Below are 57671 nucleotides of genomic sequence, written 5' to 3' on the forward strand. Positions count from 1 at the left end.
ATTTCAAGTTTAGCGACTAAATTAATAGCTTGATTGAGTTCATCGGTTGTTTTAGCAAAATGTGAGGTTGTTGACAGTATCGATACCACCCCCACAATAGCAACGACACCCAGTGAATATAATTTTTGTTTGATATTCATGAGATTACTTACCTACGTGAAATAAACTTAAGTTGAATTATTATTATTTATTGTTATTAGAATGTTAGGTTTAAACTTGAAGCATAGCAATGAAGTGGCAAAGATAAATTACCTTCAACATGCTTTTTATGCATAACATTCTGATTTTTAGTTATTATTTTTATGGTGGAAGATTTGCAATACATTGACTTAGAACGTTATCAAGGCTTGATTTTTGATATGGATGGCACGCTACTTGATACCATGCCAGCCCATTTGCAAGCGTGGTCGCAAACGGCGCAACACTTTAAATTTCCTTTTTCGCATCAATGGTTACATAGCTTAGGTGGTATGCCGAGTTTTAAAATTGTTGCGGAAATTAATAAACAGCACCACCTTGGACTTGATCCACAGCTTGTGGCCAACTTTAAAATGACCGTATTTTCAGAAATAGAAAGCTATGGCGAGGTCATTCCTTGTACTCATGATGTAGTTAAGCATTTTTATGGCCATAAAAAAATGGCGGTAGGGACGGGCAGCCAAAGACAAAGTGCAATCAAGCTTCTTACAAAATCAGGATTGTTAGACAAATTTGATGCTGTAGTAACGGCGTCAGACGTAGAGAGCCATAAACCTAATCCAGACACTTTTCTACAAGCTGCAAGTTTGTTGGGGTTGCAAGCGAATCAGTGTGTGGTGTTTGAAGATACCGATTTAGGTAAACAGGCCGCTCATTCTGGTGGTATGGATTGCGTAATGGTAGAAAATGGCAGGTTGGTTTTTTATCCCTATTTATAATCGAAAATGAGCCGCTTTCGCGGCTCATTTATTATTGAATTTCAATTAGTTCAACGTCAAAAATCAGTACTGCTGCTGGTGGGATAGGACCACTGCCACCTTTGCCATAGCCTAAGTTACTAGGAATGAACAGGCGCATTTTTTGTCCTTCGACCATAAGTTGTAAACCTTCCTGCCAGCCTTTAATCACTTGGTTTAAACCAAAAGTAATGGGGTCGTTGCGCTCAACCGAGCTATCGAATACGGTACCATCCGTCAACGTACCATGGTAATGAACTTTAACTCGGCTGTTGGATTTAGGATGAACGGTGCCAGTGCCTTCTTGCAGTACTTTATACTGAAGGCCACTTTCCGTGATCATCACTCCTTCTTGTTTCGCGTTTTCTGTGAGGAACGCTTGTCCTAGGGTGAAGTTTTCATCCGCTGCTTTATGGTTGGTCCATGTGCGGTAGATAAAGAAACCAGCCAGTATGAAAATAATAAGTGGGAATACAAATTTAGACATAATCTTTAAGCCTATATTAAGGTTGAGTCAGTAGATAAGAGATGGTATTGGCGATACCATCTGCGTCGTTATGGCCAGAGGTCATAACAAGGTATTTGCCTTTTACGATAAAAGTAGGAACGGAGTTAATTTGTCCTTTCACCGAAACTTCTTCTGCCATCATCATTGTTTGAAGCAGTTGTTTTTGTTGTTCTGCATCCAAAGCATAAGGGCTAACTAAGTTGCGCTCTGAGAATACAAGCTCAATAGCTTTTTTACGCTCAGTTGAGGTGGCCTCTTCTCCCATCTGCACTACAGAAAAAAGCGCTTTCATCATCTGGTGATCTGGTACTGAATTTAATTGCATTACGGCTGTGTAATAAATCATTGCACCAATTTGAGCACCTTCATTAAATGTAACATGCAATTTACCGAAAGTTTCTCCAGTCGCTTTTTCTAGTTGAGGGATAACACTTTCCATTTTACGGCAATGGCCGCAAGTTAAAGCGAAAACTTCCGTTACAGCAGGTAAACGATAAGTTGATAGGTTAACTGGCAGTTGCTGATATTGCTTACCTTCTTGTGGGGTATTGCTATCACTGCAACCGACGATAGCGAGTAAAGCTGCAACTAAGCCCAAGTATTGGAAGATGATTTTTTTCATATAAGATTTCTTGTCGAAGAATAAGAGCCACATTCTAACGGCTTCAGATAACAAGAAAAACAGAAACCATCAGTAAATTACCATCAAATAGTTATAAAGTTTTACGCTGTTGGCCGATATAGTCTTTGTAGTGAGTTTATGGAGTGGTATTCGGATGAAGTATTTAGCTTTGCCATTATTAATGTTGTTGACGGGTTGTGGAAGTTTGGTCACTGATCGTATGTTTAGTGACAATCTATTAAATGAAGCACCTAAAGGTGATTTTGATGTACTTTATCCCGAGTGGGGAAGCGCTCCTAAGCTAGCCTCGACTGGTGTTCAAGGGCCAATGGGTCAACAACGTACAGGTAGCTATGACTCATTACAAAATTTCTTATTGAGAAATGGTGTGGATTACGAAGTATTGCCGGGTAATCACATTATGGTGAAATTAAAAGATACCGTTAAGTTTGAAACGGGTTCTTCGCAGGTTTCGTCTAATTCGCAGCAATGGTTGAGCATGATGGGTAGTTATCTTGCCTCAGAGCCAAGTATTGATATTGTTATTGATGGTCATGCCGATAGTACAGGTGTCGCAAATTTTAATGACCGTTTATCAATGAATCGAGCAAAAGCGGTCAAAAACACACTGGTGAAGAATAATGTTGCAATGGATTCCATTTTTACCCGTGGTTATGGTGAATATGTTCCTGCTTGTACCAATCAAACCAAAGTAGGCAAAGCATGCAATCGTCGTGTTGAAGTACTGTTTATTGTATCAAACAATTAATTTACTTGGTTCTCACACATCCTAAGCATTACATGAAAAAGCCCCACTTATTGTAAGCGGGGCTTTTTTGTTTTTGTATGCCTAAAGTCAATTAAGCAAGCAGCTCATTTGCTGTTTTCACTACGTTTTCAGTGGTGAAGCCAAACATCTCGAACAACTGATCAGCAGGCGCTGACTCACCAAAGGTGGTCATACCGATGATCTTGCCGCCAAAGCCAACGTACTTGTACCAGAAATCCGCAATGCCCGCTTCAATCGCGATACGTTTAGTCACGTCTGCTGGTAATACTGCTTCGCGGTAAGCGGCATCTTGCTTGTCAAATGCATCAGTAGCAGGCATCGATACCACGCGTACTTTCTTACCTTCTGCGGTTAGTTGCTCTGCGGCTTTCACTGCTAGCTCAACTTCTGAACCTGTCGCAATTAGGATTAGCTCAGGCTTACCATCGCTGTCTTTCAGGATGTAACCACCCTTAGCAATGTTAGCCACTTGCTCAGCGGTACGCTCTTGCTGTGCTAGGTTTTGACGAGAGAAGATAAGCGCAGATGGGCCATCTTTACGCTCAATCGCCAGTTTCCAAGCTACCGCTGATTCCACCTGGTCACATGGACGCCATGTGCTCATGTTTGGTGTTAAACGCAGTGAAGCAATTTGCTCAACTGGTTGGTGGGTAGGGCCATCTTCACCCAAGCCGATAGAGTCGTGCGTGTACACTTGAATGTTCTGAATTTTCATCAGAGCGGCCATGCGCATTGCATTACGTGCGTATTCCATAAACATTAGGAACGTTGCGCCGTAAGGAACGAAACCGCCATGAAGCGCAATACCGTTCATGATGGCAGTCATACCGAATTCACGCACACCGTAATGAATGTAGTTACCTGAGAAATCTTCCGCAGTCAGTGATTTAGAACCAGACCACATAGTAAGGTTAGAAGGTGCTAAGTCAGCAGAGCCGCCCATAAATTCTGGTAGCATTGCACCAAAGGCTTCAAGCGCATTTTGTGACGCTTTACGTGATGCAATATTGGCAGGGTTAGCTTGCAAGTCGGCAATAATTGCGCTGGCTTTTTCTTCCCACTGCGCTGGTAATTCACCATTTACGCGGCGTTTAAATTCAGCGGCAAGCTCTGGGTATGCTGCTTCATAAGCTGCAAATTTCTCATCCCACGCTGCTTCCTTAGTTGTGCCTGCTTCTTTCGCTGACCATTCTGAGTAGATTTCTTGCGGAATTTCGAACGCACCGTGTTCCCAACCTAAAAATTCTTTTGCTGCTTTGATTTCATCATGGCCTAGTGGTGCACCGTGACAGTCGTGTGAACCTGATTTGTTTGGCGAACCAAAACCGATAATCGTTTTAGTACAAATCAAAGTTGGGCGACCAGTTTCAGCCTTCGCCGCTTCAATCGCCGCATTGATAGCCTCTGCATCGTGGCCATCAACCGCAGGAATAACGTGCCAACCATACGCTTCAAAACGTTTAGGTGTATCGTCAGAGAACCAACCTTCAACATGGCCATCAATAGAAATGCCATTGTCATCCCAGAAAGCAACCAGCTTGCCAAGACCTAACGTACCCGCTAAAGAACAAGCTTCATGGGAAATACCTTCCATCAAGCAGCCATCACCCATGAATACATAAGTGAAGTGGTCAACGATGTCGTGGCCTTCTTTATTAAATTGTGCAGCTAGCGCTTTCTCAGCCATTGCCATACCAACGGCGTTAGTAATACCCTGGCCTAGTGGACCCGTAGTCGTTTCAATGCCTGGTGCGTAACCATATTCAGGGTGGCCTGGGGTTTTTGAATGCAACTGACGGAAGTTTTTCAGATCATCGATCGATAACTCGTAACCGCTTAGATGCAGCAAAGAGTAAATCAACATTGAGCCATGGCCGTTAGAAAGAACGAAACGGTCACGGTCTGCCCACTGTGGGTTTTGTGGGTTGTGGTTTAGGTGAGAACGCCAAAGTACTTCAGCAATGTCTGCCATCCCCATCGGTGCGCCAGGGTGGCCTGAATTAGCTTGTTGTACACCATCCATGCTAAGGGCACGAATTGCATTTGCCAGTTGTTTACGATCCATAATAATTACCAAAAATAGTCGATTTAGAAATGAGAGGGGAACGTTAATCGTTCCCCTAATTTTAATTCTTATAACTGATTACAGTTTAGCCGCAATCATAGTTTCAAGCTTGCCTTGGTCAATAGCGAAGTTGCGAATACCTTCCGCTAGTTTTTCTACGGCCATTGCATCTTGGTTGTGTTCCCATAGGAACTCAGCGTGAGTCATTGCTGCTGGGCGCTCTTTAGAACCTTTAGAGTCAACTAGTTTCTCAACCACTTCGCCTTCAGCCGCTTCAAGCTCTGCAAGTAGAGCAGGAGCGATAGTTAGACGGTCACAGCCAGCAAGCTCTAGGATTTCGCCAATGTTACGGAAGCTAGCACCCATTACCACTGTGTTGTAGCCGTGCTCTTTGTAGTAGTTGTAGATATCCGTTACAGAGATTACGCCTGGATCTTCTTGAGCTTCAAAATCACGGCCTTCTTTTGCTTTGTACCAGTCCATGATGCGACCAACGAATGGAGAAATAAGGAACACGCCAGCTTCAGCACATGCACGCGCTTGAGCGAAAGAGAAAAGAAGCGTTAAGTTACAGTTGATGCCTTCTTTCTCAAGAATTTCTGCTGCGCGGATGCCTTCCCAAGTAGAAGCCAGTTTGATCAAGATACGGTCGTTGGTGATACCTGCATCATTGTACATTTTGATCAATTGACGTGCTTTAGCAACACTGCCTTCCATATCGTAAGATAGGCGAGCATCTACCTCAGTAGAAATACGGCCAGGAATGGTTTTTAGGATTTCTTTACCGATGTTAACGGCAAGCATGTCACAAGTGTCTTGAACTTGTTGTGCTTTGTCTGAACTTTGGCTTTTTGCGTATTCGATAGAGGCATCGATTAATGGTGCATACTCGGCAATTTGAGCGGCTTTAAGAATTAGAGATGGGTTCGTTGTTGCGTCTTCTGGTTGGTATTTTTTTATTGCGTCAATTTCGCCAGTGTCAGCGACAACAGTAGTCAGTTTACGAAGTTGCTCTAATTTATTGCTCATATCGATCATCCTATGTCTTTGGGCTTCGCCAGCATTTTGATTAGCTGGGCATTTGCAAGCGGGTCGGTGGATAGTTTAGTCACGCTTTTACGTAAAACCTTTCCACAAACTCAATTAATTTCAGCGACCGAACATTTGCTTTGAACATTTGATCGTTCGTTGAGTAAATGATGTGCCCATATTTATCTGATCTACGAGGAAAGTCAATCGATCTTCTAGGGTTATGGTGATGTCAATCAACTATTTTTTTGCGGCTGAAGTGAGGTGTAGTGAAATAAACGTTTGCTTAGGTTAGAGCAAGCTTTGCTTAGTCATAAATAACATTTATTTGGGTGTGAGAAAATGTAATGGCGATGAGCAAAAGTTGCAATGTGGGTGCGCTGTAACATATGCTAGGTCAATGAGCGGATGCTCAAATTTTTGTATTCTGCTGGCAATGTTGATCACGAGAACGATTATGACAACTTCAAACCAAGATATTTCGATAGAAAACACCGATCTACTCACTGAAATATCCGTTGCTTATTACCAAGATGGCGCGACTCAAGAAGAGATCTCGAAAAAATTTGCGATTTCACGTGCCAAAGTAGGGCGGATGCTGAAACAAGCCCGAGATGAAGGCATTGTTGAAATTACCGTAAAATATCACCCAGTGTTTAGCGCAAAGATAGAGCAACGTTTGATTGAACGATTCGGCGTTAAACGCGCCTTGGTTGCATTAGATCAACCTAGTGAAGAGCAGCAACGTCAGCAAGTATCGGGGTTAGTATCGAATTATCTCACTAACACATTAAAAAATGGCATGGTAGTTACCGTTGGCCAAGGACGAAATGTTTCCGCTGTCGCGCATCATATTGGTGTTATCACACCTAGAGACTGCAAATTTGTTTGCAGTATTGGCGGTATCCACCCGCGAGGCGGTATGTTCAACGCGGACCATATTTGTCGTCAATTGGCGAAAAAATATGGCGGTAGTTCTGAAACATTGTATGCGCCAGCTTATGCTGAAAACCGAGAGCAAAAATTAGCCTTCATGCAAAATGCAACCGTTAAGCAAACGCTTGATTTAGCACGTAAAGCGGATATTGCGTTGGTCGGAATTGGTGACATGAGTGAAAACAGCTACATGGTTGATTTAGGTTGGTTTACGGCAGATGAAGTCGTTCAATCGCGCCTACAGCAAGGAGTCGTTGGAGATTTTGCAGGATACGATTTCTTTGATATTCATGGTAAGGCCGCTAATACCGTAATGAGCGACCGCGTGATTGGTTTGGGTATTGACGAGTTTCGTCCTATTGCAGAAGTGATCGCTATTGCCGCTGAAAACAGTAAACCACTGGCGTTACTTGGCGCACTACGTACTGGTGCCATTGATGTGATTGCTACCAGTGTTAGCAATGCGCTCACCGTTTTAAACCTAGATGAACAAATGCAACTTGGTGTAGGGAAAAGTTAGTTTTTCTGGAAGTGACACGCTTGGTTTATAAAAAGTTATATTCCCCCCGAATTTTTCCGGGGGAAACGACTTCTTTATTGGCTAATGGGTAGTGCTTCGTTTTGTCCCCATTCAGTCCAAGAACCATCATAGACAGCTAAATGCTCATAACCACACATATGCGCAGCAAGCAACACGATGCAAGCAGTGACACCAGAGCCGCAGCTGAAAAGATATTCAGAACGTTCGCTTTTTAGCACCTGCTTCAAAATAGGCTCTAATTCATTGATGCATTTCATTTTGTGTTCAATCATCAACTCAGCAAAAGGTAGGCAGGCTGAATTTGGGATGTGCCCACTTCGAATGCCAGCGCGAGGTTCAGCCACTTGGGCATTAAAACGGGCTTTAGAGCGTGCATCAATTGTTTGACTGGTTTCATTATCTATCTGTTGCAACACATAATCGGCGTCGACAAAATAGTGTTGATTCAGTTTCCCCGAAAAGTTACCGGTAATTTTAGGTTGTGAGTATTCCATTGCCAGCGGAAGACCACACATTTTCCATTCCGTCAGCCCGCCATCGAGTACGTAAACCTCTTGATGACCCATCGCTTTTAGCATCCACCACGCTCGTGGAGAGGCAAATGTCCCGCTATTATCATAAACAACAATGATCGAATCGTTATTGATCCCTAATGCTTGCGCTTGTGAATTGAAATGTTCTTCGTTAGGCATCATGTGTGGCAGTGTTGCGCTGAGGTCACAAAATACTTTGTCATAATCAAAACGTCGCGCATTGGGAATAGTGTGTACGGTGTCTTTTTCAGTTTCACTGGGAATTTGAAAATCAATACTTGCATCTAGAATTACGATGCGTTCATCGGCTAAACGTTGATTTAACCAGCTTGGGGAAACCAATGGAGACATATTGCGCTCATCCTGACCTGTTGTTTGAAGGAGCTTTAACTTACTCATTAATTTGCAGAAAAGAAATGCTATTTGGAAGGGATGATAAAATAAAATGCTCAACACCTTGTAGTTAACAGGCGTCGAGCATGTTTAATCGTTATTGTTCAGAGTTCTGACACACGCTGCATGTCGCTAATTTCATCAGCTTCATCTCGCGCCAGCTCATAGAGAGCGCATCGAACATCAATATTTTACCTTGTTTAGGTTGTCCATAGTGCGCGATAACTTTAATCGCTTCCATCGCTTGTACTGCGCCAATGATTCCCACTACAGGTGCCATGACGCCAGCTTCTACACAAGTAAGTGCCGTATTGCCAAACAAAGCACTCAAACATTGATAACAAGGTTCGTCAGCGTGTTCGTATGTAAATACACTGACTTGTCCTTCCATTCGAATTGCGGCACCAGAAACCAACGGTGTTCGAGTTCGGTAACAAAGGCGATTGAGTTGGTTGCGAGTCTCTACATTATCAGAGGCATCCAACACCAGAGTGTGCTGCCCAATAAGTGTGTCAAGCTGCTCGTCATTTAAGCGTTGATCAACGGTATTTACCGCCAAAAATGGATTGAGAGTTCGTAATGAATCTGCAGCGGAATCGACCTTTTTTCGGCCAATGTCGTTGTCTGTATGCAACACTTGTCGCTGTAGATTAGAGAGTTCCACTACATCATCATCGACGAGGGTTATACTGCCAACGCCAGCCGTTGCTAAATATTGGCTTGATGCACAGCCCAAACCGCCAGCACCAACAATGAGCACAGAACTTTGTTTCAATGCTTCTTGGCCTTCAAAATCAAATTGCTTGAGAATGATCTGTCGGTTGTAACGCAACATTTCTGCATCAGATAAAATATCCACAAACGCTCCTAATACAAGCTGGAGTTAAAAAGTTGGATATTCACGCTTTCACCCACTTCAACTCGTCCACGCTCGCGTTCTAATACTACAAAGCAATTGGCTAAACTCATGGAGCGAAATGCACCAGAGCTCTGATTACCGGTTGTTTCAACAACGAATTTGCCATTTTCAATCGAGTAGATACCACGCTGGTAATCTGTGCGGCCTGGCGCTTTTTTGAATGCCGTTTTCGTGATGGCTGGGATAGATTCTGGTGCTTGCCATTTGCTATGTCCCGCCAATTTAGCGAGCATCGGTTGTACTAATACGTACATAGTTAGTACTGCTGACACCGGGTTACCTGGAAGACCACAAAACCAAGCATTACTAAGCTCACCAAACGCAAATGGTTTGCCCGGCTTAATCGCCAGTTTCCAGAAGCCTATCTCGCCAAGTTCCTGCAAAATATCTTTGGTGTAATCGGCTTCGCCGACACTCACACCACCAGATGTGACGACCACATCCGCTAAGTTTTGGGCTTTTTCGAACGTTGCTTTTAATGTTGCAGGGCAATCGGGGATGATGCCAAGGTCAATCGCTTCACAACCAAAGTTCTCAATTAGAGGTTTAATCCCGTAGCGATTACTGTCGTATATTTGTCCGTCAGTTAAAGACTCCCCTAGCGGTTTGAGCTCATCACCAGTTGAGAAAAAGGCAACTCTGGGTTTGCGAAAAACGGTAATGTGGCTAATGCCGAGTGTGGCGATCATGGGAATATCACGTGGTGTTAAACGAGCACCTTTCGCTAAAACAAGATCACCTTGTTTAATGTCATCACCGGTCGGGCGAATATTGTTTTGTGGTTTGATGTCCGACTGTTTAAAGACAATACCAGCATCAGTGACATCGGTATTTTCTTGCATAACCACAGCATCGCATCCAAGTGGGATCTTCGCTCCTGTCATGATTCTGATGCACGTATTAGCAGGCCACTCACCTTCAAAGGGAGCGCCAGCAAAAGATTTTCCTGCCAATGGTAGTATTTGATTTTTTTCTAAATCACTCAAGCGTATCGCATACCCATCCATGGCTGAATTATCAAAAGGCGGGACAAAAATAGGCGAAAGCACATCTTCTGCCAATACGTAGCCAAGAGCTTCAGCTAATGGAAGTTGCAGTGTCACTTGAATTGGTTTGATTCGCGCTAACATTGTGTCCATAGCGTCTTCGATAGGCATTAAGCCCGGAGCATCACAGCAGCCCATTTTAGAATCCTATTGTCGTTTTTCTTTTCAATAACCTTATCATAGATTGTTTTTTGGTAAGAATGACCATCCATAAAATATGGGTGTAATTATTCAAAATTCCGAGTATCCTTGTCTGCCATCCGAAAGGGGTAAAAGTAAGAGGAATCGGAATGTTAGGTCTTAGCGAATCAGCAAAGTTGGTTAAAGATGCGCTAGAGAGCCGCGGTTTAGAGACGCCAATGTGTCCTAATGCGGTAACTCGTGAAGAGAAGAAAGAAAAAATTGAACACCATATGCGTGAGATCCTGACACTGCTTGGTCTTGACCTGACTGATGATAGCCTCGAAGAAACCCCGCATCGCATTGCAAAAATGTATGTTGATGAAGTTTTTTCGGGTTTGGATTACCAAAACTTTCCCAAAATTACTGTCATTGAAAACAAGATGAATGTAAGTGAAATGGTTCGCGTGAAAGATATCACCGTAACCAGCACTTGTGAGCATCACCTGGTAACGATCGATGGTAAAGCTGCTGTTGCTTACATTCCGCGCGGCAAGATTATTGGACTTTCAAAAATCAATCGTATTGTGCGTTTTTTTGCTCAACGTCCACAAGTTCAAGAGCGAATGACACAACAAATTCTGGTGGCACTGCAAACCTTACTTGAATCTGATGATGTAGCGGTAACTATTGATGCAACGCATTACTGCGTTAAATCACGCGGTGTTATGGACGCAACCAGTGAAACGACGACGACGGCATTGGGTGGTATTTTTAAGTCTAATCCTGCTACTCGTGCGGAATTTCTTCACGGCTTACGATAAGTGTCCCATTGATTTCAATAAAAAGCCCCGAAATAGTTTTCGGGGCTTTTTATTTATCTGACCAATATTGAATTTCAACGTTTATTCAAACAAAGCAAGATACTCACTATAACCTTGAGCTTGCATGTCATTTTTTGCAACAAAGCGCATTGCCGCAGAATTCATACAATAGCGTAACCCGGTTGGGGCAGGACCATCGTCAAATACGTGCCCTAAATGAGAATCACCAAAACGGCTTCTGACTTCTGTTCTTGAATAAACTAAGCGGAAATCAGTCTTCGTTGCAATATATGCTTCATTTATTGGTTTAGTAAAACTCGGCCAACCAGTGCCAGATTTGTATTTGTCGGTTGAAGAAAACAGCGGTTCACCAGTGACAATATCAACATAAATACCCTCGGCTTTGTTATCCCAATACTCATTATTAAAAGCGCGCTCGGTGCCTTCTTCTTGGGTGACGTAGTATTGAAGGTCTGTCAGTTTGGCGCGAATCTCCTTGTCAGAAGGTTTGGTATAGACTTTAAGGCTTGCCTCCGATTTATTTGCATCAATTAATTGACGTAATGTCTTTGGATTTTCATTACGATCTTCACCAAAGATTTCATCTAAATATTGGTCACGCCCAGATGCGTAGCGATAGTAGTTGTACCGCACTTTGCTCTTTTTATAAAAATCTTGGTGGTAATCTTCTGCCGGCCAGAATGTAGTATATTGGATGAGTTCTGTTTTCAGCGGTTTTTTATAGATACCGAGCTTATCGATGTCAGCCATGAAGGTTTCTGCTGTCAGCTTCTGCATTGCATTGTGATAGAAAATCGCAGGGCGATATTGTGGGCCTCTATCGACAAATGACCCTTTGTCATCGGTCGGATCAATATGACGGAAAAAATGATCCAATACCTGCTCATAGCTGACGACTTGAGGATCAAATGTTACTTGCACCACTTCAATATGGCCGGATTTACCCGATGAAACTTGTTTATAGGTCGGGTTTTCCACTGATCCGCCGGCATAACCTGATACGACATTGATCACGCCGTTGAGTTTCTCAAGATCAGATTCTGTACACCAAAAACACCCGCCAGCGAGTGTGGCGACATCGACGTTACCAATGCTGGGCATTTTCTGTGGTTTAGTCTCTGCCTGACTAAACAGTGAAAAAACGATAGGAACGAATAACGCTATCGAGATAAAGATGGGAGTAAAACGTTTCATAACCGACCTTACTTTTTTTTATTGATATACGTAAAGAACGGTAAAAAGTGCAAAAACTTACAGCACAGAGATAAAAATAGTTAATTTTATTGAAAGCTTCTGCAAATGGGTGACTTTCCAGAAGCTAACTTAGTGATTAATTAAGACCGATGATATTGCCGTGCTGATCTATATCCAATGCCATAAAGGCGGGTTTGTCAGGGAGTCCTGGCATGGTCATAACATTGCCGCATAGCGCATAAATAAAACCAGCACCTGCGCATAATCTAAGTTCTCGAATAGGAACATCAAACTCTTTTGGAGCACCTTTAATGGCTGCATTGGTAGAAATAGATAAAGGAGTTTTGGCCAAACAAACCGCTAAATGACCATAACCGTGAGCTTGGAATGCACGCATTTGTGCTTTGGCTACCTCACTTAATGTAATTCCCGCTGCACCATACCCTTTTTGAGCCACTGCGTTGAGTTTGGTTTCAATCGAATCTTGCGAGCGATAGAGAGGAGTAAATTGATTTGGCTTGCGACATTGTTCGATCACTTTGTTTGCAAGATCTGTTGTACCTTCTCCACCGAGCGCGAAACCTTCGCTCAATGTTACTTCAACGTTGTTCGGTAAGGCTTGAATCAGAGCGGTTAGTTGTTCGATTTCTTCCAGAGTATCTTGTGGAAAGCGATTGATAGCCACCACCGCAGGAACACCATATTTATTGACGTTGTTGATATGCCATTTGAGATTATCAAAGCCAGCCATGAGTGCAGCTTGATCTGGTTCAAATAGCGAGTCAGGAACAGCTTGTCCGGGGCGAAGTTCATACAAACCAGAGTTAGCTTTTAGCCCACGTAATGTCGCTACAATGACTGCGCAATCAGGTGCTTTCCCTGATGTTGCCGCTTTAATATTACACGCTTTTTCAAAGCCCATATCTGAACCAAAGCCACCTTCAGTGACGGTGAATTCAGCAAGTCGCGTAGCAATGTCATCCGCAATAATTGACGAATTGCCATGGGCGATATTGGCGAAAGGACCAGCATGAATAAGGGTAGGGACACCTTCTAAAGTCTGCATGAGCGTTGGTTCAATCGCTTCTTTCATACTAACGGTCATTGCGCCAGCTACTTGCAAGTCTTCTGTGGTTACAGGGTCACCATTTAAATTATAAGCAACCACGATGCGTCCAATACGTTGGCGTAAATCACGCAAGTCTTCCGCTAAGGCGAGAATGGCCATCAGCTCTGATGCGGCAGAGATATCAAACCCATCTTGCCGCTCATAACCATTGATGGTTTTACCGCTTTCATTTTGACCGACTGTGACCATCCTAAGTGCACGATCATTATGATCCATGACGCGTTTCCAGACGACCTTGCTTGCGTCAATCTTCAGTGCGTTCATGCCTGTACGTTGTTCAAAATCTTCATAGCCTAACCGCTGCTCGTGATAAATCCGTGCATCTATTGCGGCAGCGGCAAGGTTATGCGCAGCCGTGACTGCGTGAATGTCACCGGTTAGATGTAAATTTAACTCTTCCATTGGTGCAACTTGAGAATAACCACCGCCAGCGGCTCCGCCTTTCACACCAAAGATTGGCCCCATAGAAGGTTGGCGAATACATGCCATGACAGAGTGATCTAATTTCGCGATCCCTTGTGATAGACCAATAGTGGTGACTGTTTTACCTTCGCCCAAGGGAGTTGGAGTGATAGCGGTAACAACAACCAATTTACCTTCAGGATGAGTGTGAAGTCTATCTAAGCAAGAAAGAGAAACTTTAGCCTTAAAACGTCCTTGGCTATGGAATTCAGTCGGATCTAGGCCTGCCTTAGCAGCAATAGCATCAATCTGTGTCAATTTAGTTGCACGGCAAATTTCAATGTCTGGCAGCATAAAACCCTCATCGGAAGTCATTAATAGGTGAGGAAAACGTTTGCGTCGCGATACTAACGTCAAAATGTTTGTTGTAAAGTATTATGGGTGGTCGAATATTCGATTGATGCTAAATTCTAACGCAATGCTGATTTTGATCAACTTAAGCTTCTGGTTTTACGTATCTATTGATATCCGAAGTAACGGAGTATTGTTCAGTTTGTCGTAGATTCAAAAACAATTTACACTGCGCGCAAGTTACTAAGGGATATACCATGAAATACGATTGGATTTTATTTGACGCTGACGAGACTTTGTTTCATTTCGACGCCTTCAAAGGTATGCAGCTAATGTTTGAACGCAAGGGAGTGATTTTTGATGAAATTGACTTTGCCAAGTACCAAGAGGTAAATAAACCTCTTTGGGTTGATTATCAAAATGGAGTGATTAATGCAGCCGATCTCAAGCATATTCGCTTTCAAGCTTGGGCCGAAAAACTGCAAACCACGACAGTTGATCTTAATAGTGCATTTCTTGAAGCTATGGCAGATATTTGCACGCCATTACCTGGTGCTAAAGAGTTACTAGAAGCACTAACAGGTAAGGCAAAACTTGGTATCATCACCAATGGTTTTACAGAGTTACAAGCGATTCGTTTGCAGAGAACAGGTATGACGGATTACTTTGAACATGTAATTATTTCCGAAGAAGTGGGTATAGCCAAACCCGATAACGGAATTTTTGCTCATGCGTTAGAAAAAATGGGTAACCCTTGCAAGAGTAAAGTACTGATGGTGGGGGATAACCCGCATTCCGATATTCTTGGTGGTCTTCAATTTGGTATTGAAACCTGTTGGCTCAATACCGTTGGTCATTCTGATATTGATGGTATAGAACCACATTATAATGTGCGCTCATTGCATGAGCTTAAAGAAATTCTTATCGCGTAATAGCACTAAATGATAAGATCGTCTGTTGATGGTATGGCTTAGTTTTCAGGTGGTTGAGCTAATCAAGCACCTTTATTTTGGCAAGTTATGTAATACGACAGGTATAACCGCCGTACATAAAGCAAGGGATTGTTGGTGCAGTACGTAAAAATCAAAGATGTGATTGTTGAGCAAATTGAGACAGGTATGCTGACACCACGTCAGAAGCTTCCTGCGGAACGGAAACTGGCAGAGTCATTTGATACTACCCGCGTAACCTTACGTGAGGCACTGTCATTACTTGAAGCCGAAGGTAAGATTTATCGCGAGGATCGCCGTGGCTGGTTTATCTCACCACAGCCATTGCGTTACGATCCCGCGCAATCTTTAAGCTTTACCAAGCTAGCATTAGCACAAAATCGTCAACCCAAAACTCAACTTCTTCATTCGAAATCGGTACTGGCCAATAAGCAAGCAACAGCGCTATTAGCATTAAAACCTTTTTCAGATATCTATCAGATTGAACGAGTACGCTATCTAGAAGATCGTCCGGTCGCTTACGTAACAAATTACGTTTGTCCTGATAAATTCCCTAATTTGCTAGGCTTAGATTTATCCCCATCACTGACAAGTTTGTATAAAGAAACCTTCGGCGTTGAATATCATAGTGTTAGCTACAAGATGACGACAAGTTCATTGCTTGGCAATATCGCCCACGCTTTGCGAGCAACCTCAGGAACACCGGCAATGCTTATTAAGCGAGTCAATTACAACCAACAAGGAGAGGTAATTGATGGCTGTATCGAATATTGGCGACATGATGCTATCTGTATTGAATCATCAGTAAAACTGATTGGCTAACCTTGTATCAATAATTTTAGCTTTTACCATGAAGTTATGACTGAGTTTTGGCATCATCTTGTTTTAGTTGTTTATGCCCATCTTCACTGACGCCTTGTTTCCAATAACTACTAATGTAAATGTTTTCTTTTTCTACTTCTTTCTCATTACGGAAATACTGACGAAGTGAGCGCATGGTATCAAATTCACAAGCACACCAAACTGAAGCGTTGTCGCCGATCCAAGGCTTAGAAATAACGGATTGCGTTAAATTGGATGTTTGATCTTTAACTACCCAATCAATTTCAATCGCTTCGGGGACAGCCAATTCACGCTTGTCATCAATGTGGTCAACCTCAATCACAACATATCCTTTGGCATTATTAGGCAATAATTTAATTTGCGAGGCTAGGGCTGGAATCGCTGTCATATCAGCGACGAGGAAAAACCAATCACCAGCCGTATTAATGCCTTGGCTTTTACCTGGTCCTGCAATGGATATGGTGTCTCCAACCTTTGTCGTTATCGCCCATCTTGCTGCAAAACCGCATTGTAAGTCTTTAGTAATATGACGAACAAAATCAACCTCAATACTATTATTTTCGGCGTTGAAGTGCTGAATTGTATAAGTACGCATGACTGGGCGTTGCTGCGGTGAAATTGATGCAATATTCGTATCACCATGATCGGTGAACAGTAATTTTATATAGCCGCCTTCGCTTTCGCTACCAAAGTGTGCAATATCATCACTCTGTAAAGTAATGCGTTGCATAGACGGTGAAATTTGTTGAGATTGAATGACTGTGAGTGAGTAGAAGTTTCGAGTTGGCTTTTTTTCTTTCTCTAGCATTGGGCTGATACCATCATTTAGATTAATTATCTTGTCACCATATCCTGAGTTGCACCACTTATCAATGATAATAGATATCATTTACGTTAATTTACTTTTATTAAATGAATCGTCATATATGAATAGAAAAAAGCCTCTAAGAATCAAAGGCTTTTTTCAGGTTAGTTTCTAAATCAACCATCTGGAATACTCCTCAAAAATAACCAAGTTAGAAACTAGTTCCTCATGCAATCTTTTCTTTAGAGGAAAACCATCGGGACCATATATGCCCCTGCATGTGGCTTTTGATTGATAGTTTGGCCTTATTTTTGAGCATCATCGCGCAGCGTTGTCTCTGAGCATGTGAATTCACGCCTCAACCATGCTCTCAGTTTTAGTACACTTTCTTGTTTTAATTTGTTTTTGGGACAAACAAAATAGAAATCTTGGTGTGGGTTAGCTACGGGTTCGCCAAGCTCAACTAGCATGCCGTGGCTGATGTCATCTTTCACAAATAAGCGATGCGTAACCAGCATGCCTAATGAACGGACTGCAGCTTGTACCGCTTGAATGGATACGTCGAATGTCAGGTTGCTATGGAATGTGGGCATTGGGATTTGGTGGTGGTCGCACCACACTTGCCAGTCATGTTGTCGCCTTAGGTTAAAAACGCCAATGGTTGAGTTTTGTTTGACGAGTTGCTTAACGCTTAATTCATACTGGTTTTTCAATAGGGCAGGGCTGCACACCAATACCAGATCATCGTCGCCCAGTTTCTCGCTGTAATATTGTTCCCACTCATTTGGCTTGCCATGCACGAGGGCGATATCGACGCCTTCCTGCTCTATATCGAAAGGGCCAGTTAACGTAGAAATACGGATATCCAGAGAAGGAGCGAACGCTTGGAAGTCGGGAACTCGTGGGATCCACCAATGCATGGCGAGTGAATTTACCATGTTAAGGGTAATGCGGTGGTCGTTAGGCGTTCTAGCGAGTTCTTCGGTCGCCTCTATCACTTGCTCAAGTGCTGGTGCGACCTTTCGATAATATCGCTTACCTGCGGCATTAAGAACGACCCGACGACCAACTCGTTGAAACAGCGGTTTGTTGACCAGTTGCTCCAACGATTTTATGGCTTGACTTACTGCAGAATGACTAACATACAAGACGCGTGCAGCATCGGTCATACTGCCAGTTTCAGCAACAGCAACGAAAGCATAAACGGATTTGAGTGGGATGAGCTTTTTCATTGGTAAGTTTTCCTTACAGTTGTGGTTAATATTACTCGCTATTTTTGATCACGTCACGCTTCTAAAATAGATGTCATAGGAGGTGATAATTATGTCTGATATTACCAAGGCGACGATTTTCATGTTGTTGTCGACATTCAGTTTGTCTTTAAGTGGTTTGATGGCCAAGTATCTATCTGAAGCGATGTCCACTTCGTTACTCAGTTTTGTTCGTTTTTTGTTACCCAGTCTGCTTCTATTTCTTTTTCTGGCCTTTTACAAAATTAACAAACCGACGCGAGAAATGTGGAGACCTTTGGTGATGCGAGCGATCTTTATAGTGGCATGTCAGTGGTGTTTCCTTACGTCACTGCAAACCTTAACGCTTGTTGAAGGAGTGGTGTTGTTTAGTACTGGCCCTTTGTTTATTCCGTTGTTAGAAAAATTAATATTTGAAACCAAGATTCATACAACGACGATAGTCTGTTTAGTGATCACTTTTATCGGCGTAGTGATGATGGCTGGGGATTGGTCGCAGTTTGAACTTGGTTTGGGCTTCTTTAGACCTGCGCTTTTGCTTGGACTTCTTTCAGGGATGTTTAACTCTGGTTCGCAAGTGAGCTTTTACCGAGCGTCCAAAACAAGTCTGACACCAGCAGAGCTTAACGCGTGGACCTTCTTAGTTGCGGCAATTATTGTAATACCAATGCTCTTGTTCACAGCAGTATCAACAATACCGAATGTGCTTGAGAGTGCAGACAAAAGCACCTTATTAGAGCTGTTGTCTTTTGATGACTTGCAGTGGATTGCTCTCGGAGCTCTCGGACTGGCGCTGTTTACCATTAATACACAAATCTTCCGTTCCAAAGCATATAAGTTGGCAGACAGCGGTTCCCAGTTGGCACCACTTATCTTTACTAACATGCTGTTTAGCGCACTTTGGCAGGGCTTGTTCTTTGATGATGTGTTTTCTACTCAGCAGCTTATTGGAATTAATTTGATTATCGTGGCGAGCGTAACCAACACGTTATTAGCTAAAAGACATAGTAAAGCGAAAGTCCAGCAGAAATTGCTAAGCACTGCGAGTGTTGCGGGCATTGCCGCTAAAAGTTGATCATTGAGCCTGAAGTCTAGAACAATGAGCGTGTTTATTGTTTAAAAACAATCAGGGCCAGGTCTTGCTTTTTATTGTCATCCCTAAATCACAACCCTTTGGTTGACGAGAGTCTATCATTTTCACAAACCGATTAACCTTTTCCGAGAACGCTTGAGCGTCTGACATTGAGTAAGATTGTCGTTTCTTTCTCGGCTCAACTTGATTTGCTTCTTTCATTGTATCCGGAGTTAAAGGGATATGTATATTTCGAGTCTAGCGTATAGAAATAAAGCGCTCTATACCAATTGAATTGTCCAAGATTAGAAAAGGCGAACCAAATGGTTCGCCTTTTGTTATTCAAGTTAGTTTCCAACTTGGTTATCTGTGATCAAACAATTGATCACAGATAACTAAGATGGAAACTGTGGTTCGTTTACTATCAATGAGTTCTAATCGTTAATTGAGATAACTAAGTTGGAAACCTTTTGCAACTTGGGAGTCTGATTTGATAATTGTAGCGCTAACCAAGATGGAAACTACAAGAGTGGGTTCCTTCCGTCACGTGCGGAAATACCATCATGACGATTTCACAATCGAATAACACTACCTAACGCAATAATGTTGATCCAGTGAGTGGTCATTCAATTTTCTCAGCAATCGCACTTATCAAAAACAACAAGATTAACTAATGACACGATTCTAAGTATGAAGATATTTTGTTTAATTTATCAATTGTTTACAATTGTTAACATAAAAGTTCATCAAAATTCATCTTCAATTAATGAAAAGAAAATCTAATGAATTATGAGTCGAATCTTCTTCTGTATACCTCTGGCTAGTTGAATTGGCCTTTCTCTTGTAATTGATACCATGTTGGCTGTGGCTCTATCTTTCAAACCGCTTATTCTGATGTTTTTCCTAAACTAGCGCCTAAATCTGATACTTTTCCCTTTGACTGCATTTATTCTGATGTTTTTCCTAAACTAGCGCCTAAATCTGATACTTTTCTCTTTGACTGCATTTAATCTGATGTTTTTCGCAAACTTTTTTGGGTGAATCATTTAGGGGTACTTTCGTGCTAGAAAGTGTCGATACCGATCAGCAATCTATGCATCGACAATGATAGTCGAGGGAAATAGTTTGTATCATAAGTATATGCCTTTATTAAGATTTAAGTCGCAAATAGCATATTTCATACATAGTAAACTCAGTATTCTCACACTAAAAAATGGAGCTAATAATGCCAGGTGCTTTTGCTCACATCACAGCAGTAAACGTGGCCTCTGCAAACAATGCTTTGCGCCATTTAAATATGCCCCGAGATGCTAAAAAGGCCTTAGCCCAAAATAAAAAGTACTTAGAGCTCGGTTGTGTAAGCCCTGACTACCCTTATCTAGCTATCATGGACTCTGCACAAAATAAGTGGGCAGATGAAATGCACTACAACGACGTTGGCAAGTTGATAGATGCTCTAGTTGCTCAGGTAAAGGCTGTAGATAGCGAACACCTAGAAAAAGCCTTTGCTTGGCTATGTGGTTTTGTTGCACATGTAGCTGCTGATATTACTATTCATCCTGTCGTCGAAATGAAAGTTGGGCCTTATGCCGAAAATGCAAAGGATCATAGGGTCTGTGAAATGAATCAGGATGCCTATATCTGGCCCTCCAGAATGCAGCTTGGCGATATTGGTTTCGCTGATCGAATAAAGGAAAACATTGGCAGCTGTGTAGATAGTAATGATGATGATTTGATAGACCCGATTATCAAAAATATTTGGAATAACGCTCTCTCATTCGTTTATCCTGTTTATGCAGAAGAGTGCCAGCCAGACATTAATGCTTGGCATAGCGGTTTCCAATTGGTTGTAGATAATGCTGAAGAGTCACATCGCTTATTTCCTTGGGCAAGGCATGTCGCATCAAAGCAAGGGCTAACATATCCACTTCAAAATGAGGTGAATGCTGACTTTATTCAAAATCTAGAAACACCGCATGGCCGTAAACATTATGACGAGGTTTTTGATAAAGCAATTGAAACTATCCAATTGTTCTGGGAACAAACTGCAAGTTCTGTCTATGAAAATCAGTCAACAGGCTTTTTCAAGAATTGGAATTTAGATACTGGCCGTTGTGAACACGGACTGCTTACTGCTTGGGGAATCCAATGAGATTATTCACTACTATAGCGTTTCTACTAACGTTGACCTCGTGCGCGACTCATGCAAGGTACTCAGAAGAAGGAATGTATGACATAGCTTCTATTTTAAAGGATGTTACTCAAGCTATTGATGGCGAACTCAAGTTTGGTGATACCATAGGTCTAACAAGTGACGAGATCATAGAAAATGCGACTTCTTCAAACTCCGAAAAACTAGCTAAACTCCCAGAACTGGCGAAACAGGCGAACATTTCTGATTATCGAATTCTTTCAGAATTCCAAGATGATAATGCAGTAATGCTGATATGTGATGGCAACATCGCACTAATGGAAGATGTCGGTTGTAACGCTGCATTTGACAGAATTTACTGGAACTCCCCACAGCCAAACACCTGTAAAATCAAACTTAATGCGGCTGAAATTTGCGCCAACTAATTACTGCTTAGAGGCATGATTTCGTTATGTAGTGGATAAGTGAAATCGGTCATCAGGTGATGATATCACCTCTAACTAGGTGACCAAATTCAGCGTACCACTACACAAGTGCTTATCGAACTAAAAGGCTGGCTAGCACTTCCAGTCGTTCACCTTGATGCAAAGCGCGTTACTCTGCTCTATGGGTAGTTCTTCCTCTGGTACTAGCTTCAACTCGCTGAGAAGCGTGACAATCGCCTATTTGCAAAAGTCTCCCCGATTATCATGGTTTCGGCTGTAAGCGTTCTGGTTAGCGACTTACATATATGTAAGAATCTAAGTCGATGGCTTCCATTAGTGACCCTATGCGCTTGCATCCACCTTCTAGGCGATAGATAGCTCCGACATTGGCATAGGGTCTAAGAGCTTCTTCGATTATCCCAGAGCGAATCACAAGTGACTTGGAATCAGCATCAACGGCATGTGCAGCAACGCGCCGCTCAATGTCATAAAACTCTTTATGCAACCCTGTAAGTTCGACTAACTCATTGAACAGATGGTCATAGAAAATTTTGGTGTCTTTTGGCTTCTTATCGACGATTTCAGCCAGCAGGCTCAAGGTTAGAATATGCCAAGTGTCAAACGCCCAGAGGCAGGGATAGCTTCGTATATAATTAAGAGCATGAGGTAACTTTGGGTGTTTCCTAGCGGGGCTAGGCTGAAATAACTGATTCAGTGTCATCCACTTCGACCATCTGGAGTAGTCTCTTTTGAACAAGTTATCTTTTGAAAGTAGATAAAGTTCAGAGTTGGTTTTAGCCTGTCTTACGGCGTCTTTTGTTGTTCTAGCCTTCTTAGCCTTATTGTTCGATTCCTTTAAAAAATTTTGTTGAAACCTTTCAATTTTCGGCATTAATTTCGGGTACTTCAACCATTTCCAGGTAGCCCGATTATTCTCAGATGTTGCTGGAGTGCGGATAACTACGCTTCCATTAAGATCAACGATATCGTCAGGCAAACAATCCTTTAATAGAAACGCTACCCAGATGTGGCTGTCACCTCGAATCGCCTTGAGCAGAAGGTATTCCTCCGTCAGCTTTACTTGGCTAACGCTGTCTACACGCTGTTCAGAGCGAGAATAAATAGTGACTTCTTCGCGATACGTGTACTTGTCAATCTGGCATTCAAACTCTTGAGTTAAGCTAGGTAACAAAATGTAGTTACCTTTAATAAACTTTCTAGCTGAGTCTTTTGCACTACGAAGACGTTTTTTCTTGATACGCTCTGCTTCATGCTCCAGAAACTGCTCGTGTTTATCAATGAGTTGCTCTCGGCACCATTCGTAAAGCCACTTGTAAGGTACTTTTTTCGCTTTTAGATCTGAGAGTGCTTCATCGATGTTGCGGTTAAGATAGGCGCTTAAATCAAATTCAATAGAAGGGATTTTGTTCTGTTGGTAGTAGGTTGTTTTTTCAGCTTCATTTTCATGTGTGACAAATACTTCAATAACTATACTGCCGATATCGGTATCAAGTAGTACATCTGCGATATAGCGGTCTAAACGTACTTCTAGATTTCCACCATGAACATTTGTTGATACTTCGCATTGGCTCAGTGTTTGCCCTTTGTATTGAAAGGATACTGGCGGAAGAAAAAAGGGCTGCGATTCAAGAAAAAAGTGTTGTACGACTAAGTGAAGTTGGGTCATTAAACAGTTACTGTTTTCGTCTTTCGAATCATGTGCAAAGTGATGCCTTATTCCCTTATTCCCGTTGTTTTTGGCAACGAGGCGATCACCGCAGCCAGAGCATACGCAATTACACTCTAAGCCATTTTCTACGGAGTCAACGTGCTTCAAGGTGTTTGAATCTCTATGTAATGCATACTCTAGCATTGTTGACCCTCTTGGATAAAAGACGCGATACTAACTAAGTTCTACTAAATCAATATGATAAGTTAAGTGAAAATAGAATGAGTTGCTAGGCGTGTCTTAAAGTTTTGGGCGTGTCACACTCGGAAATTAACTCCAATGCGAGAATAAAAGCTCTGGAAAAACGTTTTTTTGTTCTATCTAGTAGACGAGGGCCGACTAGCTGCCTGTCTATATGCTCAGAACGATGTTGCTAGATTTCTAACTGAGTACCTGTCATTAAAAAAGGGTGCAGTTTGGGCGTCGTAGGGATTTTAAGGTGTGCACGTAACCTGTGAGTGCCAACTAAATTAGAACGTAGAAAAGTATCCTTACTAAAAGAGGCGAACCTATAGGTTCGCCTCTGTCTATGAAATCATGTTCACTGTGATACAAAGACTACTGGAGTTTCTGAACACTCCACCAAAACCTACTTTTTTCAGGTCACCCGCGCTCTTGGTGATGTCGATTGTAGAACACATCATTTTCTTCGTCATAATCGTCTTTGATGATATTACAATCAGCGATAGCCGCTTTATGCTGCCTCTGCTTTTTTTTGTATTCTTCAGTCTGTTGATAAATGCGGGACACCTCTGCAAACCAAACAGCCCACTCAGTAGTTGGTATCTCTCTGCTCTCAATGGAAACTTCGTTAAATGTGCACATGTAATCACAGAACATGTTGAATAGTTTGCCGTTGTCATTTTGTTTGAGCAGTGATTCAGGGCTAGCTGTTAGATAGTTATGGCTTTGTTCAAACAGCTCTAGTGCCTTTAAGTGATGGTTAAGTCGCTTATCAATAAGCTCCTTATACTCGGGGAGCACTTTATAGTCCCATACTTGGTAGGTTGTGGGGGTAAGAAACCACTTTACCGCGTTATGCCGCTTAATTACCTTTATGAGATTTAAGCGTGGCGCTAGATAGGGGTGAATGTCTCCATTTTCATCAAACTGCTCTCTCGGATAGAGCCTTGCATTGTTAAGAGTCACAAACATTGCGATGTCACGTAAGTGAGGTTTAACTTCGTGTGCCTCGAAGATTTGTTTGAATGTACCGAGAGGTTTCATAGTAATTGTTCCTAATTTTTTGATTTTGTGACGATTTTTTCTGCCTGCCTAATCGATAGGGGCAAGCGTTTTCTGTTTTTCATTAGCGAATGTTGTGAGTCCACCTGCCTCTCGACATGCGATATGGATCTAGCGCTCTTGACCTGCTGCCTAATTTGTTTAGCGAGTTTTTTGTCTACCTGATCCCAGTCGATAGATGGGTGAAACGTGGGAGAGACTCGTTTTGGTAAGTGCTGGTTCAGCCAATCTTTGTCATATCGAAATAGCCACATGTAGCAACTGCTCGAATGCTTAATCTCTGTGCGAGTTATTGTTGGTTTTTGGGAAATGATTGACTTAAGGGTTTGGCGACATTGATTGCGTTTTTGGCAGAACCAGAGTTGTTTTCTCCATGCGGCTAATCCTGACATCGAGTTGATTTTCTGTTCTACGGTCGCAACGCTAACGCCACATAATCTCGCAATATCTCGTCGATGAATTCCTCGAAATGCGAGCCTTAATATTCTATCGACCAGCGAATCACTTAACTGTTTGAATCGATGCTTAACCGTTATTCCATTTCGCTGCGCTAGGGCTGCCAGAAAGCCCATAGAATAACCTGTCGCCCTGGCGACAGAACGAAGCGAGTTTCCTGATGCAAGTTCTGATAGATGGACGCGAGGTTCGTGTAGTACCCGTTTACAAGGTTGCGCCACCTGCTTAAATTGCTCAAAGTAGCAACTGGCATTTTCAGCAAAGAACCCACCAAGTAGTGCATGTTGAATGTAATGACTGTTGTGATGGCTGCTCAGGAGGTTTCTTAAAAAATTGAACTGATAAAGTTTTGAAGGCAGCAGCGTTGCGTCAGCAAATAGAGGAACCCAAAACTCTTGTAGTCGGCTTATTGCTTCTACCTGCCTAATGTGTCCATTAAGAGTTAGGAGGTGAGCCTGACTCATCCAAAATGAGTGAGTTGCGGCAACATCATGTCCGCTCCTAAGTTGGCGTTCATAGTCATGCCAACTACTGATGAATAACGCTAACCTCAATGCTCTTTCTAAACAGAGCTCAGAACCATGGAAATTGGTGGCATAAGGTGTAGGAGGGAGTTCAATACGCTTGTTAAGACCATCGGCATCTGTCGTTGCATATTGCAGCCAACAGGCATGCTTTGGGCAAACGAACATACCGTGATATTGATGAATGGTACGCCAAATGCAATGACCCCAGTTTTGTAAATCTTCTTCCAGGCACAGTCGACAGCACTTTAGTGCACTGTTAAACCTTAGCCTAGAAGCGGTAGATCGTGATAAGGCCGCTATATGACTGCCATCATTACTTAGCATGTGTAGTTTAAGTAATGCGGTGCTTTCACTATTTTGGATAGTAGCAGCAATGACTGGGTAGCAGGTGCCGTCGTACAAAAGATTATCCACACCTATCGAGGTTTGCTCAGATATTTGTTTCAGCATGCATGGAAGTTGTGGGTTAATTCGAACATCGGTGCGTCCAAGAAGAGCTCGGTTTTTTTCGCGTAGCGAGCGTCTTGGTGAGGCAAAGTGGCATCGTGCGACTAGGCTATAAACTGCTTCTCCTGCGATATGGTGGAAGTACATAGCTTAAAGCTGGCCTGTGGCGACCAGCATCAGAATGTAGATTACTGGAGGACTAAATCTGTTTGTTGAAGTCGATAAAAATAATCGTGTAGTCCTCATAGTGGGAGAAATTATGTGATCATTTACCTTCCTCGTGTTCGAGAAGTACTGCTCCAGAGCGCCTTTCCCTAGAGTCACGAAAATCTCTTTGTACCAATCGCCACAAGCTTTCTTAAAAGCCAACGTTTCAGTTTGCTCAAGCGTAAATCCGATGTGTGCCAACGTATTTTGTTGCACTGATTCAAGGCATAGGGTGAGCGTTTGATCATTTAACGCCAACATAAGCTGTTCAACTTTTAGCATTGTTTCATCATAGTACGCTCCATGACTTGTCATGCTGGAACCACAGCTCGGACAGATTAATGCTGGGGTTTGCATTCGACTAAGATTCTTTACAGTGTAAGTGCATGAAGAACAACTATTAATGAGCCTCGTTCCGTGTTTGTAGCAGTGAAAAACACCCTGTAGTTGGTGCTGTTGGTGAAAATATGAAATACCAACAGTATCTAAGTCTTCAGAAATACAGTCTTTGCAGTAACGCCAAAAACGATTATGTACCGTTTGGGATTGTGTGAAGTCGATGTCATATGGCTTTCCTTCCAAAAACAATGGTAGTTCGCGTTTCTCTCGCTCGTTGAGGAAAGACTCGATGACGTTACCGTGCATATGCATTTGCCAAATCGAACGATTGTCATCATTAAGAATATTCATCAGTATGGCGTCTAGGTCAGACATGACTGTAACTGGCGACGCACTGAAATTTGCCAGTCCTACACGTTTTGCTGAAGTAGCAAAAGTGCCAAAAGGGGACATAGTATGAACTCGGCTAAGGAAGCTTCTTATGTGTTCGTTCGGTAGTAGGTACAAGATGTTATTCATACTTTCTAGCCTGCGCTAGTAAGGCTTCAGGAGTTAAGCTCTCTAGCATTTCTTGGTCTTTCTCAGTAAGGTTTGCGGCAGAACGAGAGCTTCTAATGGATTTCTTATAGACTTGGTTGCCGTCAATATCTGAGCCACTTTCAGAAAACAAATCCTGTTGAACCGAGTGCAATTGAGATAAAGGATTGCAATCCTCATATTTATAAAATTGACCACGCTTTAGTGCCGTTAATGCGCCTGAGACCAAGAGAAATTGTTCTTTGAATACATGGTCTAGAGCAGCCATGCTTAGGTCTTGATTGTTTGGTGTTAGATAAGTCAGATAAGACAATGTGGCCTTGATTAGGCTGCTCGCGATAGCGGGGATCCCTGCTGATAAGTAGTGAACATGGCGTGTCAGAGTATCAATGTCAGTTGTCTGATTCTTAAGTAATTGTGTCGGGCACATTTGCTTAATGAAGCGTTTCCAAAACGAACTTTCAACATCACATTGCTCTAAGATTAGCGACCCTGTCTTTCCAATTCGCCTAGCGGCAGTCATCTCTTTAGAAAACAGATTGAGTGTTGATAGTGTCCCGACGAGTAATAGTGGTACACCGACCTTGTTAAACAACTCTTCCACGAACTTTAGTGTGGCGTTCTCGTTGTTACCGACTTTCTCGTACTGTCGAGTTTCAGATAGGTTCTGAGCTTCATCTAGAACAATAATCCCAACACCATGGATGAGTAGCGCCTTACGAACCGCAATCATGAGCGCCGTAACTGAGCTTTTCTGATGTGACTCATAATAATTCTCACCAGTTACCGAATCGATGGACTCAAGAATCCTCCAGAGTAGTGCACGCTGCCCGCGAGCTGTTGGGATATCGATCTTAAGCCAGACAATTTGTTCGTAGGTGAACCTTTGTCCTTGGTACTCTTGATGTGAAATGACTTGAGGAATGGCAGACAAGATGCTTTCTATCATCGCTGACTTTCCGCGACCCGATAGACCTGCTACCAAAAAACTCTGCTGATTTGCTGTTTGCTTTAGAGTGCGCTCTTGCCCTTCAGGTATTTCAATAGAGTCGGCAAATTGCAATTGTTTAATATCGCCATACACCAAAGGGTTGCGATAGATATAGCCTCGCTCAATCATGCGAAATACGGTGTCATAAAGGCGTGGGGCTTCATCCTGAACAACATAGCACTCAGATAGGTTATCAATGAATGTTCTGGTGTAGTAACCATGATGCTCTGTAGGAAGCGAACTAACATCAATCAACATGTCAGGAGATAGTGTTGTTGCCTGGATAAATTGTTTAGGTAGCAATGGCATTCCAAGCGCTTCAATCAGAGGGTTTTGTGCCATCTGAGAGTTAGGGTGAGGTATATAATTAGCTATCATCTTGTTCATCATCAAAGTCAAAAAAATCAGGTGTTTCCAAGTGTTGGGTACTCTTTTTAGCAGTGGAGCTAGCGTTATCTTCGGAACTTAACGTTGCTGCTATTTGTTCAGATTGTTTACTGCGTTCAATAGAAGAGACGATACTCTTTCGTTCTTTGATACCTGTCTGGATAGACTTTGCTGACGATGTTTTTAAGAATCGAGCGTCAGCTTTTGCTTGTTTATCGATTTCATCCAGTTTGTTTAAGAACTCAATTTTGTTAGCGAATGAATGTTCTTCATGAAGGCTTTGTTTTTGTTTGGTTAGTTCGATTTCATGAAGGGTCGATTGCCAAATTTGATTACGATACGCTTCAGAGCGGTCAGTGAGTTCTAAAGTAATTAGCTCATTAGATTCAGGATCTTTACACCAAATAAAGTTCGTTGAATTTTGGTCGTATCGAACCTCCACAGTGTATCGGCCAAAATTACGAGCTTTGTCTAACCATTGTTTATGAATGATTTTGTTAGCGCTGTAATACAGCCCCTTAAAGTAAACGCCCTCCATTCTCACAGTCGCCTTGTCAGCAGGTAGCAATGCGAAACGAAGTCGCTCTTCAGGAATTTGAGCTGGCGGTATCATCATTTCTTCTAGGCCGTAGAGATATAAGTCTCTAGGAGAGAAACCAACATCATCACGAGACATCTCGAAGTTATGGTTGTTCTTTCTAAGGCGGTTGTTATTGGTATAAATGATTGTTCTTATGAGCTTTTCCATGAATGCTTCGAAGGACATCGACGCTTTTCTAGAAGCGTGTTGCTCTTCCTTGCTGGGTACTTTCATGACTTGACCAGGCACAAATCGAACAGCATTTTGATGAAAGATATCAAATGCTTTCTCGACAGTTCCTTTACAATCCCCGCGATGATACGGAGCGAAACTGGCGATTGATAAGCCAATTTCGCCCTTAAGCATGCTTTCAATATTACGGTCTGTATACTCGGAACCTCGATCCATGACTAACTGTGAGCAAACATGGTGGCACGGCCATTCGTTTTCAGTAATTTCAACGCCATAGCGTTTAGCAAACTGGACTTTGTTGGTAAAAGCATTGAAAAGGGCTTGTGATGCTCCAGTCCAATCTGGGCCGTGAAAACAAGCATGAGTGCCAACAAACATGCCAGACCACGTATCTACAACTAGATAGATCACTGGGCGTCCCGTGGCTAACTGATTGGTTTTGTCGTAGGGGTAACGTATGTATTGATCAACGACTGTTGCATCTATTTCATAGCGACTTGTGGGGCCACGAACACCCTGCCGAGCAAGGCCTGCACGACCTCGGTAGTCTTTTTGAAAATTGGTCGTGCCGACAGCCTTCCTTATCAATTCAAGTTGATCTACGTTTTGCTTAAAATGATATTTAAATGCATTTCGTGAAATGAGTTTGGCCCTTGGAACAGGTAAAGCTATCTCATGTGCTTCTTCAATCATTGGTTTAACACGTGCATACATGAACTTGCGTGTAAACTGATCGTAAAGGTCACTCAGCCTAGCTTTGCCACCGTTTGGAATGGTTTTAGCAAATCGTCGAATATGTTTAATGTCTTGTAGAGTGACTCCACGATAAGGACTTCCATATTTGGTTTTCGGGCCACTTTTGCCTAACTCAGGGTCTTGGTCAAATGACGGTACTTCAGGTAAAGACTGATTCGTTCCGCAATTTCTCCATAGAGGGAGTAGAGCATTGACGTGAGAACCGTAATACCAGTAACGATTTAAAATTTTTGCTACATAACTGCGGCTGCGACCTGATGTTTCTATCAATCGATGTAAGATTGAACTGCTATCGATAAAAAGATAGTTGTAACGTAGTTCGTCGTTATCGATTAACGGGGCAATAATGTTAAAGCTGCTATCTCTGCGTTGTAACCACTTTCTGCGCTTCTTATCCTTCAGTAACTCTTCGTCCGACATGTATAGGTAAGGGCTAAAGGAATGCTCTAGCACTTTCCATTTGCCCAGCTCTATTTGCCTCAACGTATCACTTAGCATAATCGTATGAGGCCTTTTAGGGCGTTCAACATTGAGCTGAGTGACAGCAATTTGGTCGAGGTCTTGGCAAATATCTACGATAAGATATTCAAGCCCTTTTTTGCCATCGACTAATTTTTGATTAATTCTCATCGTGTTGCGTAATCATCATTACAGGGCGAAAAACTTCTATGCGCTCATTCAGGTCAACGTCTAGTTGACCTGAATACGCAAGATGTTGAAATATCTCTAACGCAGCAAGTTCGGTTACATCATGTACTAATGATGCGTGATTCAAATGCTGCTTTAGAGTTTTCTCTGGGTCGTTCATAAGGCTCTTGTTTAGAGTGTTTAACATCCCTTCGCACAGTGGGCCTTCGATTTGGCTCTCGCGTACATGATGGTAAGTCTCTCTAAGCCATTGAAGGTTGTATGTTTTGTTGGGGTTTAAGTCTTCATCTGTTATTTGCGTTAGATGATGGTTGTAATGCCCCCAGTACATCTCTTCAATTTTGAACTTTTGTTGGGTTCGTGTGACTTTTTGGGGAGGCTCAAATTCAGTGCTTAGTGCTGAGGTCGGTTTATAGTTATACGGCTGAATGCCAAGCTGGTCTCTCGTCGCATCATACAAGGTGACAACGAAATCCGTGGTCATGGTTGCAGCAGGAATATCTTTACCATCCCTTTCTTTGTATTTAGCAGGGTGTCGATAATTCAGATGTTTAGCCCACTCGAGAGTTTCATTTATCGGTAAGGGGTATTGTTCTTGTATATCCAAGACTTCAGGATCGTGCTCAAGATGAAAGAATAGAGCAAGCTCACCTAGGCTGAATAAGTGATGGCAGCGTTTCGTCTTGTGACTGAAAACAATATGAGATAGACCGACACTATTTGAACGGCGAACTGTAATATATGGCTCGTACTCGCCATTCTTAATCTTCTTTAAGTGTTTTTCTAATTTTCTGAGCTCATAGTTTGTTATGTATGGTTGCTTAACTATTTTCATATGCCTAATCCTCACTTACTAATATATTGTTAGCAGCCTTTCTAGGGTTTGTCTAACTGGCTGTGCTTATAAGTGGTTGTAAGTAAAGGATTTATTATAACTTATATAATTAGTTTAGAGCTTAGGGAACTGAATTAGAAAAGCTTGTAATTCAATGTGATATTTGAAGTGATACATGGAATTTGCAGTTTTTCATTAGGCTTATTTATTATTCCTTATATAAATCGATATAGAATCTAATGCCTTTATATTTCATTGCTTTAAGAAAGGATTGTTCACGGATCGTACACTTGGATCCCTGACTTAAAAAAAACTGATAAAACATGCAAATTTATTGGTCTGGTTGCTTATTTTCGACAGAGTTAGATATCTTTTTTAAAGAGGCTAATATTACAAACATGTGATGATTAGTTAGGCTTGGTTATGGTTAGCGCAGAAAGATTTATCAGTATGGCATGGGAACTAGAGCTCACCATCTGCTCATTGATAACTGAGCATACACCAGAGGGCTACTTGGATGTGTGTAGAGACCGAGCTAAGAGTAGAGGCATAGATGTCTTTAATCTGAACTTTAATGAGTATGCATCCCCCCTAGTTGCTTTCACAGCAGAAGAGAATCGAGAACTGGTTGCTACTTTGGAAGGTTGTAGACGCAAGACACTTGTCATCTTTGAAGGAGCTGACGCGCTGGCACCTTTGGAGTGTAATGAGACGTTTTGGTTAAGATCTTTACTGGTTAATAGCGATGCTAGTGAGCTTGTTGTTATTTTCTTGGTTACAAGTGAGGGGAAGGTAAGGTTGTTTCAGGATACTGAGGGAGCGTTCTATTGGGGTTGTGTGGATTTAAATTAGAAGTCAGGTAAATACAGTTCTTATTTGATGCATAGATCAACAACTTACATTTAGTCAGATATTAAAATGATTGCTTATTTACTATCTGATGAGTAACTCATGAAAATTAGCTTTGTAGACATTCAAAACTTCCGAAAGTTGAAGCGCTGTCGCGTGGAGTTTGCGAAGGAGCAGACACTTTTAGTTGGGGCAAATAATAGCGGAAAGACCTCAGCGACAGATGCGTTGATTTGTTTTCTCGATAAAGGCAAAAAGATAACCTCAACCGATTTCACATTATGCAACTGGATGGCCTTGAATGAGTTTGCTGAATCTTGGATGAAACAGGGGGCAACTGTAGCAGGGCTGCCAGAATGGCAACCTTATTGTCCTTCGTTAGATGTTTGGATAGACGCAGATGTTAAAGAAGTTCAAAGAGTTTCTCACCTTATACCTACTTTAAAGTGGAATGGAGAACCTTTAGGTGTTCGCTTGATATATCAACCCAAAGACTTAGATAGATTACGGGAAAACTATGTACGTGAAAGGGATGCTGTAGTTAAAGTAAACAAAGAGAAGCAACTATCACTTTGGCCTAGAGACTTTAAAGACTACCTTAAAGAAAAGTTACATGTTGAATTTGAAATCAAAGCATATTTACTTGATCCCTCCAAGAAAGATAAGACTCAAACGCTATCAAATGATTCTATATGTTTTGATTCTGATCCATTTAAGGGTATTTTTCGAGTCGATACAATTGAAGCGCAAAGAGGCTTTTCTGACCCTCACTCAGATTTAGGAAAACCAGCTAGCAGTTTATCTTCACAACTAAACGAGTACTACAAACGCCATTTAAATCCGTCTGATATGCCTGAGGCTGAAGATTTAGATGCGTTAGAGGCAGTTGAAAAGGCTCAAATCGAGTTTGATTCTCGATTGGATAAAGCCTTTGAAAAAACTCTTGGTGAGATAAAGGAGCTAGGATATCCAGGGTTTACCGATCCTGATATTAAGCTATCTAGCAGGTTGAACCCGATCGATACTTTAGAGCATGATGCTGCTGTAATCTTTGACGTTAGAAAACAGAATTTCGGTGACAATACATTTTCTCTTCCTGAGCAATACAATGGATTGGGTTACAAAAACTTGATCCATATAATTTTTCAGTTGATTACTTTCCGAGATCGTTGGTTGAAGGTCGGGAAAATAGGGAAAAAGCGCTCGGAAGAAGATGCGGCGATTGAACCTATCCATTTAGTTTTGGTTGAAGAACCAGAAGCTCACCTCCATGCTCAAGTACAACAGGTTTTTGTTCGTAAAGCCTATAAGGTACTCAGAGAGTATGGAGCCGTTGAAGCTAATTTGACGACCCAAATGGTTATTAGTACCCACTCTAGCTACGTTGCTTATGAAGCAGGTTTTGAATCCCTTCGTTATTTCAAAAGAAAACCTGCTTCTAAAGAACAACCGACTCCTCAGGCTGAAGTGGTGAACCTTGCGACAGTTTTCCCTTCCGAGAAGAAAAATGAAACTGATGTATCGTCCACGAACAAATTTGTTTCAAGGTATCTAAAGACAACTCATTGCGACTTGTTCTTTGCTAATGGGGTGATTCTGGTAGAGGGGGCTGCGGAACGGATGCTTCTACCACATTTCATTTCCAATCATCATCAGGATTTGAGACGAAGCTATATTTCAATATTGGAAATTGGTGGTGCTCATGCGCAAAGATTGCGTCCTCTAATTGAACTACTAGGTTTACCAACATTAGTTATTACCGATACTGATGCGTGTGACTCTCTAGGGAAAAAAGCTCGACCGAAAAGAGGGGCTTCTTTAGAGTTTGGCAGTGAAACACTAAAAAGTTGGTTTGAATTTAGTAATTTGACTTTGGACGACCTACTTGACCTACCACCTGAGCGAAAAGTTCAAAGTAACGTTCGCGTATCTTTCCAATATGGTATTCAGACTAAATTTACTTCGAAAGCGAGAACGACGAAAGAAGTCATTCCTTATACGTTCGAAGATGCAGTAGCTCTGACGAACCTAGAGCTATTTAGGAAGCTAAGTAACTCAACTGGAATGGTAAAGAAAATGCATTTAGCTACAAAAATGAAAACACTAAATGCTTGTTGCAATGCAATGTATAAGGCTCTCGATGGAGAGAAAGCAAAAATGGCTTTAGATCTATTATTTGATGTTGAACCTAGCGATCTGCTTGTTCCAGAGTACATAAGCGAGGGGCTGGTTTGGCTAGAGGGTGAGCTAGAGACTATGAGCTTAGAATATACATGGGTACCAGAAAATGAAGCCTCTGAAATTAAGGAGGAAATGATTGGTGAGTAAGCCTAACAGCCTAATCGGGGTCGATCATGAAATCTACGGATACCTAAACCTTGATAATCCCAAGAGCTTTCTATTATTTGCTGGTGCTGGTTCAGGTAAAACTAGGTCTCTAGTAAATGTATTACAAGAAATACGAGAGAAGAACTTAGGTCGCCTTATCCAAAATGGTCAGCGGGTCGGGGTCATAACATATACCAATGCGGCGTGTAATGAAATTCAACGGCGCTTGTCTTATGACCCATTGTTTCACGTATCCACAATCCATAGCTTTGTTTGGGAGATGATTAAGCCGTTTACCGAAGATATTAAAGAGTGGCTTAAGGCAAAGCTTAGTGCCGATATCGAGGATCTTGACTTAAGAATCTCGAAAGCTAGAGACATCAACAATAAGACTGCTCAGCAGAATATTAGAAAAAGAGAGTCTAAAGCTACGAGATTAGACGAATTACGATTGGTTAAAAAGTTTTCGTACTCGCCTACAAGTAATAGGGTCGAAAGAGGTACGGTTTCTCATGAAGAAGTTATACAGATTACTGCAACTCTATTGAATGAGAGCCAGTTACTTCAAAATATACTTACAAATAGGTATCCCATACTTTTAATAGATGAAAGCCAGGACACCAGAAAAGAGCTCATGGAGGCTTTCATTCAAACTCAAAGTTTGAACCGTTCGAAGTTTTCTCTTGGGTTATTTGGAGATCTCATGCAAAGGATTTATGGAGGAGGGAAACATGATCTTGAGTCCTCATTGCCTGACGATTGGAAGACCCCTTCGAAGACGATAAATTACCGCTGCCCGCAGCGTGTAATAGAGTTAATTAACAGTATTCGCGAAGAGGATGACAAGAAAAAGCAGGAGCCAAAAGCTGGAGCGTCACTTGGAGTTGTTAGGTTGTTTATTGTTGATTCTGATACAGCGCGTAAGCGAGATGTAGAAGCTTCAATTAGAGCTAAGATGTCAGCTATTACAGATGATTCTTTGTGGCTTGAACCAAATCAGATAAAAGCCCTTACTTTGGAACATGCAATGGCAGCTATTAGGGGTAATTTCGATAAATTTTATTTGCCACTTGCAACAGTTGACAGTCTTAGAGACTCCTTACTTAACGGAACAAATACTTCTTTAAGGTTTTTGTGTAATAGTTTATTACCTCTTGTTAATGCAATTCGAGTTCGAGATGAGTTTGCCATTGCAAGTATTATCAAAAAGCACTCTGGAGTTATCAGCTCCAATAACGTGGATTTTTGCTTAGACCCAATATTGACTCTTAAAAGCACAGATGAGTCAGTTGAAAAAGTAAGAGTTATAGTCTCGGAACTTGATCCTTCTGTGGCACAGGTTCTGCGTTTGATAAAAGATTACAAGCTACTCTACATTCCTGATGAACTAAATGTTCTTCTTGTAGGTTTATCTGACGAGACAAACGATGGGGAAGATGAGAATTTAAGCAAACGGTCAATTGCATGGAATCAGGCTCTTTTAGCTCCTATCAGCCATTTGGAAAACTACGCGCTTTATATTAATGAAGAGTTAGGGTATGGAACACATCAAGGGGTTAAAGGGTTAGAGTTTGAGCGTGTTATGGCAATTATGGACGATAATAGTGCAAATGGATTTTTGTTCCGCTATGAAAAACTATTTGGTGCTCAAGAGTTATCCCAGACGGATATACGAAATCAATCAGAAGGTAAAGATACTGTTCTATCAAGAACTAGAAGGTTATTTTATGTGATATGTAGTAGGGCAGAAAAGAGTTTAGCTGTCGTTGCATATACCAAAGATCCTGAGGCTGTAAAGAGGAAGAGTTTAGAGTCTGGCTGGTTTACACGGGATGAAATTGAAATGATGTAGCGGGGCTCTATCTGCTAGTAATTTGGTGACAGTGATTTCTAGTTTATAGTAACGTGAAAAAGGCGAACCAAACGGTTCGCCTTTTTTATTGAAGTTAGTTTCCAACTTAGTTATCGGTTTCCAACTCGGTTATCACAGTTTCCAACTTGGTTATCTGTGATCAGCTAATCACTTAGTCTTGATAGTTATCAATACTAGGGCAAGAGCAGATCAAATTACGGTCTCCGTAAACGTTATCGACACGGTTTACGGTTGGCCAGTATTTTGATGCTTTTGTTTGACGAGAAGGGAAACAAGCTACTTCTCGTGAATATGGATGAGCCCATTCATCACTAGAAAGATCCGCTTGTGTGTGAGGCGCATTGACCAATGGGTTGTCTTCCAATGGCCATTCACCCGACTTCACTTTGTTCATTTCTTCACGAATGGCGATCATCGCGTCACAGAAGCGATCAAGCTCTGCTAGGTCTTCTGACTCCGTTGGCTCTACCATCAATGTACCCGCGACTGGGAATGACATCGTTGGGGCGTGGAAGCCGTAGTCCATTAAACGTTTTGCAATGTCTTCTTCGCTAATACCAGTTTCTTCTTTCAGTGGGCGAATATCAATGATGCATTCGTGCGCTACGCGTCCATTGGTTCCACGGTAAAGCACAGGGTAGTGAGGACGTAATCTTTCCATCACATAGTTAGCATTCAAAATCGCAACTTTGGTGGCTTCAGTTAAACCTTCAGCACCCATCATGGCAATATACGCCCATGAGATAGGTAAAATAGAAGCACTGCCGAGATCCGCGGCTGACACTGCGTGATCTTCACCTTCGACACCACCTTCAATATGACCAGGAAGGAAAGGCGCTAGGTGAGATTTAACACCGATAGGTCCCATGCCAGGGCCGCCGCCACCGTGAGGAATACAGAAGGTTTTATGTAGGTTAAGGTGAGAAACATCAGACCCAATGAAACCTGGACTGGTGAGACCAACTTGAGCATTCAGATTCGCACCGTCTAAGTAAACTTGACCACCAGCGGCGTGAACCATATTACACACTTCTTTCACTTGCTCTTCATAAACACCGTGAGTTGAAGGGTAGGTGATCATGATACTTGAAAGGTTCGCTTTATGTTTTTCGATCTTCTCCGCTAAATCGGTGATATCAATGTTTCCGTTGCTATCACATTTTACGACCACGACTTTCATTGACACCATGGAAGCTGTCGCAGGGTTGGTACCGTGTGCCGAACTTGGAATTAAGCAGACGTTTCGATGACCTTCACCACGGCTTTGGTGATAGCGTTGAATCGCAATTAGACCCGCGTACTCACCAGATGCACCAGAGTTTGGTTGCAGTGAGAAAGCATCGTAACCGGTAATCTCACACAGTTTCTCTTTCAGATCTTTTGCCAGTGCTGCATAACCTGCCGCTTGCTCTTTCGGAGCAAATGGGTGGATTTCTCCAAACTCCGGCCATGTTACTGGAATCATTTCTGCAGCCGCGTTCAATTTCATGGTGCAACTGCCGAGTGGGATCATGCCGTGTGTCAGTGAAAAGTCTTTATTTTCAAGCTGTTTTAGATAACGCATCATTTGTGTTTCACTGTGATGCGTATTAAAAACAGGGTGAGTGAGAAACTCAGAGTGGCGACGGCAACCTTCAGGGATCGCTGCAAATTCGTTCGCCGCAATTTCGGTTGATAAGGTATTAACGGCCTCTTCAACATTAAAGATTGCAAATAGTGCCTTAATATCTGCGATGGTAGTGGTTTCATCTAAACTAATACCTAACTTACCGTGCAATTTGCGAAGGTTAATATCGGCTTGTTGAGCTTTGATATATAGCGTTTCAGTTTCATCACTTGTATTGATGGTGATGGTATCAAAAAAGCTGTGGTGAGTGAGCTCATAACCCGCTTTGGTTAGACCCGCAGCTAGAATTGCTGTCATATGGTGAGTGCGACGAGCAATAGTGCGTAACCCTTCTGCACCGTGATAAACTGCGTAGAATGACGCCATATTTGCCAGTAGTGCTTGTGCAGTACATATGTTCGAGGTCGCTTTTTCGCGTCGAATATGTTGCTCACGAGTTTGCATTGCCATGCGCAAAGCTTGGTTGCCTTTGGCATCAATCGAAACACCAATCACGCGGCCTGGCATAGTACGTTTGTGCGCTTCACGTGTCGCCATGAATGCAGCATGTGGGCCACCGTATCCCATTGGCACGCCAAAACGTTGCGCTGAACCAATCACGACATCTGCGCCCATCTCGCCTGCTGGTTTTAATAGCGTGCTTGCTAGCAAGTCTGTGGCAACAGTAACGAGAGTCTTATTTGCTTGAGCTTTGGCAATAATCTCCGTTAGGTCGCGCACTTCACCGGTGGTAGTTGGGTATTGCAAGAGTGCACCAAACACATCTTGTTCAGGCAGCGAGTCGAGATCACCGATTTGTACTTCAAAGCCAATAAATTCAGCGCGAGTTTTTACCACTTCGATGGTTTGAGGGTGAACATCATTGGCAACAAAAAAGACATTGCTCTTGCTTTTTCCGGCACGCTTACAGAGTGTCATTGCTTCTGCTGCCGCAGTTGCTTCGTCGAGCAGTGAGGCGTTGGCAATATCCATGGCCGTTAAATCCATCACCATTTGTTGGTAATTAAGTAGCGATTCTAAACGACCTTGGGAAATTTCTGGTTGGTATGGTGTATAGGCGGTGTACCAGCCTGGGTTTTCCAACACATTACGCAAAATAACGTTAGGCGTAAATGTGTTGTAGTAGCCTTGACCAATGAACGTACGTTTAACTTGGTTTTGCTGGGCGAATACTTTCATGGTCGTCAGCATGTCAGCTTCACTTTGTGGAGCGGCAAGCGACATTGGTGCTTCTAAACGAATCTGCTTAGGAACGGTTTGCGTAATTAATGCTTCAAGGCTTTCGGCATTAATGGTGTTGAGCATTTTTTGTTGATCATCAGCGTTCGGTCCGTTGTGGCGTGCAACAAACTCATTTTGGGTACTCAATTCATTAAGTAGTGTGCTGTGAAGTAATTCAGTCATTTCCTTTACCTTCTCATAAGGCCTGTTGCGACCTTAAAAAAAAGCCACCCATACTGGGCAGCTTTGATTCGTGATGGGCTGTTTAGTCTTCTTCGATAGAGCTTAAGTACTCTTCTGCATCTTTTAGATCGTCAAGTTCAGAAGGGTCAGACATTTTCACTTTTACAATCCAGCCACCTTCATACGGTTCTTCATTGATCAGTTCAGGGCTATCTCCTAACTCTTCATTGATTTCAACGATAACACCGGTAATAGGCGCATAAATGTCTGAAGCGGCTTTCACTGATTCGACAAGAGAAAAACTGTCGCCAGCGTCAATCTCAGCATCCACTTCTGGTAGGTCAACAAACACAACATCGCCTAGCATTTCTTGTGCATGCTCAGAAATACCGATCGTAACTGTGCCGTCACCGTTGTCGCGCACCCATTCGTGGCTTTCTGCAAACTTCAGTGTATTGTCCATTGCTTAATCTCCAAAAAAGTATTGATTTGAAACTTGTGTTTAATTTGAAAGTGTTACTGGTAAAGTGGGAAGCGTTGGCACAACATTTTCACTTGTTTGCGAACCTGTTGTTCCACTTGTGCATTACCTTCTGGGCTTTCTATAAGACCATCTAGCACATCACCAATCCACTGCCCAATGAGTTTGAATTCTTCACGACCAAAACCACGGCTGGTCCCAGCCGGTGTACCTAAACGAATACCCGAAGTAATCATAGGCTTTTCAGTATCAAAGGGGATGCCGTTTTTGTTACATGTGATTCCTGCACGTTCGAGAGCTTGCTCTGCCACGTTACCTTTCAAGCCTTTTGGACGTAGGTCTACGAGCATCAAGTGCGTGTCAGTTCCGCCAGTCACAATGTCACAACCGCGAGTTTGCAATACTTCAGCGAGAACTTTTGCGTTGTCGATCACTGAATCGATATAGCTGTTAAATTCAGGTCCCAATGCTTCACCAAAGGCGACCGCTTTAGCGGCGATAACGTGCATTAATGGCCCACCTTGCAGGCCCGGAAAAACAGCTGAATTAATTTTTTTGATGATCTCTTCACTATTGGTGAGGATCATCCCGCCACGTGGGCCGCGCAGTGTTTTGTGGGTTGTGGTGGTGACAACGTGAGCATGAGGTAATGGGCTAGGGTGTGCGCCAGTTGCGACCAAACCTGCAATGTGCGCCATATCAACCATTAAGATGGCATCGACTTCATCGGCAATTTCGCGGAATTTAGCAAAATCGATGACGCGAGGAATGGCGGAGCCACCAGCAATGATCATTTTAGGTTTATGCTGTTGTGCCAGTGCGCGAACATCGTCGTAATTGATCTCTAACGTTTCGCGATCAACCCCGTATTGAATGGCGTTAAACCACTTACCGGATAAAGCAGGTCGAGCCCCATGCGTTAAGTGGCCGCCAGCATCCAAAGACATTCCCATAATGGTGTCGCCCGGCTGGAGCAGTGCAAGTTTGACTGCCCCGTTGGCTTGAGCGCCTGAATGGGGTTGAACGTTTGCGTATTGGCAATTAAAAAGCGATTTAGCGCGCTCGATAGCAATTGTCTCTACTGTATCAACATGTTCACAGCCACCATAGTAGCGTCGGCCTGGATAGCCTTCTGCGTATTTATTGGTAAGGCAGGTTCCTTGAGCTTGCATGACCGCTTTCGAAACAATGTTTTCAGAAGCGATAAGCTCAATTTGTTCATTCTGACGGGCGTATTCAGCTTGAATACCGGCGAAAACGGCGTCGTCAGTTGCTGCTAAATTGGTTGAGAAGAAACTCTCTAGGCTGTGATTTTGGTAAGTTTTGTTCGCGTTTGCATTCATGGTAGATGACCTTCCAATAATCCAACGAATATTGATTGTATTCGCTGTTCCTTTTTGATGGCTGCTTTACTCAACGGCTGTGTAGGGTTGTGAGAAAACAGGGTGTTTAGTTATCCCTAAACTCTTATTACGTTCCCCAATTATTCGGGGTGAAAACCACTCAAATATTGTTAAGTCCTTCACGATAGCGAGCGGTAAATAGCATCTCTTCATCTAACAAGTCAGTAACATACTCTCTGAGTTATGAACAATCAATTAAAAATTTCCTATAGGAAACTCGGTTTCTTATTTTGTTAGCGAGAGCACGCTTTATTTTGATGTTGTTCTTTAACCTGATGACGGCTTCATGCCACAATGATTTTTGTGATCAGGAAGAAACGATAATCGAGGGAAAGCATGTCTGAAGACATCTATGATGAGTACCCATCACTCACACTTGCTAAAGAAAGCGGCGAGCAAACCATAGAGCCATTAAAACTTGGTCAGCGAATCAAAGACATTCGTGCCAAGCTGGGTATTACCTTAGAAGAGGCTAGCCAACGTACCGGGCTTGCTCGTTCAACATTAAGCAAAATCGAAAACGAACAGATATCACCAACCTTTCAAGCGATGCAAAAACTTGCGCATGGTTTGCAAATAGATATGCCGCAACTCTTTGAGCCACCGAAAAAAATTCTTGCCACAGGGCGGCGAGATATTTCTCGTTGCGGTGAGGGTAAGCCGCATCCCACGCCTACATACGAACATGAATTGTTGGCAACACAGCTTTCAAATAAAAAGATGATGCCATTCAAAAGTCGAGTGCGAGCAAGAGCATTTGAAGAGTATAGCGACTGGGTTCGACACGACGGTGAGGAGTTTTTACTTATTCTCTCTGGTGATGTTTTATTTTACAGCGAATTTTATGAGCCGGTGCGTTTAGCCGAAGGTGACAGTGTTTATTACGATGCCAATATGGGGCACATGTTGGTCTCTGTCAGTGACGATGATGCTCTAATTTTGTGGGTAACAGCTAAATAACTAACAAAAGATTAAGTTTCCTATAATGAAAGCAAACGGTTGCTTTTGTGCTCATCTGCTGGAAAAAGGCGTTTCATGGAGCGACTATTGCTCAATGAAGCGCCTTTCTTTTTTCTTCTAAATTGTGATTAAGTTGTTAATTTTGCCAATTGGCTCGGTTTTCAACTTGTGAATCCCATCAATCGAGCGCATTCTTGTTCACTATTGGAAACAGAGTTTCTTTCATGTGGAGCTGTTTGCCTTGATGAGGCGTAAAACTCCCCGTTGGGTCGGCAGAAATGGAGACAAAAATGACTCAAGATAATGCAAATCAAACATTACTTACTACACCGTTACATGCTTTGCACAATGAAGTAGGCGCAAAAATGGTGCCATTTGCTGGCTATGATATGCCTGTGCAATATCCGCTTGGTGTAAAAAAAGAGCATTTGCATACGCGTGAAGCGGCCGGTTTGTTTGATGTCTCTCATATGGGCCAGTTGCGTTTACGTGGTGTTGATTCAGCAAATGCTTTAGAAGCATTGGTACCGGTTGATATTATTGATCTGCCTGCTGGCAAGCAGCGTTATGCTTTCTTTACTAACGAACAAGGCGGGATCATGGATGACTTGATGGTGGCTAATTTAGGCGACCATCTATTTGTTGTGGTGAATGCTGCTTGTAAAGAACAAGACATTGCTCATCTACAAGCCAATATGCCTCAAGGTGTAGAACTGGAAATTATTGAAGATCGTGCTCTTTTAGCGCTTCAAGGTCCGAAAGCGGCCGAGGTGCTAGCACGCATTCAGCCACAAGTTGCCTCTATGTTATTTATGGATGTGCAAATTATGGATTTAGACGGTGTTGAATGCATTGTCAGCCGTAGTGGTTATACCGGTGAAGATGGCTACGAGATTTCTGTTCCAGCAGAGCAAGCGCAACGTCTTGCTCGTCAATTAACAGCTTATGACGAAGTTGAGTGGATCGGCCTTGGTGCTCGTGATTCGCTACGTCTTGAGTGTGGTCTGTGCCTTTACGGCCATGATCTCGATACCACCACCACGCCAGTTGAGGCAAGCTTATTATGGGGTATCAGTAAAGCTCGTCGCGCCGATGGTGAACGCGCAGGTGGCTTCCCTGGCGCTGATATCATCTTAAAGCAAATCGAGACTAAAGATGTCTCGCGTAAGCGCGTTGGGTTAGTTGGTCTAACCAAAGCCCCAGTCCGTGAAGGTACAGAGCTATTTGACGCTGATAACAATAAAATCGGTATTGTGACCAGCGGTACGGCTAGTCCAACGGCGGGTAAACCTGTTTCCATGGCTTATCTGCGCGCTGATTTAGCGGCAATTGGTACGCAGGTATTTGCTCAAGTACGCGGTAAAATGCTGCCAATGGCCGTAGAAAAAATGCCGTTTGTTCCTCAGCGCTATTACCGAGGCTAATGCATACAGAATTTAAATAGTCACAGCATAAAAATCTGTGCTATTTATGCAATCTTAAGTACTATCTAAATTCTTAATGATAAGGAATGACATTATGAATAAGTGGGTAGTACTTTTTTCTTCACTCGCCATTTCGGGCAATGTTTGCGCCGTTGATGTAAAGCCTTATATCGTCAATGGCTCGTATGCAGATGTGACAACTTTCCCGTCCATGGCGAGCCTGTTTTTCGATCAAATTGACTATACACGAACTTATGGTAGCGCTAGTTACTGTGGCGCTTCATTACTCAGTAATCAATATGTTTTAACAGCGGCGCATTGTATTTACGGCAATGAGAAAGCTCAGCTTTTTACATCGGTTGTACCACAACTACAAGATGAACGTGATTTCCCCAGTAATATCATGGAAAAAGGCAAAGTCGCCGCAATTTATTACCCATCAACATACAACCATTCGACGTTATTAGATGATATTGCGATTCTGAAATTGGAAACGCCATTGACTACGGTTTCCTCTGTTAACTACTTAAAACGCCCTGATGCCGGTGATGATGCAACCTATCGTTCATCTAGCGAACAATTTGTCGCGGTAGGGCATGGCAATACTGCTTCTAATGTTGATAACAATACATTACTGCTACAAACTAACTTAACCTTTGTACCGAATAATCTGTGTAATTATGAATATAAAACTGACAAGAATTTATGTATGGAAGGTGTTATCAGTGGTTTGACTGGTCTTGAAAACGCCACTTGCCAAGGTGATTCAGGTGGTCCTTTATTTTGGTCACATGGCAGCGAATATATCCAAGTTGGACTAACCAGTTTTGGTCCTGCGACTCGATGTGGTGACCCATCACCTTCGGTTGGCGCGACATCGGTGTTTACAGAAATCCATGATTATGCCGACTGGATTGATAGTGTGATGAATGGCGCTGAATCACCGAAGTTCGTTGCCACTGAAGCTAAACGACAAGCTTATTTAAATCCACCAAGTTCAGATTCTGGTGGTGGCTCTTTAGGTTGGTGGTCATTACTATTGATATTCAGCACAGTATTGCGTCGGCGTTGGCTTTAGATATTGTTAAAACCAGAGAAGATAGAATAATAGTCTCTATTTTTGAGCGGCCTAGGCCGCTTTATTGTAGAGAGAAAACCACCGGCTATGCCGGTGGATACTTTTTTTTGTTGGCTTTGTCAGAACTGATAACTTTCCGGTACCACCACGATACCTTTCTCCGAAATATGAAAACGCTGTGCATCTTCTGCGCGGTTCAATCCTATTTTGGTATTCGGGGGCACTTTTACATGTTTATCAATAATGCAGTTGGTTAACTCACATCCAGCGCCTACCTGTACATCATCGAATAAAATGCTGTCCACAATAGTTGCACCGTCATCAATTCGTACATTGGAAGAGACAATAGAGTGTTGGACTGAACCGCCAGAGTTGACTACACCGTTGGCAATAATAGAGTTGATAAAAATACCTTCGTTACCGGTGGCTGAAGATACAGTACGAGCAGGGGGGTATTGTGCTTCGTAGGTGCGAATTGCCCAGTTCTTTTGATACAGATTCATTGGCGGAACGGGTTCAAGTAGATCCATATTGGCGTCGTAGAAGGAATCAATCGTACCTACGTCACGCCAGTAGCAGTCTTTTGCCACTCGGCCATGATCGCCACAAAACTCATAAGCATAAACAGAGCCTGTTTCGATTAATTTCGGGATGATGTCTTTACCAAAATCATGGCTAGAATGTTCTAGTTCAGAGTCATCGTGTAAGGCGCTTTTTAATGTTTCCATGTCGAAAATGTATATCCCCATAGAAACCAAACTGCGATTTGGGTTATTGGGCATTGGTGGTGGATCGCTCGGTTTTTCGAAAAATGAAGTGATCTTGAGTTCTTGATTGACACTCATTACACCGAAAGCCGAAGCTTCATGTCTTGGTACATCCATACAAGCAATGGTCAACGCTGCTCCAGATTTCTTATGCTCCTCTAACATGGCGGCGTAATCCATGCGGTAAATATGATCACCAGAGAGAACCACGACGTGTTTAGCATCACTTCGAGAGAGCAACCACATATTGTGATAGATGGCGTCAGCTGTTCCTTCGTACCATTTCCCTCCTTTACGCATTTGTGGGGGAACCACCGTAATGAATTCGCCAAGTTCTGGATTGAAAATTGACCAACCATCACGCAAATGCTTTTGTAAAGAGTGAGATTTGTATTGAGTGAGAACTAATATCTGGCGTAGCCCGGAGTGGAGGCAATTGGTGAGTGTGAAATCAATAATTCTATATTTTCCACCAAAGGGTACCGCCGGTTTCGCTCGATCATCGGTGAGGGGGGATAGTCGTGAGCCCATACCACCTGCTAACACGACTGTTAATGTGTCTTGCATCTTATTTCTCCCTAAATATGTGCAATTCATATTCCATCATAGAGAGTAGTACAATTTTCGAGCCACAACAGAAAGCGATTTTAAACAATAACTTACGAATCTAATAATGTATTACTGCACAATATTAGAGCAATATTTTTTAGAAGGTGCACTGTTTTGTGCTGCAATGATCGTCTGTTAAGCGAATTGATCCATTTCAATGCTGGCTAAAACGGATACGAGGTTACGCCCTGACGTTTTAGACTCATACAAAGCAATATCTGCTCGTTTATATACTTCTTCAGGTTTCTCGGTAATATCAGTGATGCCTCCGCTGATTGACACTTGTTTTTTATGGTTTAAGTGTACGGCAACTCGTAAACGGTGCATGACCAATTCTGCTTCATCGAGACGGGTGTGCGGCATAATAATGGCAAATTCTTCTCCACCGATTCGAGCAAGAAAATCGGTTTCTCTTAAGTGTTCTTTCAATTGCAGAGCCACGGAACGTATGATTTTATCGCCTTCAGCATGCCCGAGTTTGTCATTGATTCTTTTGAAGTGATCGATATCGATAATAGCTAAGCATGACTGCTCACAATTTGGATAACGTTTGACGCGCATACATTCCGAACGAATTTCTTGGTCGAATTTTCGGCGATTCCAAATGTTGGTTAACGAATCTTTTTCACTAAGCTCGCGCAGTCTATCTTCTAACTCTTTGCGATGACTGATATCGACAAACGAGGCAACGTAAAATTGGATAATGCCAAGCGTATCTCGAATGGTTTGAATCCGAAGAATTTCGGTTTGCAAAGAACCATCTTTACGTTTGTTAACGACTTCGCCTTCCCATATTCCTTCATCTTGAAGTACTTTCCACATATTCATGTAGAACTCTTGGTTGTGCCTGCCTGAGGAAAAAACGGACGGTTGTTTTCCTCTTACCTCTGCTAATGTATAGCCACTGATACGAGTAAATTCGCGGTTAACTTTAATAATTCGGTTATTGCGATCAGTAATGACCATCGCTGACATACCATTCATCGCAGCCCTAGCTAATTTACTTTCAATACTGTTTTTATCGTGGTGTGCATTCCAACGCACACACAAGCCAGAGATAAACATTACCAATAATGCCACAACAATAGATTGGAAGCGGATTGTCATGTGCTGTTCATTAACTAACTGATTTATGGTTAGTACATCTAATGTACGGAGTAAATAGAGAGAATCCATGCCAGGAAATACACTTTGCAGCGGAACTGAAATAAAGCTGTATCCAGTCCCGTTGTCTGTGATGTTGCCGGAATGGTAAAGCTGCATTGTACGCCATAATTTCGGTGCTAGTTGACTTATATTGGTGGAATGCAGATCGACAGCATCATCACTGAATATAACCGTTGGGTCTTCTGCGTGTATATAAGTACCATCTCGCGCAATAATGTCAGGACGCACTAATGTGTCTAAATTATGATCCAGTCCTTTATAAAGATGTTCAATACTTAAATTGGTAATGAAATAGCCTTGTCTTTTGCCATCAAAATCAATGGGCGCAATAATTATAAACACAAACTGCTTGGGAGAGACTAATTGACCATTCTCCATCTTCTGGCTGATGCTAAATATACTGATTTGATTTGGCGGTAGACTTTGCGCATATTGGAAATAGTCACGGTGAGCTTTGTTTTGAAGGCTGTTATGGGGCACAACTTCAGTGACATTATTTTGTTGATTGACTCGAACCAGTTCATTACCGAATGCATCAAAAAGTCTCAAAGATGAGTATAGATTTTGTACTCTGGTGGTGAGTACCCAAAGATCTTGCAAGGCTTCAGTATTGAGTTCTGTTGGATCACGCAGTGCATTGTATAGCATGCCATTGGTAGAAAGGATTTCAGTCGATTTATAAACGTTGCTGACCGCCGCAAGTAATTCGTGCTTATGGTATTCCAATTGGGAGTGGGTATTTTGTTCGATCAGTTGCAAAGTCTGTTGTTGGGTTTTGTCGAACTCATGCACAAAGTAAAGCAGCGGCACAATCCCTAATACGGCACAGACAAGTAACCATTGGGCTAAATATTTATATAATGAACGAAACATAATGGCACGTATAAGTTATTGAGTGCATATTATAGCCTTACTATTTGAGATGTCGCTTCCATATTTCTCAGTTCGTGGAGTAGGTCAAATTTGTCGGTTAGTGCTTGGTGGCAAAATGAATGAAATAATAGAAGCAATAAAGAAAATACGGGTGCACGCAATCGCAGGTACACCCGTCTGATTTAAAATTGGAAACGGACACTCATGGCGATTTGAGGGCCATAAACGCCATTGTTTTTGGTTTCAGCGCTGAGTGATAATTGTTCGGTAGAATGAAAACGAATACCTGCACCAAATACGGAGCGCTCATCGTTCTTCCCAAGTTTAAAACTTGCTTCGAGTTGGTTTGATAACCAGATACGGCTGCCAATATTAAATTCCATCCGGGTTTCGCTGTCTCCACCTTCTTCATCGGTCTCTTTTATATGGTGAACAAGCAACTGTCCGAATACATCGGCAAATTGATTGATTGGACCATTAAAACCGATACCACCAGCGGCATCCCAATCACCATCAAACCGAGAATCATAACGAGCGATAAGGTGTGTATTTTCAGTCAATAAGGTACTGAATTCGACGCCAGAGGATTCAGGGTTTACTGCGGTTCTTACTTCAAAAAAGTTATAACTAAAATTATTTGCTTGCACTGAAAAAGAAAGAACACATGCCAACCCGACTAGGCTCAGTGAGTACGCTTTTTTATACATGTACGCTTCGTCCTGAATGATGTAATACAAAGGAGTTAAGATACAGCAATGGCCTGCAAATTACAGGCCATTTTATTAAAAATTAGCGCCTTATTGTTTTTTATCAAACACGAGAAGTGGAGAATCTAAGAGGTTTTAGAGTATCTGCACTTGATCCACTTCGATTTCAGGTGTGCGACCGCCTTCATACTCCCCAAACAGACGCACTTTTGTTTCCGCGTTGATGGGAGCTGCCAAGTGAATATCATCATCCAATTCGACTTGAATCTCTCCTTTGCCATCACTGAAGATAAACTTGTCGTGACGAATTTGACGAATTAACTGCCCTTCAACCACAACGTGCTTTTCAGTAAACATGCTAGTGTCTTGTAATAATGAGTCTACCGATGTCAATTCAATGGGCCCATTGTAATTAATAGCAGGACTATTTTGAATTTTATGATGGTCACCTGCGAAAGCGAAAATAGGAGCAATCATCATCGAAGCGGCTAAAGCTAGTGTGGTACGTTTCATTATCAATTCCTTTATTGGTTTGCTGTTTTGATGATGTGATTAGAACATGTTGATTTTGAATGAGAACTGAGGGCGGCATTAATATTCCATTCATGTTATTGAGTGCGGTGTGACTGTGAAGGTATGATTGATGCCAAATTTATTAATCAGAGCTCGTATGGAATCGTCATTAAAGTCGTTAATGGTTCAAGGCACCACGTCAGACGCTGGCAAAAGTGTGCTGGTGGCAGGTTTGTGCCGTGTATTGTTACGTAAAGGGGTAAAGGTTGCCCCATTCAAGCCGCAGAATATGGCATTAAACAGCGCGGTAACGTCTGATGGTGGTGAAATTGGTCGAGCTCAAGCGGTTCAAGCCCAAGCATGTGGGATTGAGCCTTCGGTTCATATGAACCCTGTGCTGCTTAAGCCTAATTCGGATACTGGCGCACAAGTGATTTTGCAAGGCCGAGCCCTATCAAATATGGAGGCGACTAGCTACCACGATTATAAAAAAGTAGCGATGGACACCGTTTTAGATTCTTTTGCACGGCTACGTCATGAGTACCACAGTGTGATGATTGAAGGTGCTGGTAGCCCGGCAGAAATTAATTTACGCGAAAATGATATTGCAAATATGGGGTTTGCAGAAGCGGCTGATGTACCAGTGATTATTATTGCTGATATAGATAGAGGTGGCGTTTTTGCCCATTTGTTCGGTACTTTGGCACTTTTATCTGAATCGGAACAAAACCGCGTGCAAGGTTTTGTGATTAATCGCTTTCGTGGCGACCTTGCTTTGCTCCAATCGGGCCTAGATTGGCTCGAAGAGAAAACAGGCAAACCCGTCATTGGCGTTTTGCCATATTTGCATGGGTTTGACTTGGAAGCTGAAGATGCAATAACCAATAGCCAAGTCATAAACGAGGATACAAAACTACGTGTGGTGGTGCCTATTTTTACTCGGATTAGTAACCATACCGATTTCGATGCGCTACGTTTAAACCCAGATATTGATTTACGCTATGTTGGAAAAGGAGAGCGACTAGACAAGGCGGATTTGATTATCTTGCCGGGAAGTAAGTCGGTGCGCGCTGATCTTGATTACCTTCGCACACAAGGCTGGGATGTTGATATAAAGCGTCATTTAAGGTTTGGCGGTAAAGTGCTAGGGATTTGTGGTGGCTATCAAATGCTTGGTCACACCATTAGTGACCCATTGGGTGTTGAAGGTCAGCCTGGAGAAAGCCAAGCGCTCGGGCTATTAGATATGACCACTGAATTGACCGCTGAAAAGCAGCTTACCAATGTGCAAGGTGAACTGATTTTACCTCAAGGAAAAGCACAGGTGTCCGGCTATGAAATCCACGTTGGACGCTCTACGCCTATTGCTGCGTCTTCGAAAGATCTCATTAACTTGAGTTCAGGCCAAACGGATGGGCTACACAGTGACTGCCAGCAGGTGATGGGCACCTATTTACATGGCATTTTCGATAGTTTTGCCGCCACAGATCTAATTTGTCGCTGGGCGGGTGCACGCAGTATCCAGTATTATGATCATGTTGCACAAAAAGAGCAGGCGATTGACCGTATTGCAGATGCAATTGAAGAGCATTTGGATTTAGCACGATTGTGGCCAGACTTACCAATGCAATCAAATGAGTAAGCACACTAAAATGAGAAAAATAATCGCGTTAGCGACTGTACTTTTTTGCTGCGCAAATGCGCTAGCGCAAGAAAAAATCACGATTTATGCGGCTTCGTCAATGACTAATGCCGTAAATGAACTGGTTGAGTCTTATCAAATGCGATCGGATTCCGAATTAGTAACTGTTTATGCTGGTTCTGCAGCATTGGCGCGTCAAATTGAGCAAGGCGCTCCAGCTGATGTTTTTATCTCAGCCAATGATAAATGGGTAACGCATCTGATTAAAAAAGATGTGATTGAGCGCCGTAACGTCTCTTTACTTGCGGGGAACCAGTTGGTATTGATCGCGTCCAATACATCGCCGCTGAGTGCGTTAGCAGTTAATGATGCCAATGCTTGGTTGAGCGAACTTGAAGGTTCTCGCTTGGCGGTAGGCAACGTAATAGCAGTCCCTGCTGGAATGTATGCCAAAGAAGCGTTAACAGGATTGAATGTCTGGTCTGCATTGTCGTCAAGATTAGCCCAAACCAATAACGTGCGACTGGTTCTGGCGCTGGTGGAGCGCCAAGAAGCTGATTTGGGAATCGTTTATAAAACCGATGCTTTAATGAGTAACAAAGTAAAAGTGATTCATCAATTTACCCCACAATTGCACAGCGCTATTCATTATCCTCTGGTGAAGATCACCAACAAAGAGGGAGTCGATATGCTAGTACAGTATCTGCAAAGTGATGAGGCAAAACAAATACTGCAAAAGCATGGCTTTCGCGTAGCGATAGGAAATGAACAGTTTGCTCTCTGAATATGAATGGCTCGCCTTACAATTAAGCTTAAAAGTAGCACTTTACAGCGTGGTTTGGTTATTGCCTCTGGGTTTATTCTTAGCGTGGATACTCGCGAGAAAGCAATTTTTTGGAAAAAGTGCGCTAGACAGTGTGGTTCATTTACCACTCGTTTTACCCCCTGTCGTCATTGGCTATTTATTGCTGATCAGTATGGGCAAGCAAGGTGCTCTCGGCCAGTGGCTCGATAAATGGTTTAGTATTAGCTTTAGTTTTAGCTGGCGAGGAGCTGTATTAGCTTGTGTTGTGGTCGCATTACCGCTAATGGTCAGAGCCATTCGACTAAGTTTAGAAAGTGTTGACCCAAAATTAGAGCAAGCGGCGCGAACGCTTGGCGCTTCACCGTTTAAAGTCTTTGCCACCATAACTTTACCATTGACGTTACCGGGAATAATAACCGGTACCATGCTCTCATTTGCTCGTAGTTTAGGGGAGTTTGGTGCCACCATCAGTTTTGTTTCCAATATTCCTGGTGAGACACAAACCCTACCATTGGCTATGTATAACTTTCTAGAAACTCCAGGAGCGGAAATGGAAGCGGCGCGCTTGTGTATGATATCGATAGCGATTGCATTAGCATCTTTGTTTGTCTCAGAGTGGATTAGCCGCAAAATGAAGCAGCGCTTGGGAGCACCATCGTGAGTCAACTAAAGGTTCGATTTAACAAACGCTTAGGTGAAGTTCAGTTAAATGTTGACCTTACCCTTCCCGGCTCAGGCATTTGTGCTATTTTTGGCCGTTCAGGGGCTGGTAAAACATCATTAATCAATGCTATCAGTGGCTTAGTTGAACCAGATGATGGTGAAATTGAGATCAATGGGCACTTAGTCTATAGCGGTAAGAAGGGAGTTAACCTCGCCATTGAACAGCGTAAAATTGGTTATGTGTTTCAAGAAGCGCGTTTGTTTCCACACTATAGCGTCAAAGGTAACTTAAACTATGGCGTCAAAGTGAATGATGCCGGCTATTTCGCCGTTATCACCAAACTGTTGGCATTAGATAATTTGCTTGAGCGTTACCCGCATGATCTCTCCGGGGGAGAAAAACAACGCGTGGCAATAGGCCGTGCATTGTTATCTAAGCCGGATGTGTTGCTGATGGATGAGCCACTGGCCTCGCTTGATCTTCCGCGTAAAAGAGAGGTGATGCCGTTCTTGGAAGAGTTGGCGCAAAAAGTAAAACTGCCCATTCTTTATGTCACCCATAGTATGAATGAAATTTTACGTTTGGCGGATCACCTGGTAGTTATTGAGCAAGGTAAGGTGGTGACAAGTGGGGATATTGAACAAGTGTGGTCATCAAGTCACATGCGGCCATGGCAATCCTTCTCTGAACAAAGTAGTTTGTTTTCCGCGCATATTTGCCAGCAAAATCAGCACTATGCACTCACACAAGTTGAATTGGCTGACACGGTTAAGCTGTGGGTTCAGCATGTTGAAGGCGAAATTGGTTCCTCAGTTCGGCTGCAAATACGTGCCAATGATGTTTCAGTAACGCTTGATAAGCCCAGTCGTTCTTCTATTCGTAATGTTCTATCTGCGAAGGTGAGTCAAATTGAAAAGCAGCAACAAGGTGCTAGTAAAAAAAGTGTCGCAATACAACTAGAGTTGGCTGAACAATGCTATTTATGGGCCACAATAACGGAGTGGGCGCTCGATGAGCTGCAACTGGAAATTGGAACTGATGTTTTTGTGCAAATTAAGGGGGTGAGTGTATCTCAACGAGATATTGTCTTTACGCACTAAGTGTAATTTTATATAGATGTCGTTACCCACAGGGCAAAGTAAAAAGCCGTCAATATAAATGACGGCTTTGGTTCATTGAATTAAACTTCAAGCACTTATTTTGCAAATACTTCTTTAAAGTCACGCTTTAGGATTGGATCTCTGCGTGCTTTCTTGATCTGCTTAACCATGTCTTTAACACAGTTGTGCAGCACTTGGTCAAGAAGTTGTGTACGGTATTCTTCTTTGTCCTGGTCACTCATCTCTTTTGGTAAGTTTAGTGTTGGAAATTCTTCCATCACATTAACACCAGCAAAAGCTTGGCTGACAGAAATTAACGCATGGAATTGTTCAAAATTATCCAATACGTATTGAGCACTGGCAGGTAGAGAATTCCAAGATTCACGTACTGCTTCTTCAGATACTTCATGTATAGACGTCACCATGTAGTACATCGCTTCTGGTACTTGGTCAAATTCGATTACTTGACGCAGTTCTGGTGAAATGGTTTCTAAGTCCACTACAGGTTGCTCGGTTTGGGTTACTTCAGACATGAAGGTATCTCTTTAGGGTAAAATGACATGCTAAAAATTTATGGCGAAAAGTCAATATTGTGCGCAAAATTAATCGATAAAAGCAGATAAATCTGTGTTATACGTAGGCATATAGATGAAAACAGGTGGAGTTGTGATGAAAAGTTCGGGTTCTTCAATGAGGATCTTGCTGGTTGATGATGTGCAACTCGATAGAATGCAGCTCGCTATTCGTCTTAAGCAACTTGGTCATTGCGTCGAAGCTGTGAGTAGTGGTCAAGAGGCTTTGGATATCTATTCTCAATTTGATCCCGAGTTAGTGTTGCTTGATATCTCAATGCCAGAGATGGATGGTTTTGAAGTATCACAAAAAATTCGCGAGCAATATCATGAATGGGTGCCAATCATTTTCCTTAGTGGCCATGATGAGCCGTTGATGATCGCCAAAGCTATCGACGTTGGTGGCGATGATTACCTCACCAAACCGGTAGATAAATTGGTGCTCAATTCTAAATTGATCGCTATGCAGCGTATAGCAAATATGCGACGAGAATTGAAGCATGCGACAGTGAAACTCGAAGAGCTCAACAAAGTATTGCAACAGCAAGCAAATGAGGATGGGCTAACTCAAGTTTTTAACCGACGTTTTATGGATGACAAGCTTAAAGAGATGATTAGCCTACATGGTCGATACCACTTTCCTATCACGATGATTTTGTTAGATGTTGACCATTTTAAACCGTTTAACGATAACTATGGTCACATTGAGGGTGATAAGTGCCTTATTACCCTAGCACAAATGGTGAATGAGTTATTTTCCCGTACCGGTGAATATGTGGGGCGCTATGGCGGTGAAGAGTTTGTGGTATTAATTGGTCATGCAGACATTGAGCAGGCCCAAATTGCCGCTCAGCGTATTCAACAGGAAATTGAAAATATCCATTATCCTCACGCTTATAGTCAAACAACAGATCATGTCACGGTTTCACAGGGTGTTATAACGTTCATCCCGAAGGGAAATGAATCAATTGTATCGATTTATTGCTTAGCCGATGAAGCTTTATACCAAGCTAAACATCAAGGAAGAAACCGCTTTATCGTCGCTGATGTTACCGACAAATTGCTAAGTCTATCGGCAACGTAATCTTTACCCACCGATGGGCTCTATTCTTGAATGAAAAATGGTGCATAGCAGTGTTCTTGAACATTAAACAGAGTTAATTAGGTTTTATGTCATTTAGACCAATAGCAACGCGAAAACAGTTTTTTCCTGATTTTTTCGCTTGATACAGCGCTTCATCTGCACGACGAAAAGTAGTGGTTTTTAGCGCCTCTTGATGAAGTGCTATTCCGCTGCTTACTGTAACTGAGCGTCTAATACCGAAGTTGTGCTGTGCAATAGATTGGTGAAGTTTTTGAATATGATGCTCTACCGTCTTGTAGTCAGTGATGGTGAAGGCAATTAAAAACTCTTCTCCACCCCAACGGCCTACTTGAGCAACGTCTTTAATATTCTCCTCCAGTAAACGAGCCGTTTTCACCAATACTTGATCTCCAATATCGTGCCCGCATTGATCATTAATCCATTTAAAATCATCAATATCGACAATCGCAATCCACTGAATATGCTGCTTTTGCAGCAATGCTTCCATATGGCGACGGTTAAATAATTGGGTCAACACGTCGGTATGAGAGAGGATATATAATTGACGATTAGACTCTTCTAACTGTGCCATGGTCTGTTTTCGACCAGAATCGTAGAAATAAGCAATTGAAAATAGGAATAAATAGATAATTGTTAAATGAATAAAACTGATGGTATTAAATGAAACAGGGAGCCAGTGATGCATCTCGGTCAGGCAAATGTAGGCAACAATAACAAAATTAACGAGACTGAATACTGAACCAATTTTGTAGCCAAGAACAAAAATCGCCACAATGGGTGTTAAAAAAGAGAAAGCCAAAGCAAATTCACTGTGGCCTGTGCCAACAATGAATAACAGACTTATCGTCGTCATCACCGAGACCATAATGGTTGCAGCAATTTTAGAATTTCGACTCTGCCATAAGAAAAAATAGCTTAGAAAGCACAAGCCTATTCCTATCGATTGAATGATGGCTAACAATTGGTTTGGCACAATAATCGTATTGTAGTAAACAAAAAAAGCCAAGATCGATGTTAATACAGTAAGAGAAATAAAAACAAATGAACTTTCTCTAAAGTCTTTATCGGTATGGCTTATTCCAAGCCATTTTTCTAATCCATAACTAAGCACAATGGTTTTCGTCACCTTTATTCATACTGGAGACACTATACCTTAAGGTAAAAGATAAAAACCATAGCCAACGATAAAGCTCATAGCTAGAAAAAGCACCGAGGTCTGCACATTGGCACGGTCATAGGAGTACTCAAGGCGGTCTATGGATACCAGAATGGCAACCAAGCGATCTTCGAGTGCATAGAGGTTGATTCTAATCGAACTAGAAGACACAGTGCTCTTGGGCTTCTAAGCCCAGTCAACTTTGAACAACAAAATATCGCTTAGTTAAGTGTCTAGTATTGCTGGTGCAGTTCAGTCTACAATAGCGCACTTTTTACATACTTCAGGTTATGAATATGAGCGACAATAACGCTAAACCAGCTTTACCAGATCACCTTGCTGGCAACCCTCGCAGTCCATATCATGTGGCAGAGTGCTTTGAGCACCATATTGGTATTCGTCTTAACGGTAAAGAACGTACAGACGTTGAAGAATACTGCATCAGTGAAGGTTGGGTAAAAATCCCTTCACCTAAAGCGAAAGATCGTTTCGGTCAACCAATGTTGATCAAACTGAAAGGTGAAGTGGAAGCTTTCTATAAATAAGTAGAATTTACGGCTATCTATACCCAAACCACTTGGAGTTGCAGGTAGGCGGCAAGTGAGTGAATCCCCATGAGCATAGATAAACTATACGAGTGGGGTGAGCAAACGTAGCCAACACCGCTGCGGCTTCAAGTAGAAAGGGGATATATGCAATACATGGGCTTTTTGTACATCATGTATTGCATTTTTAGAGCGGAAAATATCTGCTATTGATGGAAGTCTGCGCAAAGGTAGCTAGCAAACGCCGCAGCCACTTCAAATAGGAAAGGTATAATTTAAGCGCAGCAT

At 42.4% G+C, this 57671-nt stretch carries 49 protein-coding genes (1 of these 49 running past the window's edge); 21 read left to right on the forward strand and 28 right to left on the reverse strand.

The window, feature by feature from the left end; genetic code table 11:
• The first annotated feature begins 302 nt into the window (after nucleotides 1-302).
• Nucleotides 303-917: a beta-phosphoglucomutase family hydrolase gene (locus HGG78_RS08895; protein ID WP_172532672.1), complete on the forward strand. Its 615-nt coding sequence runs from the start codon at nucleotides 303-305 to the stop codon at nucleotides 915-917.
• Between the two features lie 31 nt (nucleotides 918-948).
• Here the strand turns inward: HGG78_RS08895 and HGG78_RS08900 are convergent, their stop codons facing one another.
• A complete protein-coding gene (locus tag HGG78_RS08900) occupies nucleotides 949-1422 on the reverse strand; it encodes a BamJ family beta-barrel-assembly machinery protein (protein WP_168524613.1) in 474 nt (157 codons plus the stop codon).
• Nucleotides 1423-1438: 16 nt separating this feature from the next.
• The gene (locus HGG78_RS08905; RefSeq protein ID WP_172532673.1) at nucleotides 1439-2065 is read right to left on the reverse strand and encodes a thiol:disulfide interchange protein DsbA/DsbL; all 627 of its coding nucleotides are present in this window, start codon (nucleotides 2063-2065) and stop codon (nucleotides 1439-1441) included.
• A gap of 154 nt (nucleotides 2066-2219) precedes the next feature.
• On the opposite strand from HGG78_RS08905, the gene HGG78_RS08910 reads away from it, so the two are divergent.
• A complete protein-coding gene (locus HGG78_RS08910) occupies nucleotides 2220-2834 on the forward strand; it encodes an OmpA family protein (protein ID WP_172532721.1) in 615 nt (204 codons plus the stop codon).
• A gap of 91 nt (nucleotides 2835-2925) precedes the next feature.
• Here HGG78_RS08910 and tkt read toward each other — a convergent pair whose 3' ends face one another.
• Nucleotides 2926-4920 (reverse strand): transketolase, encoded by a 1995-nt coding sequence (gene tkt, locus HGG78_RS08915; protein ID WP_172532674.1) that lies wholly within the window; start codon nucleotides 4918-4920, stop codon nucleotides 2926-2928.
• Nucleotides 4921-4998: 78 nt separating this feature from the next.
• Nucleotides 4999-5949, reverse strand: a complete 951-nt coding sequence (tal, locus tag HGG78_RS08920) for a transaldolase (RefSeq protein ID WP_053312033.1) — start codon at nucleotides 5947-5949, stop codon at nucleotides 4999-5001.
• A gap of 457 nt (nucleotides 5950-6406) precedes the next feature.
• On the opposite strand from tal, the gene HGG78_RS08925 reads away from it, so the two are divergent.
• A complete protein-coding gene (locus tag HGG78_RS08925; protein WP_168524617.1) occupies nucleotides 6407-7405 on the forward strand; it encodes a sugar-binding transcriptional regulator in 999 nt (332 codons plus the stop codon).
• A gap of 74 nt (nucleotides 7406-7479) precedes the next feature.
• Here the strand turns inward: HGG78_RS08925 and HGG78_RS08930 are convergent, their stop codons facing one another.
• From HGG78_RS08930 to moeA, 3 genes are all read right to left on the reverse strand, one after another.
• Complete coding sequence (locus HGG78_RS08930; RefSeq protein WP_171980413.1) at nucleotides 7480-8310, reverse strand: sulfurtransferase; 831 nt, start codon at nucleotides 8308-8310, stop codon at nucleotides 7480-7482.
• 139 nt (nucleotides 8311-8449) lie between these two features.
• Nucleotides 8450-9211, reverse strand: coding sequence for a molybdopterin-synthase adenylyltransferase MoeB (moeB, locus tag HGG78_RS08935; protein ID WP_053312035.1), 762 nt, complete (start codon nucleotides 9209-9211; stop codon nucleotides 8450-8452).
• Nucleotides 9212-9219: 8 nt separating this feature from the next.
• A complete protein-coding gene (gene moeA / locus HGG78_RS08940; RefSeq protein WP_172532675.1) occupies nucleotides 9220-10455 on the reverse strand; it encodes a molybdopterin molybdotransferase MoeA in 1236 nt (411 codons plus the stop codon).
• Nucleotides 10456-10607: 152 nt separating this feature from the next.
• Here moeA and folE point away from each other — a divergent pair, with 152 nt between their 5' ends.
• Nucleotides 10608-11261, forward strand: a complete 654-nt coding sequence (gene folE, locus HGG78_RS08945; protein ID WP_053312037.1) for a GTP cyclohydrolase I FolE — start codon at nucleotides 10608-10610, stop codon at nucleotides 11259-11261.
• A gap of 81 nt (nucleotides 11262-11342) precedes the next feature.
• Here folE and msrB read toward each other — a convergent pair whose 3' ends face one another.
• Nucleotides 11343-12476 (reverse strand): peptide-methionine (R)-S-oxide reductase MsrB, encoded by a 1134-nt coding sequence (gene msrB, locus HGG78_RS08950; RefSeq protein ID WP_172532676.1) that lies wholly within the window; start codon nucleotides 12474-12476, stop codon nucleotides 11343-11345.
• 136 nt (nucleotides 12477-12612) lie between these two features.
• The gene (locus HGG78_RS08955; RefSeq protein WP_172532677.1) at nucleotides 12613-14361 is read right to left on the reverse strand and encodes a formate--tetrahydrofolate ligase; all 1749 of its coding nucleotides are present in this window, start codon (nucleotides 14359-14361) and stop codon (nucleotides 12613-12615) included.
• A gap of 254 nt (nucleotides 14362-14615) precedes the next feature.
• On the opposite strand from HGG78_RS08955, the gene yjjG reads away from it, so the two are divergent.
• Together yjjG and phnR are read left to right on the forward strand one after the other, a co-directional pair.
• A complete protein-coding gene (gene yjjG / locus HGG78_RS08960; protein WP_172532678.1) occupies nucleotides 14616-15290 on the forward strand; it encodes a pyrimidine 5'-nucleotidase in 675 nt (224 codons plus the stop codon).
• A gap of 135 nt (nucleotides 15291-15425) precedes the next feature.
• Nucleotides 15426-16130: a phosphonate utilization transcriptional regulator PhnR gene (gene phnR, locus HGG78_RS08965; protein ID WP_171980400.1), complete on the forward strand. Its 705-nt coding sequence runs from the start codon at nucleotides 15426-15428 to the stop codon at nucleotides 16128-16130.
• Between the two features lie 34 nt (nucleotides 16131-16164).
• Here the strand turns inward: phnR and HGG78_RS08970 are convergent, their stop codons facing one another.
• Both HGG78_RS08970 and HGG78_RS08975 read right to left on the reverse strand, forming a co-directional pair.
• Nucleotides 16165-16959 carry a siderophore-interacting protein gene (locus HGG78_RS08970; RefSeq protein WP_053312042.1) on the reverse strand — a complete coding sequence of 265 codons (795 nt, stop codon included), beginning with the start codon at nucleotides 16957-16959 and terminating at the stop codon, nucleotides 16165-16167.
• A gap of 302 nt (nucleotides 16960-17261) precedes the next feature.
• Entirely contained in the window at nucleotides 17262-18188 is a 927-nt protein-coding gene (locus HGG78_RS08975; RefSeq protein WP_172532679.1) for a LysR substrate-binding domain-containing protein, read from the reverse strand.
• A 91-nt stretch (nucleotides 18189-18279) separates the two neighbouring features.
• Between HGG78_RS08975 and HGG78_RS08980 the strand changes: the two genes are divergently transcribed.
• From HGG78_RS08980 to HGG78_RS08990, 3 genes are all read left to right on the forward strand, one after another.
• Nucleotides 18280-19281 carry a DMT family transporter gene (locus HGG78_RS08980; RefSeq protein WP_171980397.1) on the forward strand — a complete coding sequence of 334 codons (1002 nt, stop codon included), beginning with the start codon at nucleotides 18280-18282 and terminating at the stop codon, nucleotides 19279-19281.
• Nucleotides 19282-20503: 1222 nt separating this feature from the next.
• Nucleotides 20504-21430 (forward strand): zinc dependent phospholipase C family protein, encoded by a 927-nt coding sequence (locus HGG78_RS08985; RefSeq protein WP_172532680.1) that lies wholly within the window; start codon nucleotides 20504-20506, stop codon nucleotides 21428-21430.
• Between the two features lie 74 nt (nucleotides 21431-21504).
• Nucleotides 21505-21855, forward strand: a complete 351-nt coding sequence (locus HGG78_RS08990) for a hypothetical protein (RefSeq protein ID WP_254068181.1) — start codon at nucleotides 21505-21507, stop codon at nucleotides 21853-21855.
• Between the two features lie 289 nt (nucleotides 21856-22144).
• Here the strand turns inward: HGG78_RS08990 and HGG78_RS08995 are convergent, their stop codons facing one another.
• The 7 genes from HGG78_RS08995 to HGG78_RS09025 form a co-directional block, all read right to left on the reverse strand.
• On the reverse strand, nucleotides 22145-23728 hold the full coding sequence (locus HGG78_RS08995) for a competence protein CoiA family protein (RefSeq protein WP_172532682.1): 1584 nt from the start codon (nucleotides 23726-23728) through the stop codon (nucleotides 22145-22147).
• 459 nt (nucleotides 23729-24187) lie between these two features.
• Nucleotides 24188-24811, reverse strand: a complete 624-nt coding sequence (locus HGG78_RS09000) for a hypothetical protein (protein WP_172532683.1) — start codon at nucleotides 24809-24811, stop codon at nucleotides 24188-24190.
• A gap of 11 nt (nucleotides 24812-24822) precedes the next feature.
• Complete coding sequence (locus HGG78_RS09005) at nucleotides 24823-26406, reverse strand: TnsD family Tn7-like transposition protein (RefSeq protein ID WP_172532684.1); 1584 nt, start codon at nucleotides 26404-26406, stop codon at nucleotides 24823-24825.
• A gap of 3 nt (nucleotides 26407-26409) precedes the next feature.
• On the reverse strand, nucleotides 26410-27324 hold the full coding sequence (locus tag HGG78_RS09010; protein WP_172532685.1) for a TniQ family protein: 915 nt from the start codon (nucleotides 27322-27324) through the stop codon (nucleotides 26410-26412).
• Entirely contained in the window at nucleotides 27317-28675 is a 1359-nt protein-coding gene (locus HGG78_RS09015) for an ATP-binding protein (RefSeq protein WP_254068182.1), read from the reverse strand. Before HGG78_RS09015 ends, HGG78_RS09010 begins: the two co-directional genes overlap by 8 nt.
• Nucleotides 28676-28700: 25 nt before the next feature.
• A complete protein-coding gene (locus HGG78_RS09020; protein ID WP_172532687.1) occupies nucleotides 28701-30878 on the reverse strand; it encodes a Mu transposase C-terminal domain-containing protein in 2178 nt (725 codons plus the stop codon).
• Nucleotides 30868-31731, reverse strand: coding sequence for a TnsA endonuclease N-terminal domain-containing protein (locus tag HGG78_RS09025; RefSeq protein ID WP_172532688.1), 864 nt, complete (start codon nucleotides 31729-31731; stop codon nucleotides 30868-30870). Before HGG78_RS09025 ends, HGG78_RS09020 begins: the two co-directional genes overlap by 11 nt.
• 450 nt (nucleotides 31732-32181) lie before the next feature.
• On the opposite strand from HGG78_RS09025, the gene HGG78_RS09030 reads away from it, so the two are divergent.
• The 3 genes from HGG78_RS09030 to HGG78_RS09040 all read left to right on the forward strand — a co-directional run bounded on the left by HGG78_RS09030 (nucleotide 32182) and on the right by HGG78_RS09040 (nucleotide 36760).
• Nucleotides 32182-32583, forward strand: a complete 402-nt coding sequence (locus HGG78_RS09030) for a hypothetical protein (protein ID WP_172532689.1) — start codon at nucleotides 32182-32184, stop codon at nucleotides 32581-32583.
• A 99-nt stretch (nucleotides 32584-32682) separates the two neighbouring features.
• A complete protein-coding gene (locus HGG78_RS09035) occupies nucleotides 32683-34908 on the forward strand; it encodes an ATP-dependent nuclease (RefSeq protein ID WP_140358111.1) in 2226 nt (741 codons plus the stop codon).
• On the forward strand, nucleotides 34901-36760 hold the full coding sequence (locus tag HGG78_RS09040) for a UvrD-helicase domain-containing protein (RefSeq protein WP_140358112.1): 1860 nt from the start codon (nucleotides 34901-34903) through the stop codon (nucleotides 36758-36760). The genes HGG78_RS09035 and HGG78_RS09040 overlap by 8 nt, the downstream gene beginning before the upstream one ends.
• A gap of 172 nt (nucleotides 36761-36932) precedes the next feature.
• On the opposite strand, the gene gcvP is transcribed toward HGG78_RS09040, so the two are convergent.
• The 3 genes from gcvP to HGG78_RS09055 form a co-directional block, all read right to left on the reverse strand.
• On the reverse strand, nucleotides 36933-39812 hold the full coding sequence (gene gcvP, locus HGG78_RS09045; protein ID WP_172532690.1) for an aminomethyl-transferring glycine dehydrogenase: 2880 nt from the start codon (nucleotides 39810-39812) through the stop codon (nucleotides 36933-36935).
• 82 nt (nucleotides 39813-39894) lie between these two features.
• Nucleotides 39895-40275, reverse strand: a complete 381-nt coding sequence (gcvH, locus tag HGG78_RS09050; protein ID WP_053312046.1) for a glycine cleavage system protein GcvH — start codon at nucleotides 40273-40275, stop codon at nucleotides 39895-39897.
• 53 nt (nucleotides 40276-40328) lie between these two features.
• Nucleotides 40329-41636 carry a serine hydroxymethyltransferase gene (locus HGG78_RS09055; protein WP_172532691.1) on the reverse strand — a complete coding sequence of 436 codons (1308 nt, stop codon included), beginning with the start codon at nucleotides 41634-41636 and terminating at the stop codon, nucleotides 40329-40331.
• A 396-nt stretch (nucleotides 41637-42032) separates the two neighbouring features.
• Between HGG78_RS09055 and HGG78_RS09060 the strand changes: the two genes are divergently transcribed.
• From HGG78_RS09060 to HGG78_RS09070, 3 genes are all read left to right on the forward strand, one after another.
• The gene (locus HGG78_RS09060; protein WP_171981311.1) at nucleotides 42033-42656 is read left to right on the forward strand and encodes a helix-turn-helix domain-containing protein; all 624 of its coding nucleotides are present in this window, start codon (nucleotides 42033-42035) and stop codon (nucleotides 42654-42656) included.
• Nucleotides 42657-42946: 290 nt separating this feature from the next.
• Nucleotides 42947-44080 (forward strand): glycine cleavage system aminomethyltransferase GcvT, encoded by a 1134-nt coding sequence (gene gcvT / locus HGG78_RS09065; RefSeq protein ID WP_172532692.1) that lies wholly within the window; start codon nucleotides 42947-42949, stop codon nucleotides 44078-44080.
• 76 nt (nucleotides 44081-44156) lie between these two features.
• On the forward strand, nucleotides 44157-45158 hold the full coding sequence (locus HGG78_RS09070; protein ID WP_172532693.1) for a S1 family peptidase: 1002 nt from the start codon (nucleotides 44157-44159) through the stop codon (nucleotides 45156-45158).
• Nucleotides 45159-45277: 119 nt separating this feature from the next.
• Here HGG78_RS09070 and glgC read toward each other — a convergent pair whose 3' ends face one another.
• The 4 genes from glgC to HGG78_RS09090 all read right to left on the reverse strand — a co-directional run bounded on the left by glgC (nucleotide 45278) and on the right by HGG78_RS09090 (nucleotide 49794).
• A complete protein-coding gene (gene glgC / locus HGG78_RS09075; RefSeq protein WP_255091334.1) occupies nucleotides 45278-46522 on the reverse strand; it encodes a glucose-1-phosphate adenylyltransferase in 1245 nt (414 codons plus the stop codon).
• Nucleotides 46523-46669: 147 nt separating this feature from the next.
• A complete protein-coding gene (locus HGG78_RS09080) occupies nucleotides 46670-48574 on the reverse strand; it encodes a sensor domain-containing diguanylate cyclase (RefSeq protein ID WP_172532695.1) in 1905 nt (634 codons plus the stop codon).
• A 182-nt stretch (nucleotides 48575-48756) separates the two neighbouring features.
• Nucleotides 48757-49281: a hypothetical protein gene (locus HGG78_RS09085; RefSeq protein ID WP_172532696.1), complete on the reverse strand. Its 525-nt coding sequence runs from the start codon at nucleotides 49279-49281 to the stop codon at nucleotides 48757-48759.
• A gap of 135 nt (nucleotides 49282-49416) precedes the next feature.
• On the reverse strand, nucleotides 49417-49794 hold the full coding sequence (locus tag HGG78_RS09090; RefSeq protein ID WP_172532697.1) for a YgiW/YdeI family stress tolerance OB fold protein: 378 nt from the start codon (nucleotides 49792-49794) through the stop codon (nucleotides 49417-49419).
• Nucleotides 49795-49951: 157 nt separating this feature from the next.
• Here HGG78_RS09090 and HGG78_RS09095 point away from each other — a divergent pair, with 157 nt between their 5' ends.
• Genes HGG78_RS09095 through modC form a run of 4 tightly spaced genes read left to right on the forward strand, consistent with a single transcriptional unit; the run spans nucleotide 49952 to nucleotide 54005 of the window.
• Nucleotides 49952-51436 (forward strand): cobyric acid synthase, encoded by a 1485-nt coding sequence (locus HGG78_RS09095; RefSeq protein WP_172532722.1) that lies wholly within the window; start codon nucleotides 49952-49954, stop codon nucleotides 51434-51436.
• Nucleotides 51437-51446: 10 nt separating this feature from the next.
• Nucleotides 51447-52220, forward strand: coding sequence for a molybdate ABC transporter substrate-binding protein (gene modA / locus HGG78_RS09100; RefSeq protein ID WP_172532698.1), 774 nt, complete (start codon nucleotides 51447-51449; stop codon nucleotides 52218-52220).
• Nucleotides 52201-52902, forward strand: a complete 702-nt coding sequence (gene modB / locus HGG78_RS09105; RefSeq protein ID WP_172532699.1) for a molybdate ABC transporter permease subunit — start codon at nucleotides 52201-52203, stop codon at nucleotides 52900-52902. The genes modA and modB overlap by 20 nt, the downstream gene beginning before the upstream one ends.
• Nucleotides 52896-54005 carry a molybdenum ABC transporter ATP-binding protein ModC gene (gene modC / locus HGG78_RS09110; RefSeq protein ID WP_422108881.1) on the forward strand — a complete coding sequence of 370 codons (1110 nt, stop codon included), beginning with the start codon at nucleotides 52896-52898 and terminating at the stop codon, nucleotides 54003-54005. Before modB ends, modC begins: the two co-directional genes overlap by 7 nt.
• 95 nt (nucleotides 54006-54100) lie before the next feature.
• Here modC and HGG78_RS09115 read toward each other — a convergent pair whose 3' ends face one another.
• Nucleotides 54101-54538, reverse strand: a complete 438-nt coding sequence (locus tag HGG78_RS09115; protein WP_172532701.1) for a DUF3069 domain-containing protein — start codon at nucleotides 54536-54538, stop codon at nucleotides 54101-54103.
• 136 nt (nucleotides 54539-54674) lie between these two features.
• Between HGG78_RS09115 and HGG78_RS09120 the strand changes: the two genes are divergently transcribed.
• Nucleotides 54675-55661, forward strand: coding sequence for a diguanylate cyclase (locus HGG78_RS09120; protein ID WP_172532723.1), 987 nt, complete (start codon nucleotides 54675-54677; stop codon nucleotides 55659-55661).
• Between the two features lie 73 nt (nucleotides 55662-55734).
• Here the strand turns inward: HGG78_RS09120 and HGG78_RS19240 are convergent, their stop codons facing one another.
• Nucleotides 55735-56808 carry a GGDEF domain-containing protein gene (locus HGG78_RS19240; RefSeq protein WP_338326132.1) on the reverse strand — a complete coding sequence of 358 codons (1074 nt, stop codon included), beginning with the start codon at nucleotides 56806-56808 and terminating at the stop codon, nucleotides 55735-55737.
• A gap of 326 nt (nucleotides 56809-57134) precedes the next feature.
• Here HGG78_RS19240 and HGG78_RS09130 point away from each other — a divergent pair, with 326 nt between their 5' ends.
• Nucleotides 57135-57383 carry a DUF3297 family protein gene (locus tag HGG78_RS09130; RefSeq protein ID WP_053312061.1) on the forward strand — a complete coding sequence of 83 codons (249 nt, stop codon included), beginning with the start codon at nucleotides 57135-57137 and terminating at the stop codon, nucleotides 57381-57383.
• A 275-nt stretch (nucleotides 57384-57658) separates the two neighbouring features.
• Here HGG78_RS09130 and HGG78_RS09135 read toward each other — a convergent pair whose 3' ends face one another.
• Nucleotides 57659-57671 carry the final stretch of a PBPRA1643 family SWIM/SEC-C metal-binding motif protein gene (locus HGG78_RS09135; RefSeq protein WP_172532702.1) on the reverse strand. The gene runs 320 nt beyond the window's last position, so only the last 13 of its 333 coding nucleotides appear in the window; its start codon lies beyond the right edge, outside the window; it ends in the stop codon at nucleotides 57659-57661.

This window comes from Vibrio aestuarianus, from assembly GCF_012395185.1.
In the GTDB taxonomy this organism is placed as follows: domain Bacteria; phylum Pseudomonadota; class Gammaproteobacteria; order Enterobacterales; family Vibrionaceae; genus Vibrio; species Vibrio aestuarianus.

Bases quoted from the DNA above. Each gene is read 5' to 3' on its own strand.
- HGG78_RS08895 (WP_172532672.1), top strand. From the start codon at position 303: ATGGTGGAAGATTTGCAATACATTGACTTAGAACGTTATCAAGGCTTG.
- HGG78_RS08900 (WP_168524613.1), bottom strand. From the start codon at position 1,422: ATGTCTAAATTTGTATTCCCACTTATTATTTTCATACTGGCTGGTTTC.
- HGG78_RS08905 (WP_172532673.1), bottom strand. From the start codon at position 2,065: ATGAAAAAAATCATCTTCCAATACTTGGGCTTAGTTGCAGCTTTACTC.
- HGG78_RS08910 (WP_172532721.1), top strand. From the start codon at position 2,220: ATGAAGTATTTAGCTTTGCCATTATTAATGTTGTTGACGGGTTGTGGA.
- tkt (WP_172532674.1), bottom strand. From the start codon at position 4,920: ATGGATCGTAAACAACTGGCAAATGCAATTCGTGCCCTTAGCATGGAT.
- tal (WP_053312033.1), bottom strand. From the start codon at position 5,949: ATGAGCAATAAATTAGAGCAACTTCGTAAACTGACTACTGTTGTCGCT.
- HGG78_RS08925 (WP_168524617.1), top strand. From the start codon at position 6,407: ATGACAACTTCAAACCAAGATATTTCGATAGAAAACACCGATCTACTC.
- HGG78_RS08930 (WP_171980413.1), bottom strand. From the start codon at position 8,310: ATGTCTCCATTGGTTTCCCCAAGCTGGTTAAATCAACGTTTAGCCGAT.
- moeA (WP_172532675.1), bottom strand. From the start codon at position 10,455: ATGGGCTGCTGTGATGCTCCGGGCTTAATGCCTATCGAAGACGCTATG.
- folE (WP_053312037.1), top strand. From the start codon at position 10,608: ATGTTAGGTCTTAGCGAATCAGCAAAGTTGGTTAAAGATGCGCTAGAG.
- msrB (WP_172532676.1), bottom strand. From the start codon at position 12,476: ATGAAACGTTTTACTCCCATCTTTATCTCGATAGCGTTATTCGTTCCT.
- HGG78_RS08955 (WP_172532677.1), bottom strand. From the start codon at position 14,361: ATGCTGCCAGACATTGAAATTTGCCGTGCAACTAAATTGACACAGATT.
- yjjG (WP_172532678.1), top strand. From the start codon at position 14,616: ATGAAATACGATTGGATTTTATTTGACGCTGACGAGACTTTGTTTCAT.
- HGG78_RS08970 (WP_053312042.1), bottom strand. From the start codon at position 16,959: ATGCTAGAGAAAGAAAAAAAGCCAACTCGAAACTTCTACTCACTCACA.
- HGG78_RS08975 (WP_172532679.1), bottom strand. From the start codon at position 18,188: ATGAAAAAGCTCATCCCACTCAAATCCGTTTATGCTTTCGTTGCTGTT.
- HGG78_RS08980 (WP_171980397.1), top strand. From the start codon at position 18,280: ATGTCTGATATTACCAAGGCGACGATTTTCATGTTGTTGTCGACATTC.
- HGG78_RS08985 (WP_172532680.1), top strand. From the start codon at position 20,504: ATGCCAGGTGCTTTTGCTCACATCACAGCAGTAAACGTGGCCTCTGCA.
- HGG78_RS08990 (WP_254068181.1), top strand. From the start codon at position 21,505: ATGTATGACATAGCTTCTATTTTAAAGGATGTTACTCAAGCTATTGAT.
- HGG78_RS08995 (WP_172532682.1), bottom strand. From the start codon at position 23,728: ATGCTAGAGTATGCATTACATAGAGATTCAAACACCTTGAAGCACGTT.
- HGG78_RS09000 (WP_172532683.1), bottom strand. From the start codon at position 24,811: ATGAAACCTCTCGGTACATTCAAACAAATCTTCGAGGCACACGAAGTT.
- HGG78_RS09005 (WP_172532684.1), bottom strand. From the start codon at position 26,406: ATGTACTTCCACCATATCGCAGGAGAAGCAGTTTATAGCCTAGTCGCA.
- HGG78_RS09010 (WP_172532685.1), bottom strand. From the start codon at position 27,324: ATGAATAACATCTTGTACCTACTACCGAACGAACACATAAGAAGCTTC.
- HGG78_RS09015 (WP_254068182.1), bottom strand. From the start codon at position 28,675: ATGGCACAAAACCCTCTGATTGAAGCGCTTGGAATGCCATTGCTACCT.
- HGG78_RS09020 (WP_172532687.1), bottom strand. From the start codon at position 30,878: ATGAGAATTAATCAAAAATTAGTCGATGGCAAAAAAGGGCTTGAATAT.
- HGG78_RS09025 (WP_172532688.1), bottom strand. From the start codon at position 31,731: ATGAAAATAGTTAAGCAACCATACATAACAAACTATGAGCTCAGAAAA.
- HGG78_RS09030 (WP_172532689.1), top strand. From the start codon at position 32,182: ATGGCATGGGAACTAGAGCTCACCATCTGCTCATTGATAACTGAGCAT.
- HGG78_RS09035 (WP_140358111.1), top strand. From the start codon at position 32,683: ATGAAAATTAGCTTTGTAGACATTCAAAACTTCCGAAAGTTGAAGCGC.
- gcvP (WP_172532690.1), bottom strand. From the start codon at position 39,812: ATGACTGAATTACTTCACAGCACACTACTTAATGAATTGAGTACCCAA.
- gcvH (WP_053312046.1), bottom strand. From the start codon at position 40,275: ATGGACAATACACTGAAGTTTGCAGAAAGCCACGAATGGGTGCGCGAC.
- HGG78_RS09055 (WP_172532691.1), bottom strand. From the start codon at position 41,636: ATGAATGCAAACGCGAACAAAACTTACCAAAATCACAGCCTAGAGAGT.
- HGG78_RS09060 (WP_171981311.1), top strand. From the start codon at position 42,033: ATGTCTGAAGACATCTATGATGAGTACCCATCACTCACACTTGCTAAA.
- gcvT (WP_172532692.1), top strand. From the start codon at position 42,947: ATGACTCAAGATAATGCAAATCAAACATTACTTACTACACCGTTACAT.
- HGG78_RS09070 (WP_172532693.1), top strand. From the start codon at position 44,157: ATGATAAGGAATGACATTATGAATAAGTGGGTAGTACTTTTTTCTTCA.
- glgC (WP_255091334.1), bottom strand. From the start codon at position 46,522: ATGAATTGCACATATTTAGGGAGAAATAAGATGCAAGACACATTAACA.
- HGG78_RS09080 (WP_172532695.1), bottom strand. From the start codon at position 48,574: ATGTTTCGTTCATTATATAAATATTTAGCCCAATGGTTACTTGTCTGT.
- HGG78_RS09085 (WP_172532696.1), bottom strand. From the start codon at position 49,281: ATGTATAAAAAAGCGTACTCACTGAGCCTAGTCGGGTTGGCATGTGTT.
- HGG78_RS09090 (WP_172532697.1), bottom strand. From the start codon at position 49,794: ATGAAACGTACCACACTAGCTTTAGCCGCTTCGATGATGATTGCTCCT.
- HGG78_RS09095 (WP_172532722.1), top strand. From the start codon at position 49,952: ATGGAATCGTCATTAAAGTCGTTAATGGTTCAAGGCACCACGTCAGAC.
- modA (WP_172532698.1), top strand. From the start codon at position 51,447: ATGAGAAAAATAATCGCGTTAGCGACTGTACTTTTTTGCTGCGCAAAT.
- modB (WP_172532699.1), top strand. From the start codon at position 52,201: ATGAACAGTTTGCTCTCTGAATATGAATGGCTCGCCTTACAATTAAGC.
- HGG78_RS09115 (WP_172532701.1), bottom strand. From the start codon at position 54,538: ATGTCTGAAGTAACCCAAACCGAGCAACCTGTAGTGGACTTAGAAACC.
- HGG78_RS09120 (WP_172532723.1), top strand. From the start codon at position 54,675: ATGAAAAGTTCGGGTTCTTCAATGAGGATCTTGCTGGTTGATGATGTG.
- HGG78_RS09130 (WP_053312061.1), top strand. From the start codon at position 57,135: ATGAGCGACAATAACGCTAAACCAGCTTTACCAGATCACCTTGCTGGC.